35 protein-coding genes are annotated in these 41,048 nt (G+C 67.9%); 11 read left to right on the plus strand and 24 right to left on the minus strand.

Annotated features, from left to right (window positions below):
* Together KYC_RS01695 and aceE are read right to left on the minus strand one after the other, a co-directional pair.
* A partial coding sequence (locus KYC_RS01695) for a biotin/lipoyl-containing protein (RefSeq protein ID WP_008158217.1) occupies positions 1–650 on the minus strand: 650 nt, incomplete at its 3' end.
* Positions 651–662: 12 nt separating this feature from the next.
* Entirely contained in the window at positions 663–3,371 is a 2,709-nt protein-coding gene (gene aceE / locus KYC_RS01700) for a pyruvate dehydrogenase (acetyl-transferring), homodimeric type (RefSeq protein ID WP_008158218.1), read from the minus strand.
* A gap of 373 nt (positions 3,372–3,744) precedes the next feature.
* On the opposite strand from aceE, the gene KYC_RS01705 reads away from it, so the two are divergent.
* The 6 genes from KYC_RS01705 to KYC_RS01730 all read left to right on the plus strand — a co-directional run bounded on the left by KYC_RS01705 (position 3,745) and on the right by KYC_RS01730 (position 10,442).
* Entirely contained in the window at positions 3,745–5,499 is a 1,755-nt protein-coding gene (locus KYC_RS01705; RefSeq protein ID WP_008158219.1) for a PAS domain-containing sensor histidine kinase, read from the plus strand.
* Positions 5,496–6,122, plus strand: a complete 627-nt coding sequence (locus KYC_RS01710; RefSeq protein WP_006219003.1) for a response regulator transcription factor — start codon at positions 5,496–5,498, stop codon at positions 6,120–6,122. The genes KYC_RS01705 and KYC_RS01710 overlap by 4 nt, the downstream gene beginning before the upstream one ends.
* Complete coding sequence (folD, locus tag KYC_RS01715) at positions 6,119–6,973, plus strand: bifunctional methylenetetrahydrofolate dehydrogenase/methenyltetrahydrofolate cyclohydrolase FolD (protein WP_008158220.1); 855 nt, start codon at positions 6,119–6,121, stop codon at positions 6,971–6,973. Before KYC_RS01710 ends, folD begins: the two co-directional genes overlap by 4 nt.
* Positions 6,974–7,215: 242 nt before the next feature.
* Positions 7,216–9,282 (plus strand): M3 family metallopeptidase, encoded by a 2,067-nt coding sequence (locus tag KYC_RS01720; protein ID WP_043517307.1) that lies wholly within the window; start codon positions 7,216–7,218, stop codon positions 9,280–9,282.
* Between the two features lie 173 nt (positions 9,283–9,455).
* Entirely contained in the window at positions 9,456–10,070 is a 615-nt protein-coding gene (locus KYC_RS01725; protein ID WP_008158222.1) for an SCO family protein, read from the plus strand.
* A 120-nt stretch (positions 10,071–10,190) separates the two neighbouring features.
* Complete coding sequence (locus KYC_RS01730; RefSeq protein WP_008158223.1) at positions 10,191–10,442, plus strand: GlsB/YeaQ/YmgE family stress response membrane protein; 252 nt, start codon at positions 10,191–10,193, stop codon at positions 10,440–10,442.
* 91 nt (positions 10,443–10,533) lie between these two features.
* Here the strand turns inward: KYC_RS01730 and adeC are convergent, their stop codons facing one another.
* The 3 genes from adeC to KYC_RS01745 are packed head-to-tail and all read right to left on the minus strand — an operon-like array spanning position 10,534 to position 16,375.
* Positions 10,534–12,006 carry an AdeC/AdeK/OprM family multidrug efflux complex outer membrane factor gene (gene adeC, locus KYC_RS01735; RefSeq protein WP_043517299.1) on the minus strand — a complete coding sequence of 491 codons (1,473 nt, stop codon included), beginning with the start codon at positions 12,004–12,006 and terminating at the stop codon, positions 10,534–10,536.
* Positions 12,006–15,185, minus strand: coding sequence for an efflux RND transporter permease subunit (locus tag KYC_RS01740; RefSeq protein ID WP_008158225.1), 3,180 nt, complete (start codon positions 15,183–15,185; stop codon positions 12,006–12,008). The genes adeC and KYC_RS01740 overlap by 1 nt, the downstream gene beginning before the upstream one ends.
* A 14-nt stretch (positions 15,186–15,199) precedes the next feature.
* A complete protein-coding gene (locus tag KYC_RS01745) occupies positions 15,200–16,375 on the minus strand; it encodes an efflux RND transporter periplasmic adaptor subunit (RefSeq protein WP_008158226.1) in 1,176 nt (391 codons plus the stop codon).
* Positions 16,376–16,722: 347 nt separating this feature from the next.
* Here KYC_RS01745 and KYC_RS01750 point away from each other — a divergent pair, with 347 nt between their 5' ends.
* On the plus strand, positions 16,723–17,628 hold the full coding sequence (locus KYC_RS01750; RefSeq protein ID WP_008158227.1) for a LysR family transcriptional regulator: 906 nt from the start codon (positions 16,723–16,725) through the stop codon (positions 17,626–17,628).
* Positions 17,629–17,718: 90 nt separating this feature from the next.
* Here KYC_RS01750 and KYC_RS01755 read toward each other — a convergent pair whose 3' ends face one another.
* Complete coding sequence (locus KYC_RS01755; RefSeq protein WP_008158228.1) at positions 17,719–18,450, minus strand: pseudouridine synthase; 732 nt, start codon at positions 18,448–18,450, stop codon at positions 17,719–17,721.
* A 75-nt stretch (positions 18,451–18,525) separates the two neighbouring features.
* On the opposite strand from KYC_RS01755, the gene KYC_RS01760 reads away from it, so the two are divergent.
* Positions 18,526–19,146 carry a chorismate--pyruvate lyase family protein gene (locus KYC_RS01760; RefSeq protein ID WP_008158229.1) on the plus strand — a complete coding sequence of 207 codons (621 nt, stop codon included), beginning with the start codon at positions 18,526–18,528 and terminating at the stop codon, positions 19,144–19,146.
* A 15-nt stretch (positions 19,147–19,161) separates the two neighbouring features.
* Here the strand turns inward: KYC_RS01760 and KYC_RS01765 are convergent, their stop codons facing one another.
* The 14 genes from KYC_RS01765 to KYC_RS01830 all read right to left on the minus strand — a co-directional run bounded on the left by KYC_RS01765 (position 19,162) and on the right by KYC_RS01830 (position 34,616).
* A complete protein-coding gene (locus tag KYC_RS01765) occupies positions 19,162–20,025 on the minus strand; it encodes an isocitrate lyase/PEP mutase family protein (protein ID WP_008158230.1) in 864 nt (287 codons plus the stop codon).
* A gap of 47 nt (positions 20,026–20,072) precedes the next feature.
* On the minus strand, positions 20,073–21,479 hold the full coding sequence (locus KYC_RS01770; RefSeq protein WP_008158231.1) for an FAD-dependent oxidoreductase: 1,407 nt from the start codon (positions 21,477–21,479) through the stop codon (positions 20,073–20,075).
* Positions 21,476–22,084, minus strand: coding sequence for a cysteine hydrolase family protein (locus KYC_RS01775; protein ID WP_008158232.1), 609 nt, complete (start codon positions 22,082–22,084; stop codon positions 21,476–21,478). The genes KYC_RS01770 and KYC_RS01775 overlap by 4 nt, the downstream gene beginning before the upstream one ends.
* A gap of 9 nt (positions 22,085–22,093) precedes the next feature.
* On the minus strand, positions 22,094–24,142 hold the full coding sequence (locus KYC_RS01780; RefSeq protein ID WP_008158233.1) for a hydantoinase/oxoprolinase family protein: 2,049 nt from the start codon (positions 24,140–24,142) through the stop codon (positions 22,094–22,096).
* Positions 24,139–25,809 carry a hydantoinase B/oxoprolinase family protein gene (locus KYC_RS01785; protein WP_008158234.1) on the minus strand — a complete coding sequence of 557 codons (1,671 nt, stop codon included), beginning with the start codon at positions 25,807–25,809 and terminating at the stop codon, positions 24,139–24,141. The genes KYC_RS01780 and KYC_RS01785 overlap by 4 nt, the downstream gene beginning before the upstream one ends.
* Positions 25,810–25,819: 10 nt before the next feature.
* Complete coding sequence (locus KYC_RS01790) at positions 25,820–26,320, minus strand: LeuD/DmdB family oxidoreductase small subunit (protein ID WP_008158235.1); 501 nt, start codon at positions 26,318–26,320, stop codon at positions 25,820–25,822.
* Positions 26,317–27,585 (minus strand): 3-isopropylmalate dehydratase large subunit, encoded by a 1,269-nt coding sequence (locus tag KYC_RS01795; protein ID WP_008158236.1) that lies wholly within the window; start codon positions 27,583–27,585, stop codon positions 26,317–26,319. Before KYC_RS01795 ends, KYC_RS01790 begins: the two co-directional genes overlap by 4 nt.
* Before the next feature lie 2 nt (positions 27,586–27,587).
* Positions 27,588–28,298: an ABC transporter ATP-binding protein gene (locus tag KYC_RS01800; RefSeq protein WP_008158237.1), complete on the minus strand. Its 711-nt coding sequence runs from the start codon at positions 28,296–28,298 to the stop codon at positions 27,588–27,590.
* On the minus strand, positions 28,295–29,050 hold the full coding sequence (locus KYC_RS01805; protein WP_008158238.1) for an ABC transporter ATP-binding protein: 756 nt from the start codon (positions 29,048–29,050) through the stop codon (positions 28,295–28,297). Before KYC_RS01805 ends, KYC_RS01800 begins: the two co-directional genes overlap by 4 nt.
* Positions 29,043–30,014 (minus strand): branched-chain amino acid ABC transporter permease, encoded by a 972-nt coding sequence (locus KYC_RS01810; protein ID WP_008158240.1) that lies wholly within the window; start codon positions 30,012–30,014, stop codon positions 29,043–29,045. The genes KYC_RS01805 and KYC_RS01810 overlap by 8 nt, the downstream gene beginning before the upstream one ends.
* 2 nt (positions 30,015–30,016) lie before the next feature.
* The gene (locus KYC_RS01815) at positions 30,017–30,889 is read right to left on the minus strand and encodes a branched-chain amino acid ABC transporter permease (RefSeq protein ID WP_008158241.1); all 873 of its coding nucleotides are present in this window, start codon (positions 30,887–30,889) and stop codon (positions 30,017–30,019) included.
* An 8-nt stretch (positions 30,890–30,897) separates the two neighbouring features.
* Positions 30,898–32,103, minus strand: a complete 1,206-nt coding sequence (locus KYC_RS01820) for an ABC transporter substrate-binding protein (protein ID WP_008158243.1) — start codon at positions 32,101–32,103, stop codon at positions 30,898–30,900.
* Positions 32,104–32,123: 20 nt separating this feature from the next.
* Positions 32,124–32,921, minus strand: a complete 798-nt coding sequence (locus KYC_RS01825) for a GntR family transcriptional regulator (protein ID WP_008158245.1) — start codon at positions 32,919–32,921, stop codon at positions 32,124–32,126.
* Positions 32,922–32,984: 63 nt separating this feature from the next.
* Complete coding sequence (locus KYC_RS01830; RefSeq protein WP_008158246.1) at positions 32,985–34,616, minus strand: sensor domain-containing diguanylate cyclase; 1,632 nt, start codon at positions 34,614–34,616, stop codon at positions 32,985–32,987.
* 231 nt (positions 34,617–34,847) lie between these two features.
* Here KYC_RS01830 and KYC_RS01835 point away from each other — a divergent pair, with 231 nt between their 5' ends.
* Together KYC_RS01835 and KYC_RS01840 are read left to right on the plus strand one after the other, a co-directional pair.
* Positions 34,848–35,450 carry a cytochrome P450 gene (locus tag KYC_RS01835; RefSeq protein ID WP_238531875.1) on the plus strand — a complete coding sequence of 201 codons (603 nt, stop codon included), beginning with the start codon at positions 34,848–34,850 and terminating at the stop codon, positions 35,448–35,450.
* Entirely contained in the window at positions 35,443–36,555 is a 1,113-nt protein-coding gene (locus KYC_RS01840; protein WP_043517306.1) for a hypothetical protein, read from the plus strand. Before KYC_RS01835 ends, KYC_RS01840 begins: the two co-directional genes overlap by 8 nt.
* A gap of 5 nt (positions 36,556–36,560) precedes the next feature.
* On the opposite strand, the gene KYC_RS01845 is transcribed toward KYC_RS01840, so the two are convergent.
* The 4 genes from KYC_RS01845 to KYC_RS01860 form a co-directional block, all read right to left on the minus strand.
* Positions 36,561–37,985: an MFS transporter gene (locus KYC_RS01845; protein ID WP_008158253.1), complete on the minus strand. Its 1,425-nt coding sequence runs from the start codon at positions 37,983–37,985 to the stop codon at positions 36,561–36,563.
* A gap of 19 nt (positions 37,986–38,004) precedes the next feature.
* On the minus strand, positions 38,005–38,697 hold the full coding sequence (locus tag KYC_RS01850; protein WP_008158255.1) for an SDR family oxidoreductase: 693 nt from the start codon (positions 38,695–38,697) through the stop codon (positions 38,005–38,007).
* Between the two features lie 120 nt (positions 38,698–38,817).
* Positions 38,818–39,414, minus strand: a complete 597-nt coding sequence (locus KYC_RS01855) for a TetR/AcrR family transcriptional regulator (RefSeq protein WP_008158256.1) — start codon at positions 39,412–39,414, stop codon at positions 38,818–38,820.
* A gap of 94 nt (positions 39,415–39,508) precedes the next feature.
* On the minus strand, positions 39,509–40,045 hold the full coding sequence (locus KYC_RS01860; protein WP_008158258.1) for a YaeQ family protein: 537 nt from the start codon (positions 40,043–40,045) through the stop codon (positions 39,509–39,511).
* A 121-nt stretch (positions 40,046–40,166) separates the two neighbouring features.
* Here KYC_RS01860 and KYC_RS01865 point away from each other — a divergent pair, with 121 nt between their 5' ends.
* Positions 40,167–40,847: a LysE family translocator gene (locus KYC_RS01865; RefSeq protein ID WP_043517309.1), complete on the plus strand. Its 681-nt coding sequence runs from the start codon at positions 40,167–40,169 to the stop codon at positions 40,845–40,847.
* Positions 40,848–41,048 lie beyond the last annotated feature (201 nt).

Consider the following 41,048-nt stretch of genomic DNA (forward strand, 5'->3'; position numbering starts at 1 on the left):
GCAGCCTCGGCCTTGGCGGCCGGCGCGGCGGCGGCGGGCGCGGCGCCCTGGGCGGCGCCCTCGACCACGACCACGACCGAACCCTTGGCGACCTTGTCGCCAACCTTGACCTTCACTTCCTTGACCACGCCGCCCTGCGAGGCCGGAATTTCCATCGAGGCCTTGTCGGATTCGACGGTGATCAGGCTTTGCTCGGCCTTGATGGTGTCGCCCACGGCGACCATGACTTCAATGACTTCCACTTCCTTGAAGTCGCCGATGTCCGGCACTTCGATCTCGACCGGGCCGCTGGAAGCGGCCGGGGCCGATGCCTCGGCCTTGGGCGCGGCGGCGGCGGCCTGCTTGGGCTCTTCCTTGGCGGCCGGCTTGGATTCAGCCTTCGGGGCCTCTTCCTTCGCGGCGCCAGCGTCGGCCGCTTCAACTTCCAGCACGACCGCGCCTTCGGCGACCTTGTCGCCGACCTTCACGGCGATGGACTTCACCACGCCGCCCTGCGACGCGGGGATTTCCATCGAGGCCTTGTCGGATTCGACCGTGATCAGGCTTTGTTCCGCCTTGATCGTGTCGCCCACGGCAACCAGCACTTCAATGACTTCCACTTCTTTGAAGTCGCCGATGTCGGGAACCTTGATTTGCACGATGTTGCTCATGTCTCTTTACCCTCAGGCGTATTGCGGGTTGGCTTTGTTCGGATTGATGCCGTACTTCTTGATGGCTTCCGCCACCTTGGCGACCGGCACCTTGCCCTCGTCGGCCAGCGCGCGCAGCGCGGCGACGACGACGAAGTGGCGATCCACTTCGAAGTGCTCGCGCAGCTTCGAGCGGAAATCCGAGCGGCCGAAACCATCGGTGCCCAGCACCTTGTATTCGCGGCCCTTGGGCACGAACGGACGGATCTGGTCCGCAAAGAGCTTCATGTAGTCGGTCGACGCGATGATCGGGCCTTCCGTCTTGGCCAGCTGTTCCGTGACGTAAGCGACCTGCGGCTTTTTCTCGTCGGGGTGCAGCATGTTGTGGCGCTCGGCGTCCAGGCCGTTACGGCGCAGTTCCGTGAAGCTGGTGACGCTCCAGATGTCCGAGGCGACGTCCCAGTCGGCGGCCAGCAGTTCCTGTGCGGCCATGACTTCGCGCAGGATCGTGCCCGAACCCATCAGCTGCACGCGGTTCTTGCCCTTGCCGTGCGACTTCAGCTTGTACATGCCCTTGATGATGCCTTCCTCGTCGCCCTTGGTCAGACCGGGCTGCGGGTAGTTTTCGTTCATCACCGTCAGGTAGTAGTAGACGTTTTCCTGGTCTTCCACCATGCGCTTGAGGCCATGCTGGATGATGACGGCCAGCTCATGGCCGAACGTCGGGTCGTAGGACACGCAGTTCGGGATGGTGGACGCCAGGATGTGGCTGTGGCCGTCTTCGTGCTGCAGGCCTTCGCCGTTCAGCGTCGTGCGGCCGGCGGTGCCGCCCAGCAGGAAGCCGCGCGCTTGCATGTCGCCGGCGGCCCAGGCCAGGTCGCCGATGCGCTGGAACCCGAACATCGAGTAGTAGATGAAGAACGGGATCATGATGCGGTTGTTCGAGGAGTACGACGTGGCCGCCGCAATCCACGAGCTCATCGCGCCCGCTTCGTTGATGCCTTCCTGCAGGAGCTGGCCGTCGGCCGCTTCCTTGTAGTACATGACCTGGTCCTTGTCGACCGGGGTGTACTTCTGGCCTTCCGGCGCATAGATGCCGATCTGGCGGAACAGGCCTTCCATGCCGAAGGTGCGCGATTCGTCGGCCAGGATCGGCACGACGCGCGGACCCAGTTCCTTGTCGCGCAGCACCTGGTTCAGGATGCGCACGAAGGCCTGGGTCGTGGAGATTTCGCGGCCTTCAGCGGTGGGTTCCAGCACGGCCTTGAAGGCGTCCAGCGCGGGCGCCTTCAGTTGTTCGTCGGCCTTGGCGCGGCGGCGCGGCAGGTAGCCGCCCAGCGCGGCGCGGCGCTCGTGCAGGTACTTCATTTCGGGCGAATCTTCGGCCGGCTTGAAGTACGGCAGGTCCGCCAGCTTGTCGTCCGGGATGGGGATGCCGAAGCGGTCGCGGAATTCGCGGATCGAGTCCAGCTCCAGCTTCTTCTGCTGGTGGGTCGGGTTCTTGGCCTGGCCCACGTGGCCCATGCCGTAGCCCTTGATGGTCTTGGCCAGGATGACGGTCGGCTGGCCGGTGTGGGTGCTGGCGGCGTTGAACGCGGCGTACACCTTGTGGGGATCGTGGCCGCCGCGGTTCAGGCGCCAGATGTCCTCGTCGCTCATGCGCGACACGGCTTCCAGCAGCTTCGGATGCTTGCCGAAGAAGTGCTCGCGGACGAACTTGCCGTCGTTGGCCTTGTACGCCTGGTACTCGCCGTCGACGGTTTCTTCCATGATCTGGCGCAGGATGCCTTCCTTGTCATGGGCCAGCAGCGGGTCCCAGTAGCCGCCCCAGATCAGCTTGATGACGTTCCAGCCCGAACCGCGGAAGTCGCCTTCCAGTTCCTGGATGATCTTGCCGTTGCCGCGCACCGGGCCGTCCAGGCGCTGCAGGTTGCAGTTGATGACGAAGATCAGGTTGTCGAGCTTTTCGCGCGCGGCCAGGGCGATGGCGCCCAGCGATTCGGGTTCGTCCATTTCGCCGTCGCCGCAGAACACCCAGACCTTGCGCTTGCTGGTGTCGGCGATGCCGCGGGCGTGCAGGTACTTCAGGAAACGGGCCTGGTAGATGGCCATCAGCGGGCCCAGGCCCATGGACACGGTCGGGAACTGCCAGAAGTCCGGCATCAGCTTCGGATGCGGGTACGAGGACAGGCCCTTGCCATCGACTTCCTGGCGGAAGTGGTTGAGCTGTTCTTCGGTCAGGCGGCCTTCGAGGTAGGCGCGGCCGTACATGCCCGGCGAGGTGTGGCCCTGGAAGTAGACCAGGTCGCCGCCGTGGTTTTCGTCTTCGGCGTGCCAGAAGTGGTTCTGGCCGCAGCCGATCATGGTGGCCAGCGAGGCGAACGACGCGATGTGGCCGCCCAGGTCGCCGCCGTCCGGCGGGTTGTGCTTGTTGGCCTTGACCACCATGGCCATGGCGTTCCAGCGCACGTACGAGCGGATGCGCGATTCCAGTTCCAGGTTGCCCGGATGCGCCGGCTCCAGGCCGGGGGGAATCGTGTTGACGTAAGCGGTATTGGGCGAGAACGGGATGTGGGCGCCGGAGCGACGGGCTTCGTCGATCAGGCGTTCCAGCAGGTAGTGGGCGCGCTGCGGTCCTTCGCGATCAAGGACTGCCGCCAGGGCTTCGAGCCACTCCTGGGTTTCAAGGGTGTCTTCGTCGTTGGCAGCCTGCACGGCGCCAGCCTGGGCGAAAGAGGACATCGTGTGTCTCCTGTTGGGGTTCGTTCGTGACCACACACCCGCTTATTTATCTACTCGCGGACATTGCATGGTAGCCGGGATCATCCGGGCTACCATGTGATGCATGGGGTCGGGGTGTTCTAAGGACCTGCCAGGGCCGGTTTCCCTATCAGGCGGCATTCTAAGAAAGAAGATTAACCGGTCGCAAGGAAAATTTCATGTTGCGGTACGGCATTTCATAATGCGGAAAGCTGAACAGAAGCTGACTTGCAAATTCGCATACTGAATGCCCGAGGCGCATACTTTTTATGGCCTAGCCTAAAAGGAGGGGTTGATTCCCGGCAATTCCCTCCCAACACGCACTAAAATGCGCGGTCTATCCGACCCGAATTCCATGTCCAGCGCGCCCAAGTCCAACATACCCACGCCATTCCACGACCACGCCCGCACCCGGCGGCGCGGGGTGTACTGGGTCACGCCCGCGATGGTGCTGATTCTGTACATCTGTGTGATGGCGGTGTTCTTCTGGCTGCAGCGCATCCATGACGACAGCGTCATGTTCGTCACGATCGACCAGGAACTGCGCCAGCAACGGCTGATCTGGGTGGTGCTGGCGCTGTCCTGCGTGATCGTCATCAGCCTGCTGATGCTCTGGCGCTATACGCGCTTCCGGTCCACCGCCGAGGCCGCGCTCATCGCCGAAACCGGTTTCCGGCGCGCCATGGAAAACTCCATGTCCACGGGCATGCGGGTGCTCGACATGGAAGGCCGCATCGCCTACGTGAACCCCGCGTTCTGCCGCATGATCGGCTGGAACGAGGCCGACCTGATCGGGCGCAGCCCGCCCTTCCCCTACTGGGTGCCGGGCCGCCACGAGCAGCACCAGCATACGCTGGACGTCCTGATGTCCGGCAAGACGCCCAGCAGCGGCCTGGAGGTCGAGGCGCAGCGCCGCGACGGCTCGCGCTTCACGGCGCGCATGTATGTGTCGCCCCTGCTGGATCCCAACGGCAACCAGATCGGCTGGATGACGTCGATGACCGACATCACCGAGCCCAAGCGCATCCGCGAGGCCCTGACCGCCGCGCACGAACGTTTCATGACCGTGCTGGAAGGCCTGGACGACGCCATTTCTGTCACCGCCGACACCCACGACGGCCTGGAACTGCTGTTTGCCAACCGCACCTACCGCCGCGTGTTCGGCGCGCAGACGGGCGGCCACGACGAACTGCTGGCCGGCCGCCGCGGCCGCTTTACCGACGAATCGGTCGAGGTCTTCGCGCCGTCGGTGCAGCGCTGGTTCGAAGTCCACCACCGCATGCTGGCCTGGACCGACGGCCGCCGCGTGCGCATGCAGGTGGCGCGCGACATCACCGAGCGCCGCGTCCACGAAGAAGCGTCTCGCGTGCAACAGGAAAAGATCCAGCTCACCAGCCGCCTGACCACGATGGGCGAAATGGCCTCGTCGCTGGCGCACGAACTGAACCAGCCGCTGACGGCCATCGCCAACTACAGCATGGGCGCGGTCGCGCTGGTCAAGGCTGGCCACACCAGCCCGAACATGCTGCTGCCGGCGCTGGAAAAGGCCGCCTCGCAGGCCGAGCGCGCCGGCAAGATCATCAGCCGCATCCGCGAATTCGTGAAGCGCAGCGAGCCGCGCCGCCAGCGCGTGGCCATCGGCCGCATTGTCGACAATGCCATCGGTTTCGCCGAAATCGACGCCCGCAAGCGGCGCATCCGTATCGACAGCTTCGTGCCGTCGAACGCCCCGGACGTCCTGGCCGACCCCATCCTGATCGAGCAGGTGCTGCTGAACCTGCTCAAGAATGGGCTGGAAGCCATGGAAAAGAGCGAGTCCGACGAGCTTAAGGTTGCCGTAATTCTGCACGACCAACATATCGAGGTGGCAGTGGTTGACCGCGGCCACGGCCTTGCCGAACCCGAGCGCCTGTTCGAACCCTTCTTCAGCACCAAGACCCAGGGCCTGGGCATGGGGCTGAATATCTGCCGTACCATTATCGAATCGCACCATGGCCGCCTGTGGGCAGATCCCAATCCTGCCGGCGGCACCATCTTCCGCTTTACCCTGCCCTGCGCTGCACCCCAGTCGCAGGCCCAGAACGATCAGTCCGAGGAGTTGCACGCATGAACACGCCCCACCTGTCGAGCACGGTATTCATTGTTGACGACGACGAAGCGGTCCGCGATTCGCTGCGCTGGCTGTTGGAAGCCAACGGATACCGCGTTCGCGCCTACGCCAGCGGCGAGTCTTTCCTGGAAGACTACGACGCCAGCCAGATCGGCGTGCTGATCGCCGACGTCCGCATGCCCGGCATGAGCGGCCTGGAACTGCAGGAACAGCTGATCGCCCGCAACGCGCCGCTGCCCATCGTGTTCATCACGGGCCACGGCGACGTGCCCATGGCCGTGTCCACCATGAAAAAGGGCGCGGTCGACTTCCTGGAAAAGCCCTTTAATGAATCCGACCTGCGCGAAATCGTGGCGCGCATGCTCGAACAGGCCACGCAGCGCGTAAGCAAGCACCAGGCCCAGAAGGATCACGAAGCCATGCTGGCGCGCCTGACCGCGCGCGAGCAGCAGGTGCTGGAGCGCATCGTCGCCGGCCGCTTGAACAAGCAGATCGCCGACGACCTGGGCATCAGCATCAAGACCGTCGAGGCGCACCGCGCCAACATTATGGAAAAACTTGAAGTGACCACCGTTGCTGATTTGATGAAAGTGGCTTTGGCCAAACCCGAGGCACATGCATGACCGCTAGGATTATTGACGGCGCGGCTTTGTCGCTGCGCATCCGCGAAGAAGTCGCCCAACGCGTTTCGGCCCTGGCCGCCAAGGGCGCCCGCCCCGGCCTGGCCGTTGTCCTGGTGGGCGCGGATCCCGCGTCGCAGGTGTATGTGCGCAACAAGGTCGCGGCCTGCGAAAAGGCCGGACTGCATTCCGTGAAAGAGCAGTACCCGGCCGAGATGACCGAAGCCGAACTGCTGGCCCGCATCGAAGTCCTGAACCAGGACCCGACCATCCACGGCATCCTGGTGCAGCTGCCGCTGCCCAAGCACATGGACGCCCACAAGGTCATCGAGGCCATCGCGGCCGAGAAGGACGTGGACGGGTTCCATGTCAGCAATGCCGGCCTGCTCATGACCGGCCAGCCGCTGTTCCGTCCCTGCACGCCCTATGGCGTGATGAAGATGCTGGAATCCGAAGGCGTGGCGCTGCGCGGCGCCGAGGCCGTCATCGTCGGCGCCAGCAATATCGTGGGCAAGCCCATGGCCATGCTGCTGCTGCAGGCCGGCGCCACCATCACGATCTGCAATTCCAAGACGCGCGACCTGGCCGCCCAGACCCGCCGCGCCGACGTGCTGGTGGTCGCCACCGGCAAGCCCGGCATGATCGACGGTTCGATGATCAAGCCCGGCGCCGTCGTCATCGACGTGGGCATCAATCGCGGCGCCGACGGCAAGCTGTGCGGCGACGTGGACTTCGCCTCCGCCAAGGAAGTGGCCGGCGCGATCACGCCCGTGCCCGGCGGCGTGGGCCCCATGACCATCGCCATGCTGCTGGTCAATACCGTCGAAGCGGCGGAACGGGCCGCGGGCGCCTGAGGACGCAAGCGCAGCCGGACACCGGCAGCCCCCCGGTGTCTGACACCCGCATGAGACAGCCGTCAGACTGAACGGCCATCTCCCGGGTGTCAGACACCTGCCGCGATACCCCGGCGCGTGCAAGAGAAACCGGTGCCCGGCGATCCGCACCTTGCATTCTTGCGGATCGCCCTTACCTGATCCTTATGTCCTTCGCCGGCGCGCCGACCGCGCCGCCCGCCATCATTCAAGCCGGTAACACCATGACCCAGAACCCCCTGCTCGCCCCCGTTTCCGACCTGGTCGATTACGCGGCCGTCAAGCCCGGACACATCGTGCCCGCCGTCGAGGAACTGCTGGGCATCGCCCGTCAGGCCGTGGACCACGCCGCCGACCCCGCGCTCGCTCCCTCCTGGGAAGCCGTGGTCGAGCCCCTGGATACCGCGTCCGAGCGCCTGTGGCGCGCCTGGTCGGTTGCCGGCCACCTGAACGCCGTGGTCAACACGCCGGAGCTGCGCGAGGCCTATAACGCCGCCCTGCCCCTGGTGACCGAATTCTCGACCTGGGTGGGCTTGCACGAAGGCCTGTACAAGCAATACCAGCGCCTGGCCGCGGCCCCCGATTTCGCGTCGTGGTCGCCGGTGCGCCGCCGCATCGTCGACATGGCCCTGCGCGACTTCCGCCTGAGCGGGGTCGAACTGCAGGGCGCGGATCGCGAGCGCTATGCCGCGATCTCGGACCGCGAAGCCCAGGCGTCCCAGAAGTTCTCGGAAAACGTGCTCGACTCCATCGACGCCTGGTCGCTGTTCGTGGAAGACGAAGGCCGCCTGGCCGGCATTCCGGCCGACGTCCGGGCCGCCGCCCGCGCCGCCGCCGAAGAAGACGGCAAGCCGGGCTGGAAGCTCACGCTCAAGATGCCCTGCTATCTGCCCGTGATGCAGTACGCGCAGGACCGCTCGCTGCGCGAGGCGTTGTACCGCGGCTACGGCACGGTGGCGTCCGAACAGGGCGAGGCCAAGTTCGACAATTCCCCCCTCATCGAAGAGCTGCTGGCGCTGCGCGCCGAAGAATCGGGCCTGCTGGGCCTGGGCACCTTCGCCGCCCTGCGCCTGCAGACGCGCATGGCCCGCGACGCCCGGGAAGTCACTGAATTCCTGCGCGACCTGGCTGGCCGGGCCAAGCCCTATGCCCAACGCGACCTGGCTGAACTGACGGCCTACGCCACCGGCGAACTGGGGCTGGACAGCCTGCAGCCCTGGGACGTGGCCTACGCCTCCGAACGTCTGCGCGAATCGCGCTACGCGTACTCGGAAGACGAGGTCAAGCAGTACTTCACCGAACCGCGCGTGCTGGCGGGCCTGTTCGACGTCATCCAGACCCTGTTCGACGTGCGCCTGACGGAAACCCCTGTGTCGTCCTGGCACGCCGACGTGCGCGGCGTGCGCGTCGAAAGCCCCGACGGCAAGCTCATCGGACACCTCTACCTGGACTTGTACGCGCGCGCCGGCAAGCAGAACGGCGCCTGGGTCGACAGCGAGCGCACGCGCCGCGTCGTGGCCGGCAAGGTGCAGACGCCGATCGCCTACCTGACCTGCAATTTCTCGCGCCCCAACGGCGACCGCCCCGCCGTGCTGACGCACGACGACGTCATCACCCTGTTCCATGAAACCGGCCATGCGCTGCATGCGCTGCTGTCCGAGGTCGACGAGCCCGGCGCGGCCGCGTTCGCCAGCGTCGAGTGGGACGCCATCGAACTGCCCTCGCAGTTCATGGAGAACTTCTGCTGGGAATGGGCCGTGGTGCAGAAGCTGTCCGCCCACGTGGACTCCGGCGAGCCGCTGCCGCGCGCGCTGTACGACCGCATGGTCGCCGCCCGCAACTACCAGAGCGGCATGCAGACCGTGCGCCAGATCGAATTCGCGCTGTTCGACATGCTGATGCACGACCGCGCCAAGGGCGCGTCGATTTCCGAGGTGCTGGCCCTGCTGCAGGAAGTGCGCAAGGAAGTCGCGGTGCTGTTCCCGCCGGCGTGGCATCGGCTGCCGCATGCCTTCTCGCACCTGTTCGCGGGCGGCTACGGCGCGGGCTACTACAGCTACAAGTGGGCGGAAGTGCTGTCCGCGGATGCTTACGAGGCCTTCGAAGAGGCCGCCGCGAAGCAGGCGGGCAACGCGCTCGGCACGCTGGATCCGGAAACCGGCGCGCGCTTCCGCCGCGAGGTGCTGGCCGTTGGCGGCTCGCGCCCGGCGGCCGAGTCCTTCGCCGCGTTCCGCGGCCGCGCGCCGCGCATCGACGCGCTGCTGCGCCACAGCGGCATGACGGCTGGCTGACACTGCCCCCAGGCTTGATTCAGACGCCTATGCCAAGCGCACGGCCCGCCCTTTGGGCGGGCTTTTTTTCGCCGCCCGCTTGCGCCCGCACAATCCGCCCCCGCCCCGCCCTGCCCGCGCCTCGCCCAGCGGGTAGAATCCGAAAGGTTTACCCCTTTCCGGCTACTGGACCCATGCGACATCTCGTTTCCGGCCGCGCCTTTCGCGGACTGCTGTTGGCCTTGTGCGTGTTTCTCGCCGCTTGCGGCGACAGGAACGTCGACTGGACGCTCTACAACGTGAAGGGGCACCTGCCGGACCTGAAATTCTCGCTGCCCGGCGCGGGCGGCAAGACGGTCAGCAGCGACGATCTCAAGGGCAAGACGGTGCTGCTGTTCTTCGGCTACGCCAGCTGCCCGGACATCTGCCCGACCACCATGGCGCAGCTGACGGCGGTGCTGCAGAACCTGGGCGACAAGGCCAAGGATGTGCGCATTCTCTTCGTCAGCGTGGATCCGCACCGCGACACGCCGGACATCCTGCAGGCCTACGTCAACGCGTTCAACAACAACGCCATCGGCGTGACCGGCGACGAAAGGCAGATCGCCGATCTGGCCCGCCGCTACCGCGTGGCCTACCAGATCGAGAAACCGCGCCCCGGCGACGATGCCGACATGTACGAAGTGACGCACAGCCGCGGCGTGTACATTTTCGACAAGGACGGCCACGCGCGCCTGCTGGCGTCGGACACCGACAGCATCGAGGCGCTGACCAAGGACGTGCGCCAGCTCATCGACATCACCTCCTGATCCGGCCGGTCCGGCGCTCGCGGGCGCCGGATGCGCACACCAGTTGTTACAGCGGCGGCGCGCGGGGCGTGGGTATCATCAGTCCACATCGCCCCTTTTCCCCTAGTAAGGAGTACGCGCATGAGCATCATCATCATGATCATCGTCGGGTTCATCGTGGGCCTGATCGCCCGCGCCATCATGCCCGGGGACCAGAACATGGGGATCATCATGACCACCATTCTGGGCATCATCGGCGCGGTTGTCGCCGGATTCCTGGGCCAATCGCTAGGCTGGTACCAGCCCGGCGAACCCGCTGGCTGGATCGGATCCGTCGTGGGCGCGATCATCGTGCTGTTCGTGGTGGGCCTGATCGCAAAGAAGCGCACCTGACGCCGAAGCCAGGCAGGCAGCAAAAAAGAACGGGCCGATCGCAAGATCGGCCCGTTCTGCATTACCGGGGGCCGCAAGCAGCCCCGCCCGTTCAGCCCGCGGGCGTGGCGGCGGGCGCCGTGGGCGTGCGCTCGGTCCAGCCGCCGCCCAGCACCTTGTACAGGGTGACCAGGTTGGACAGGCGAGCCAGGCGCGTGTCGACCAGCGCCTGCTGCGACGAATACAGCGAACGCTGCGAATCCAGCACGCTCAGGTAGTCGTCGATGCCCTGGCGGAAGCGCTGCTCCGACGCGTCGTAAGCGCGCTGGTTGGCGTCCACCAGCAGGCGCTGGGCCTGGATCTGGTCATCCAGGGTGCCGCGTCCGGCCAGGGCGTCCGCAACTTCGCGGAAGCCCGTCTGGATCGACTTTTCATACTGCGCGACCTGGATGTTCTTCTGCACTTCGGCCAGGTCCAGGCCGGCGAGCAGCGAGCCGCCCGCGAAGATCGGCACGGTGATCTGGGGCACGAAGCTCCAGGCGCCCGAGCCGCCCTCGAACAGGCCGCCCAGGCTGGCGCTGGCGGTGCCGGCCGAGCCCGTCAGGCTGATGGTCGGGAAGAACGCCGCGCGCGCCGCGCCGATATTGGCGTTGGCGCCCTTGAGCTGATGCTCGGCCGCGCGGATGTCCGGACGCCGGACCAGCAGGTCCGACGGCAGCCCGGCGGGCAGCGTCGTGGGCAGCATGCCGTCTTCCAGCTTGACAGCGCCATCGAGCGCGGCCGTGAGCTCGGGCGTCAGGGGCTTGCCCACCAGCAGCACCAGCGCGTTGCGGTCCTGCGCGGCCAGGCGCGTGTATTGCGACAGGTTGCGCTGAGCGGTACGCAGCGACACTTCGGCCTGGCTCAGGTCCAGCGCCGTGGACAGGCCCTGGTCGTAGCTCTGCTTGGTGAGGTTGAAGGAGTCTTCCTGGCTCTTGAGCGTGTCGCGCGTCAGGTTCAGGAGTTCCTGGTCGGCGCGCAGCGTGAGGTAGGCGTTAGCCACCTCGGCGATCAGCGTGAGCTGGGTCGCCGTGCGCGTTTCGTCCAGCGCCAGATAGGATTCCAGCGCCTTGTCGCTCAAGCTGCGGATGCGGCCGAACAGGTCCAGTTCCCAGGCGGACATGGCGGCGCCCACCTGGTAGCTGTGGCTGGTGGTGGCCTGGCCGCTCTGCGTCATGTCGCCGGGCGTGCGCTGGGCCGTGCCCTGGCCAGCGACGCCGATGCTGGGCATCAGGTCGGCGCGCTGGATGCGGTACTGCGCGCGCGCCGCTTCGACGTTCAGGGCCGCGACGCGCAGGTCGCGGTTGTTGGCCAGCGACTGCTCGATCAACTGCTGCAACAGCGGGTCGCCGAAGAAATCGCGCCAGCCGATATCCGCCGTGGCCATGCCGCCCGGCGCGGCCGCCTGGGCCGCCTGGTAGGCCGGGCCCGTGGGATAGGCCGCGTCGACCGGCGCATCCGGCCGCTCGTACGTGGGGGCCAGCGAGCAGCCCGCCAGGGCCGCCGCCAGGGAAACAGACAGCAAGGTTCTCATCTGGAGCTTCATTACGGTTGACCCTCCGCCGGCACGTCGTGCGCGCTCTTGGCGCTGGTGTCGTGCTTGTCGACGTTTTCGCTCATGCGCTTGACCTTGAACACGCGCAGCATGATCACGAAGAAGGCCGGGACGAAGAAAATGGCCAGGAAGGTGCCGGTCAGCATGCCGCCGATAACGCCGGTGCCGATGGCGTTCTGGCTGCCCGAACCGGCGCCGGACGAAATCGCCAGCGGGGTCACGCCCAGGATGAACGCCAGGGACGTCATCAGGATGGGACGCAGGCGCTGGCGGGCGGCGTGGATGGCCGATTCCGTCAGGCTCGCGCCGGCCTCGTAGTGCTCCTTGGCGAATTCCACGATCAGGATGGCGTTTTTGGCCGCCAGCCCGATGGTCGTGAGCAGGCCCACCTGGAAGTACACGTCGTTGGACAGGCCCCGCAGCAATGTCGCCAGCAGCGCCCCGATGATCCCCAGCGGCACCACCAGCATGACCGCGGACGGAATCGTCCAGCTTTCATACAGGGCCGCCAGGCACAGGAACACCACGATCAGCGAGATCGCGTACAGCGCGGGCGCCTGGGCGCCGGACAGGCGTTCTTCGAAGGACAGACCCGTCCATTCGAAGCCCACGCCCACCGGCAGCTTGGCCGCCAGCCGTTCCATTTCTTCCATGGCCGCGCCCGAGCTGTAGCCCGGCGCCGCCTGGCCCTGGATGTTGTAGGACGGCACGCCGTTGTAGCGGTTCAGCTTTTGCGGGCCGAAGCTCCAGGTGGCCTTGGAGAAGGCCGAGAACGGCACCATGTCGCCGGCGTTATTGCGCACGTACCACTTGTTCAGGTCTTCCGGCAGCATGCGCGCCGAGGCCTCGCCCTGCGCGAACACCTTCTTCACGCGGCCGCGGTCGATGAAGTCGTTGACGTACGACGAACCCCATGCGGTGGCCAGCGTGCTGTTGATGTCCGACACGGCCACGCCCAGGGCGCGCGCCTTTTCGCGGTCAATGTCCAGCTGGTACTGCGGCGCGTCTTCGATGCCGTTGGGACGCACGCCCACCAGCACCGGGCTCTTGGCGGCCTCGCCCAGCAGCTGGTTGCGCGCGGCAAGCAGCTTTTCGTGGCCCACGCCAGCGCGGTCCATCAGCTGGAAGTCAAAGCCGGTGACGTTGCCCAGTTCCATCACGGAAGGCGGCGGCACCACGAACAGCTGCGCACGGCGCTCGGTCTTGGCGAAGTGCGCGTTGGCGCGCGCCGCCACGGCGCCGGCCTTCAGGCTGGCGTCGCCGCGTTCTTCCCAGTCGCGCAGCTTGATGAACAGGATGGACGCGTTCTGGCCGCGGCCGCCAAAGTTGAAGCCGTTGACCGCGAACACCGAGGTAACGGCATCCTTTTCTTCGGTCAGCAGGTATTTGGTGGCGTCGTCGATGACGGCCTTGGTGGCTTCGGCGGTGGCGCCGGCGGGCGTCTGGATCTGGGCGAACAGAATGCCCTGGTCCTCGGCCGGCAGGAACGCGGTCGGGATGCGGGTGAACATCCAGCCCATGGCGATGACCAGGGCCAGGTAGACCACCATCAGCCGCTTGGTGCGGGTCAGGCCGCGCGCAACGGTGTTGGCGTAGCCGTTGCTGCTGCGGTCGAAGGCGCGGTTGAACCAGCCGAAGAAGCCCTTCTTGGAGCCGTGATGGCCCTTGGGGATGGGCTTGAGCATCGTCGCGCACAGTGCCGGCGTGAACACGATGGCCACGATCACGGACAGCACCATGGACGACACGATGGTGATCGAGAACTGGCGGTAGATCACGCCGGTGGAACCGCCGAAGAACGCCATGGGGATGAACACGGCGGCCAGCACCATGGCGATGCCGATCAGCGCGCCGGTGATCTGGCTCATGGACTTGCGGGTGGCCTGCTTGGGCGAGAGCCCCTCCTCGGCCATGACCCGTTCGACGTTTTCCACCACCACGATGGCGTCGTCGACAAGGAGGCCGATGGCCAGCACCATCCCGAACATCGTCAATGTGTTGATGGAATAGCCGAACGCCGCCAGCACGCCGAAGGTGCCCAGCAGCACTACCGGCACGGCAAGCGTGGGAATCAGCGTGGCGCGGAAGTTCTGCAGGAACAGGTACATCACCAGGAAGACCAGGATGATGGCTTCCACCAGCGTCTTGAACACTTCATGGATCGACAGGCTGACGAACGGCGTCGTGTCGTACGGATAGACGACGTCCATGCCCGGCGGGAAGTAAGGCTTCAGGTTGTTGATGGTGTCGCGCACCGCCTGCGCCGTGTCCAGCGCGTTGGCGCCCGGCGCGAGCTTGATCGCCAGACCCGAGGCCGGATTGCCGTTGTAGAAGCTGTCGATGGCGTAGGTCTGCCCGCCGAGCTCGATGCGCGCGACGTCGCGCAGGCGCACCTGCGAGCCGTCGGTGTTGACCTTGAGCAGAATCTGGCCGAAGTCCTCGGCCTTTTCCAGGCGCGACGGCCCGATGATGGTGGCGTTGAGCTGCTGGCCGCGCACGGACGGCAGGCCGCCCAGCTGGCCGGACGACACCTGCACGTTCTGTTCCTTGATCGCGGTCGTGACGTCGACCGTCGTCAGCCCGTAATTGACGAGCTTGGCCGGATCGAGCCAGATGCGCATCGCGTACTGCGAACCGAACAGCTGGAAGTCGCCGACGCCCTGCGTGCGGCTGATGGGATCCTGGACGTACGACGCGACGTAGTCGGCCAGGTCGTCCTTGGTCATCGTGCCGTCGGTGGACACGAAGCCCGCCACGATCAGGAAGTTCTTGGTGGCCTTGGTGACGCGGATGCCCTGCTGCTGCACTTCCTGCGGCAGGAGCGGCTGCGCCAGCGCCAGCTTGTTCTGGACCTGCACCTGCGCGGTGTCGGGGTTGGTGCCCTGCTTGAAGGTCAGCGTGATGGACATGCTGCCGTCAGAGTTGCTTTCCGACGAGATGTACTGCAGGCCGTCGAGGCCGTTCATCTGCTGCTCGATCACCTGCACCACGGTGTCCTGCACGGTCTGCGCGGACGCGCCCGGGTAGGTCACCGCGATGCCGATGGCGGGCGGCGCGATGTTGGGGTACTGGGCGACCGGCAGTTGCAGGATGGACAGCGCGCCGGCCATCATCAGCACGATCGCGATCACCCAGGCAAAAACCGGCCTATCTATAAAAAACTTTGCCATGCATGGCTCCCTGATTACTGCTTGGCCGGCGCGGCGCTTGCCGCCTGCGGCTGCTGCGCCTTGGCGCCGGCTTCGGTGGCGACGACTTCGACGCCCGGCCGCACCATCTGCAGGCCTTCCACGATCACCTTGTCGCCCGCGGCCAGGCCGTCGGTGACGAGCCACTTGTCGCCGATGGCGCGGTCGGTCTTCAGTTCACGCAATTCGACCTGGTTCTTGGCGTTGACCACCAGCGCCGTGGGCAGACCGCGCTGGTTGCGGGTCACGCCGCGCTGCGGCACCAGCAGGCCGTCGGCGGCGACGCCGTCGGCCAGGCGGGCGCGCACGAACATGCCCGGCAAGAGGCGGCGGTCCGGGTTGGGGAACACCGCGCGCAGCGTGATCGAGCCGGTGCCCTGGTCCACCGTCACTTCGGAGAACTGGAGCTTGCCGGTGTCTTTGTATTGCGAACCGTCTTCCAGGGTCAGCGTGACCAGCGCGGCCTGTTCGCCGTCGGCCTTTTTAAGCTGTCCGCTGGCCAGCGCATCCTGCAGACGCAGGAGCTGGACGCTGGATTGGGTCACGTCGACGTAGATCGGGTCGATTTGCTGCACCGCAGCCAAAGCGTTGGTCTGGTTGGCCGTGACCAGCGCGCCTTCGGTCACCGCCGAACGGCCGATGATGCCGTCGATCGGGGACAGCACCTTGGTGTACACCAGGTTGATGCGCGCCGTGTCCAGCGCGGCCTTGGCCGACAGCACGTCAGCGGCGGCCTGATCGCGCGAGGCGACGGCGTTGTCGTAGGTTTGCTGGCTGACGGCGCGGGTGGCCACCAGCGGCTTGTAGCGCTCGGCCAGCAGGGCGGCCGTCTTCTGCTGCGCCTGGGCGCGCGCCAGCGCGGCCTTCTGACTGTCGACGCTGGCCTGGTAGAGGGCCGGGTCGATCTGATAGAGCTGTTGGCCGGCCTTGACTTCGCCGCCTTCGGTGAACAGGCGCTTCTGGACGATGCCGTTAACCTGGGGACGCACCTCGGCCACGCGGAACGCGGACGTGCGGCCCGGCAATTCGGTGGTGAGCGAAACGGGCTGCGTCGCCAGGGTGACGACCGTCACTTGCGGCTTGCCCGCCTGGGGCGCGTCCTGCTTCTTGCCGCAAGCGGCCAGCGTGAGAGCCGATGCCGTCAGCGCGAAGACGGCCGCGCCGCGCCACATAGCGCTTTTCTTATTCATAGATTGCATTCCCGATTCCAAAAAAAGTGCCCCGCGCGGCGCGCGCGCCGCGTGACTGTTGCCCGCTACGGGCCTGCTTGCCTGGGGCGATCCTGCGAAAAATTCAGCCCGTCAGACCGTCTTGGCGCGGTCCGCGTGGATCGACTTGGGTGGTTTCGCGTTGAACACGCATGGCTGGACGTTTATCGCATTGCTGCATTGCAGAAGTCGCATTCTGAGTTATCCCGCTTTAGAAACAAAGGGGCTTGAAGAGAAAACATCATTCCAATTATGGGACAATAGCCGCATCGCCACTATGACAAAATCCCGGCATGAAACGCCTACAGGGAATGGAACTTTTCGTCGAGGTCGCCAAAACGCACAGTTTTAGCCGGGCCGCGGCAACGCTTGGGGTGCCGAAGTCCACGTTGTCTCGCCAGGTGGCCGAATTGGAGCGGTCGGTAGGCCTGCGGCTGCTCAGCCGGACTACCCGCAAGGTAGAGCTGACGGATGCGGGGCGGCTGTATTTCGAGCGCTGCCAGCGCATCGTGGCCGAGGCGCAGATCGCGCATGAAGAACTGCAGAAGCTGGTGGACACGCCGGCCGGGCCGCTGCGGGTGAACATGCCCGCGGATTTCGGCACGGACTTCCTGGCTGAATCGTTCATGGAGTTTTCCCGGCGCTATCCCGATGTGACCTTTTTCCTGGATCTCGCGAATCCCGACCACGCGTCGCGCGTGTTCCAGACCTGCGATGTTTCGATCGAAATCGGCGACCTGCCCGACTCGACCCAGATTGCCCGGCTGCTGGGCATGCTGCCCGCCCACCTGTATGCCTCGCGCGAGTACCTGGAGAAGCACGGCGAGCCGCGGCATCCCAGCGAATTGACCCGGCACGAATGCATAGAGTTCCGCGCGGAAGGCGCCGGCCGCGTCACGCGCTGGCCGCTCAGCAATGGCCAGCAGCACATCGAGTTCACGCCGGGCAACCGGTTTTCCGTCAATGGCGTCGCCATGGCCCGCCGGCTTGCCATGCTGGGCGCGGGCATCGCGGTGCTGGTGGGCGGCCAGTTGGCGGAACAGCAGTCGGGCCAGCTGCAGCGCGTGCTGCCGGACTGGCAACTGGGGCCGTTTCCTGTCCATGCGGTAACCGAAACGCGGCTTCTGCCCGCCAAGACCCGGATTTTCATCGAGTTCCTGATGGAACGCCTGGGCAGCTACCGGCAGTCGAAGGATACCGCCGCTTTCATGAAATGAACCTGAGACCGAAACAGATTGAAAAATCTGAAGGCCGCCGACATCTGATGTCGGGAGATGTGACCAATCGGGGGATGCCCGCCCGCCCCGTCAGAAAGCCTCGTCGTCGCGCAGATAGCGCCATTGGCCCAGCGGCAGGTCGCCCAGGGCCACGCGGCCGATGCGCACGCGCTTCAGGCCCACGACCTTCAGGCCGACCAGTTCGCACATGCGGCGGATCTGGCGCTTTTTGCCCTCGCGCAGCACAAACCGCAGCTGGTCATGGTTCTGCCAGCGCACCTGGGCGGGCTTGAGCGCCTTGCCGTCCAGCGACAAGCCGTGGTTCAGCAGGGCCAGCCCGTTGTCCGACAGTTCGCCCTGCACGCGCACCAGGTATTCCTTGTCGATGCTGGAGTCCTCGCCGATGAGTTGCTTGGCGACGCGGCCGTCCTGGGTCAGGACCAGCAGGCCCTGGGAATCAATGTCCAGGCGGCCTGCGACGGCCAGCCCCTCCAGGTGGGCGCGCTCGAAGCGCTGCGGCGACCGGTCGCTGGCGAAGCGCGAACGCGAGTCGATCAGGGCGACGGCGGGCGTATAGCCCTTTTCGGCCTGGCCGGACACATAGCCCACCGGCTTGTTGATCAGAATGGTGACCCGCGAGGTCTGGCGCGCCTGCGCGGCGCGTTCCAGCGTGATGACCTGGTCGGGATAGGCCCGCGCGCCCAATTCGGACACGACGACGCCGTCCACGCGGACCCAGCCGCGCTCGATATAGCTGTCGGCCTCGCGGCGCGAGCAGAGTCCGCGCTCGGACATGAGCTTGGAGATACGTACTTTTTCCATGGGCGGTATTGTATGCGGCCCTGCGGCATCGCGACGCAGGCGGCCTGTCAGCCGGGCTTGGCATAATACGCAGCCATGACGACTCCCGCAGCACATCGCCCCCCTCTTGCCGCAGGCTGGCTGGCGCAAGCCCCGGCCATCCTGTCCCCTGCACAACGCCACTGGCTGTTCCGTCCGGGCGCGCTTACCGCGGGCCTGCGCCAGGTCGGCCAGGTGCGTCTGCGGGTGCTGGCCGAGTATGCCGATGGCGCCCCGCCGGACGAGGCCCGCGCGATGCGCATCGCGCCCGGTTCGCCCGTGTGGATCCGCGAGGTGCTGATGTCGGTAAATGGGGTGGACAGCGTGCCGGCGCGCAGCCTGACGCCCCTGACCGCCTCGCACGGCGCCTGGCAAGGTATGCGGCGCCTGCTGACCCGGCCGCTGGCCGACATGCTGTATCACGACAGCACCGTCATCCGATCGCCGTTCGCGTGCCGGCTGCTGGCCTCGCCTGTGCCGTTTTACGCCACGGCGCGCGACGTCCTGCCGCCCGCGGGGCGGGCCCTGCAGGCCGGCCGCATCTGGGCCCGCCGCTCGGTGTTCTGGCGCCAGGGCCAGCCGCTGCTGGTGGCCGAATGCTTCCTGCCGGGATTCTGGGAGCTGGTCGCCGACCAGCCCGTGCCGCCCCTGGTGCCGCACCAGCGCACGCCGCGCTGACGCGGCGCGGGCCCTTCAGCCCTCGTAGCGCCGCCCCTGCTCCAGCAATTCGGGCGTGCCGATGACGGCGTTCAGGCCGTCGAAGTCCAGCATGTTGTGCTTCCAGGGCGCAGTGGTGCCGTGCTGCCGCAGGCTGCCGTAATAGCCTTGCAGCGTGTGCGCCACGGCGCGCGCGGTGCCGCCCGGGAAGATGACAATGCGGAATCCCAGCGCAGCCAGCTCGCCGGCGCTTTGCACCGGCGTCTTGCCGCCTTCAACCATATTGGCCAGCAGCGGCACGCGCGCGGCAAATCGGTCGCAGGCGGCGCTCATCTGTTCCGGCGTGCGCAGGGCTTCGATGAAGAGCGCGTCGGCGCCGGCTTCCAGGTAGGACTCGGCGCGGTCCAGCGCGGCGTCCAGGCCTTCAGTCGCCAGCGCATCGGTGCGCGCCAGGATCAGGGTGGACGCGTCGACCCGCGCATCGACGGCGGCGCGCAGCTTGCCGCACATCTCGGCCGCCGGAATCACCGTCTTGCCGTCCAGGTGGCCGCAGCGCTTGGGAAAAGTCTGGTCCTCAAGCTGGATCATGGCGGCGCCCGCGCGCTCGAAGCCGCGCACGGTGCGCTGCGTGTTCAACGCGTTGCCGAAGCCCGTGTCGGCATCGACGATCACCGAGGCCGACACCCGCTCGGCGATGCGCGCCAGCGTGTCCTCGACCTCGGTGTACGTGGTCAGGCCGATGTCCGACCGGCCCAGCCGCGTATAGGCGATGGACGCGCCGGACAGGTACAGGGCGTTAAAGCCCGCCTGCTCGGCCACCAGGGCGGACAAGGCGTCGTAGACGCCGGGGGCCAGCACCGCGCCGGCCGCCAATTGCGCTTTCAGGTTCTGTTTTTGCATCATTTCCGCTTCCCGGGGCCCATTCGTGCGCGGCCCCTTTCCGTTTTTTACACACCCTGCTCCAGGCTGCGCCCGAGCAGCGCCGCCGCGGTCGCCGCGGCGATATGGCCGCCCGCCACCGCGCTGAGCAGGCCGTTGCCGGACAGGTAGCCCGACACGTCGTTGCCCGACACGCCGCGGGCGGCGCCGCCCGCGGCCAGCAAATTGGGGAAGGCGCGGCCGTCCTGGTCCAGGACCCGGCATTGCGCGTCGATATCGAGCCCGCCCTGCGTGTGGAACAGCGCACCGGTCACCTTGATCGCGTGATAAGGCGCCTGCAGGGTCCGCTCGAAGCGGCGGCCCAGCGGGTCCGGCGTTTCCGGGCCCACCGCGTCCAGTGTCTGGCGCAGCGTGTGAGGGTCGCAGCCGATCAGGGCCGCCAGCTCGGGCACGTCCGCGCAGGTCTTGCGCGCCTGTCCGGCCTCGGCCTCCACGAAGTCCGGAAAACCCCGGGCCAGCGCCAGCGTGCGGTCGTCGAACACATTCCAGGCCACCGAGCCCGGCTGCGCCAGCACATGCACCGCGGCCTCGGAATAGCCATGGGTCTCGTCGTGAAAGCGGCGGCCGTCGCGGTTGATCTGCACGCCGCCGTCCATCATCACGGCCCAGGAGATCAGCGCGCCCTGCGGCGTGGCCCACGAACCATGGCCCTGGTAGCCGCCCAGGTCGGCCAGCCGCGCGCCAAGCTGCGCGCCCCAGCCGATGGCGCTGCCGTCGTTGCCCGCGTGGCCGCCATAGACGGCCTCGCGCATGGCGGGCAGGTGCTCGCGCACCATCGCCGCGTTGCCGCCAAAGCCGTTGCAGGCCAGGATCAGCGCATCGCAGCCGATCACATCGACCGACCCGTCGGGGCGCTCGCAGCCTACCGCCGTTATGCGGCCCGCGTCGTCCACCCAGAGCTCGCGGGCGAGCGCGCGCGTCAGCAGATAAGCCCCCGCCCCGGTGGCCGCCCGTTCCAGCGCGGCCACCAGTGCCGCGCCCGTCCGTTCGGGCAGCGTGTGCATGCGTCGCGCGGTGTGGCCCGGGTACAGGAAACCGTCCAGGACTTCGAAGGCCAGCCCGTGCGCCGCCAGCGCGTCCATAGCGGCCGCGGCCGCGCCCGTGTAGGCGGCGACCAGTTCCGGCGAGGCCGTGCCGTGGGCCTTGGCCTGGATGTCGGCGGCAAAGCGCTGCGCATCGTCTTCGATGCCGGCGGCGCGCTGTACCGCCGAACCGGCCGCTGGAATGAAGCCGGACGACAGGGCCGACGATCCGCTGGGCGTGGCGTCGCGTTCAATCAGCACGGTCTCGATGCCGGCGGCGGCAAGGCGCAGCGCGGCGGTCAGGCCGCAGGCGCCCGCGCCGATGATGGCGACCGGCACGTGCATGGCGTCCGCGCCAGGCGCGGCGCCCCTTTTGACGACCGGCCCGCTCACGACGCCAGCCTGTCCAGCAGGTCCTGGCACGACACCACATCGGCGACCGTACGCAGGTCCGCCAGCGCGGCATCGTGCATAGCGGGCGTGGGCGCGGCGCAGCCGTCGGCCAGCACTGTCACGTGGTAGTCGCGCATGTGGGCGTCGCGCACCGTGCTGGCCACGCCGCCGTTGGTGACGATGCCTGCCACCACGACGCTGGAGATGCCCGCGCGCCGCAGCACCCAGTCCAGCTGCGTGTTGAAGAAGGCCGAATAGGCGACTTTCCAGACCGACACGTCCACCAGGCCATCCAGCTCGGCCACGTTGGCCTGCCCGCGCGAGCCGGCGACGAAGTCGCCCTTGCGCAAGAACGGGCGCAGCTGCTTGAGGTGCGGCGAGATCATGGGTTCGCCGTGCGCGTCGGGCCACAGCGTGAACTGGCTGGCGGCCACGAAGCCGCCGCGGGCCTTCAGGGCGCGGGCAACGGGCGCAACGCGTTCGGGCAAGGCGCGCGCCTGCGGGCTGACCGCGCCGCCGCGGTCGTATGCGCCGCCAGGGGCCAGGAAGTCGTTCTGCAGGTCGATGATGACCAGGGCCGTCGTGCGGGGGTCGAAGGAATGCATGGTCCGCTCCTACGAATCAGTCCGGGCGATCAGCAGATTGCCCAGGGGATCGACGCGCCCGGCAAAGCCCGGCTCGATCCAGATGGTGGTGTCCGGCTGTTCGAGGATGGCGGGGCCCGCGACCTCGGCGCCCACAGGCAGGTCCAGGCGCGCGTAGCGCACGGCGTCGCGCCATTGCCCGGCGTGGAAGACCGCCTGCGTGCCCAGCGCGGCCGGCATGTCCTTGCCCGTAGGCGCCAGCAGCGCCAGGTCGAACTTGGGGCGCTGGCCAATGCGGGCGTAGCGCAGGTTCAGGATGCGGATCGCGATGCCGCTCAGGCTGCGGCCGAACGCGGCGCGATAGGCGCGCTCGAACGCGGCGGCGATGCCGTCGCGGTTCAGCTCGCCGCGGCCGACTTCGACGCGCACGGTGTGGCTCTGGCCCACGTACAGCATGTCCAGTTCGATGCTCTCGCGGATGCCTTCGAAGGACACGCCGGCCGAATCCAGCCGTTCCTGGCAGGCGCCGGCCAGCCCGTCGATGCGCGCCAGCAGGTCGCCGGCGTCCAGCGCGTCCAGCGCCACGTTCAGGGTCTGCACGCCGTCATGGCGCATATCGGCCATGACGCAGCCCAGCGCCGAGGTCACGCCCGGGTAGCGCGGGACGATGCCGTGGGCGGCGTCCACTTCGTTCATCATGGCGCAGACGTGCAGCGCGCCGCCGCCGCCGAACGGCATGTAGGCGAACTTGCGCGGATCGTGGCCGCGTTCGATGGACACGACGCGGATCGCGCCCGCCATCTTGGCGTTGGCCACGGTCAGGATCGCTTCGGCCGCGGCATGCGCGTCCAGGCCCAGCGGGCGGGCAACATGTTCTTCGATGGCGGCGCGCGCCAGCTCGACGTCCATCCTGGCCAGCAGCCCGCCGCCCAGCGGGCGGTCGGCCGCGATGCGGCCCAGCAGCACGTTGGCGTCGGTAACCGTGGGCCGCGTGTTGCCGCGGCCATAGCAGGCGGGGCCCGGGATGCTGCCCGCGGACTCGGGGCCGACCTGCAGCAGGCCGCCCGCGTCCACGCTGGCGATAGATCCGCCGCCCGCGCCGATGGTTTCGATCTGGATCATCGGGGCGCGCACCACCATGCCGAAGTCGATGGCCGTCTGCGCCGACAGCGACGCCTCGCCGTCGGCCACCAGCGACACGTCGAACGACGTGCCGCCCATGTCGCCCGTGACCACGTTGGGAAAGCCCGCGGCGCGCGCAATGGCGGCGCAGGCGATCACGCCCGCCGCCGGACCGGACAAGGCGGTGCGCACCGGCACGTCGCAGGCGGTCTGGCGCGACATGACGCCGCCGTTGCTCTGCACCACCAGCAGTTCGCCGGCGAAGCCATGCTGCTGCAGGTCCGACTCCAGCCGCGTCAGGTAGCTGCCCACCACGGGCTGCAGCGCGGCGTTCAGCACGGCGGTCGAGCAGCGTTCAAACTCGCGGATCTCGGGCAGCACCTCGGTGGCCGCCGTGACGTTGCCGTTCGGCCAGACCGACCGCACGCGCGCAACAGCCTGGGCCTCGTTGACCGGGTTGGCGTAGGCGTTCACGAAAAACACGCAGACGGCGTCGCAGCCCTGCTCCAGCAGCTGGCGCGCCGCCGCTTCAACCTGGTCCAGGTCCACCGGCGTGTGCAGCGAGCCGTCGGCCAGCACGCGTTCGCTGACTTCCAGGCGCAGGTCGCGCGGCACCACCGGTTCGTAGTTGCCGCGCAGGCCCCAGGTCTGGGGCCGGTCGCGCCGGCGCATTTCCAGCACGTCCCGGAAGCCCTCCGTGGTGATGATGCCGGTGCGCGCCACCTTGCGTTCCAGCAGCGCATTGGTGCCCACCGTGGTGCCGTGCACGATGGTGGCGATGTCGCCTGCCCCGTCGGCCACCCGCGCGATGCCGTTCATGAAGCCGCGCGCTTCCTCGCCGCGGGTCGACGGCACCTTGACGACGCGCGCGCTGCCGCCCGCCTCGTCCAGCACGAAAAGATCCGTGAACGTGCCGCCCACGTCCACGCCAACCACCAAGCCTTGCGCCGCGCTCATGCCGACTGCTCCTTCTGAATTTCGCTTACGTAACCCATCTTGCGATCGTGCTCGCGCGCCGCCGGATCACGCCGCGCGGGTTCGCCGTAGCCGCCGCCGCCCGGGGTTTCCAGGCGCACACGGTCGCCGCGCACAAGCCGGATGCCCAGCATCTTCGAGCTCATGGGCGGGGCCTGCCACTGGCCGTCCTGCTGATAGCGGAAGACGTTCAGCGCGGCCTGTCCGCCGCCCGCGATGCCTTTGGGCGCGCTGCGGCCGCGTTCGCCGAAGATGAAGGCTTCGGCGCTGTCTTCCAGCAATTCGATTTCATAGATTGCGCCCAGGCCGCCGCGGTGCGCGCCGTCGCCCGCCGAATCGGGACGCAGCGCCCATTGCGTGAAGCGCACCGGATAAGCCGCCTCCAGGATTTCCAGCGGCGGGATGGTGGCGGTGGAGATGGGCGCGTTGCCGTGGCTCAGGCCGTCGCCGTCCGAATGCCCGCCATGGCCGCCGCCGAAGAAGCTGAACATCACCCAGCGCTGGCCCTTGCGCGCCGCGTCGCTGCGGTAGCCGGCGATCGACAGCGCGTTGATGGTGCCGTAGGCCTGCGCCATGGCGCGTTCCGGCGCGGCCTTGGCCATGGCGCAGAAGATCACGTCGATCATGCGCAGGATGGTCTCGGTGTAGCCGCCCACGGGGCGCGGCCGGTCCGCCGAGATCACCAGGCCATCAGGCAGAACCACGTCCACCGCGTCCAGCACGCCGGCGTTGGCCGGCACGTCCGGGAACAGGTGCTTGAGGGCCACGTAGCAGGCCGCGATCGCCGTGGCGCGCGAGATGTTCACCGGACCCGCGCAGGCGGGCGAGGTGCCGGTGAAGTCCAGCGCCAGGCGGTCGCCGGCGATCGTGAGCTTGAGCGCGATGCGCAGCGGCGTATCGCGCACGCCATCGTTGTCCAGCATGTCCTCGAAGGCGTATTCGCCGTCGGGCAAGGCCGCGATGTGGTCGCGCATCAGGCGGCGCGCCCGTTCGCGCAGCGTGTCCAGGGACTCCAGCACCGTGGCGTCGCCGTATTCGTCCAGCAGGCCGTCCAGCCGGCGCGCGCCCAGTTCCAGCGCGGCGAGCTGGCCGTTCAGGTCGCCCCACAGGCTGTCGGGCAGGCGGGTGTTGGCCTTCAGGATTGCCAGCACGTCCTGGTCCAGCACGCCGGCGCGCACGATGCGCACGGGCGGGATCTGCACCGCTTCCTGCCAGCATTCCGTGGCGGCCGGGTTGTAGTTGCCGGGCACCGCGCCGCCCACGTCGTGCCAGTGCGCCGCCGACGCCAGGAAGCAGAACAGGCTGCCGCCGCGGAACACCGGCTTGACCAGCTTGAAGTCGTTGGCGTGCGTGCCGCCCTCGTACGGATCGTTGAACAGCCAGACGTCGCCGTCCACCATGCCGCCGCGTTCGGCGGCCGCCTTGGCCGCGGCCTTCACTGCGAACGCCATCGCGCCCACGAAAACGGGCAGGCCCGACTTGCCCTGGATCAGGGTGGCGCCGGTGGCCGCGTCGTACATGCCGTGGCAGGCGTCATGGGCCTCGGCGATGATGGGGTTGAATGCGCTGCGGTACAGGGTCGCGTCCATTTCGTCGGCGATCTGTTCCAGGCGGCCCTTCAGGACCGCCAGGGTAACGGGGTCAAGCATGATGTTGTTCCTAAGAGGTTTGACGCTGCTTCAGCAGATTCAGCAGTCCGCCGGCCCGCACCATTTCCAGGAGGAAGCCGGGCACGGTCTCGCAGTGCAATGCATCGGGCGCCCCGCCCCTGCGGCCGATGCGGCCGGCGACGGGGTCCAGCGTGATGCGTTCGCCTTCGGCCAGCGTCTCTGCCTGCGCGCAGGTCAGGAGCAGCAGGCCCACATTGAAGGCGTTGCGGAAGTAAAGGCCGTTGAAGGACGGCGCGATCACGGCCGCCACGCCCAGGCGCACCAGCGCCGCGGCGGCCTGTTCGCGCGACGAACCGATGCCAAAATTGGGCCCGGCCACCAGCACGTCGCCCGGCTGGACCTGCCCGGCGAACTCCGGGCGCACCCGCTGCAGGCAGTGGCGCGCGATTTCGTCGATGCCGAATTTCATGTAGGCGCCCGGGGCCAGGGCGTCCGTGTCGATGTCCGCCCCCACCCGCCAGACGCGGTGCGTTGTGGTCTGATCCGTCATGCCATGAACTCCCGGGGATCGGCGACGCGGCCGGCCACGGCCGACGCCGCGACCGTGTAGGGCGAGGCCAGGTAGACCTGGGCCGTCTCCGAGCCCATGCGCCCCTTGAAGTTGCGCGCGGTGGTGGAAATGACGCTGGCGCCGTCCGGGATGGACCCGCCGTAGCCCGCACAGGCGCCACAGGACGTGGCCAGCACCTGCGCCCCGGCGTCGCGCAGCACCTGCATGACGCCTTCCTGGTCGGCCTGTTCCTGGTCCTGGCGGCTGGCCGGCGCCACCATCAGCCGCATGCCGTCCGCCAGGCGGCGCCCGCGCAGCACGCTGGCCGCGGCGCGCAGGTCTTCCAGCTTGGCGCCGGTGCAGGCGCCGATGTAGGCCACCTGCACCGGCACGTCCCGGTACTGGTCCACGTCGCGCGCATTGGCCGGGCTGTGCGGCGCGGCCACCTGCGGCGCCAGCGCGGCGGCGTCGAAGTCGTGCCATTCGGCGTCCGCATCGGGATCGCCCTGCCAGCGCGCAAGATCCAGTTCCGCGGCGACGCCCGCCTGGCGCAGATAGGCCGCGGTGGTCTCGTCCGGGGCGATCAGGCCCACCTGCGAGCCCAGCTCGGCGCTCATGTTCGACAGCGTCATGCGTTCCTGCATGGACAGCGCGCGCACGGCCTCGCCGCAGAATTCCACCGCCTGGTAGCGTCCGCCGTTCATGCCGTAGCGGCCGATCATGTGCAGCATCATGTCCTTGGCGGTGACGCCGTCGGCCAGCCGGCCGCGCCAGCGCATCATCAGCGTCTTGGGCACCTTGACCCAGATCTGCCCGGTGACGGCCACGCCCAGCATCTCGGTGCTGCCGATGCCGAACATGTAGGCGCCGAACGCGCCGCCGGTGGGCGAATGCGAATCGCCGCCCACGCAGAACATGCCCGGCCGGATGTGGCCGTGCTGCGGCACCACCACGTGACAGATGCCCACGGAGTCGTACACATTGGGCAGTTGCTGATCCGACGCCCAGTCGCGCGCGATGCGCACGATGCGGCGCGATTCGTCGTCGGATTCCGGGACATAGTGGTCGATGACCAGCACCACCTTGGACGGATCCCACAGCGTGGCGCCCAGTTCCTGCAGCATGGGCTGCAGCCGGCGCGGGCCGCTGGAATCGTGGAACATCGCCAAGTCGACCGCACAGGTCACGATTTCGCCCTCGGCCACCGCCTCGCGCCCGCAGGCGGCGGCGATCAGCTTCTGGGCCAGGGTTTGAGGCTGGGTCATGATTACATCCCCAGATAGGCGCGACGGACGTCGTCGCTGGCCATCAGGTCCGCGCAGGCGCCGCTGTAGCGCACCGCGCCGTTCTCCAGCACATAGGCGCGCTGTCCCGCTTCCAGGGACTGGCCCACGTTCTGCTCGACCAGCAGGATCGCCAGCCCGTCGGCATGCAGCCGCCGGATCAGCCCGAACAGTTCTTCCACCATCAGCGGCGACAGGCCCAGAGAAGGCTCGTCCAGGATCAGCAGGCGCGGCTCGGCCATGAGGCCGCGGCCGATCGCCAGCATCTGCTGTTCGCCGCCGGACATGGTGCCGGCAAGCTGCTCCAGGCGTTCGCGCAGCCGCGGAAAGATGTCGAGCACCTTGTCCAGGTTGGCCGCGCGGCGCTCGCGCGCCCGGGTGAAAGAGCCTAGCTCCAGGTTCTCGCGCACGCTCAGGTTGGGGAAGATGCGGCGGCCTTCCGGCACCTGGATCAGGCCGGCCTGCACCACCTGGCGGTAGTGGCGGCCGGTCAGGTCCTGGCCCTCGAAGCGCACCGAGCCGCCCCACGGCCGGTACAGTCCGCACACCGTGTTGTTCAGGGTGGACTTGCCCGCGCCGTTGCTGCCCAGCAGCACCACGATTTCGCCCGCGCCGACCTCCAGGTCGACGCCGCGCAGTACTTCCATGCGCCCGTAGCCCGCCCGCAGGCCCTTGACCTCCAGCAGCGCGCTCATGCCCGCGCTCCCTGGGCGGCCAGGCGGGCCGCCGCGCCGTGGCCCAGGTAGGCCTCGACCACCTGCGGGTCGCGCGTGACTTCGCCGGGCGTGCCCGATGCGATCAAGCGCCCCTGCGCCAGCACCCACACGTGCTCGGCCAGGCTCATCACGGCCCGCATCACGTGTTCGATCATCAGTACGGTGACGCCATCGTCCACCAGCTTTTTCACCACCGGAATCATCTCGTCGATCTCACTGGGGTTGAGCCCCGCCAGCACCTCGTCCAGCAGCAGCAGGCGCGGCCGCGTCGCCAGCGCGCGCGCCAGTTCCAGGCGCTTGCGCCCGGCCACGGTCAGGTCCGCCGCCGGCTTGTCCAGCGAGGCCTGCAGGTTGACGCGCGCGGCCACGGCCTCGGCGGCGGCCAGCGCCTCTTCCCGGTCCGCAATGCGCAGATGCGCACCCACGGCGATGTTCTGGCGCACCGTCTGCGCGCCGAAAGGCTGCACGATCTGGAAAGTGCGGGTCAGGCCGAGGCGCGCGGATTCGTGCGGCGCGCGGCCGGTAATGTCCTGGCCGGCGAATTGCACGGAACCGGATCCGGGCTTGAGAAAGCCGGACAGCAGCCCGAACAGCGTCGTCTTGCCGGCGCCGTTGGGGCCGACCAGCGCGGTCAGGGAACCTTGCGGCACGTCCAGGCTGACGTCCTGCACGGCCTTCAGGCCGCCGAAGGTGATGGACAGATTGCGCGCTTGCAGCAGGATGTCAGACACGGGCGCGCTCCTTGATGCCGAACAGGCGGCCCAGCGCCTGGCCGGAACCGGTGATGCCTCGCGGCAGGAACATGACGATCACGATCAGCACCATGCCGTAGATCACCATGCTGATGCCCGGCAGCTCTCCGAACAGGTTGCGGGTCAGGTCGGCCAGCGCATGCAGCGTCACCGCGCCCAGCAGCGGCCCCCACAGGGTGCCCATGCCGCCGACGATGGCGCCCACCAGGGCCTCCACCGACACGGCCGAACCGAAAGCGATGCCCGGATCAATGTATTGGAAGACCTGCACGTAGAAGGCCCCGGCCGCGCTCATGAAGGCCGCGGACAGCGCAATGCCGCCCAGCTTCACGCGCAGCGGGTTCACGCCGATGGCGCGCGCCGCGTCTTCGTTGTCGCGCACCGCCTGCAGATAGGCGCCGAAGCGCGAATGGCGCAGCCAGGCGGTCACCAGCAGGGCCAGCAACACGAAGCCCAGCAGCAGGTAGATGTAGCCGCGGCGCGAGCCGAACTGCATGTTGGCCACGCCCTCTTGCAGCGGCACCATCAGCCCCACCCCGCCGCCCGTAAAGGACACGGACAGCGCCAGGATGCGGAACACTTCGGCGAAGGCCAGCGTGACCAGCGCGAAGTACGAGCCCTTGAGCCCGTAGCGGAAGGTCAGCGCGCCCACCCCCACGCCGGCCAGCGCGCCCAGGGCGATGGCCATGGGCAGCACCGCCCACGGATTCATGCCCAGGTTCAACTGGCCCAGCGCCTGCGCGTAGGCGCCCACGCCGAAGAACAGCGCATGCCCGAAAGAAAGTTGGCCGCCGTATCCGCCGAGGATGTTCCAGGCCTGCGACAGCAGGGCCGCGTACAGCGACATCATCGCGAAGGTCAGCAGCACGCCCGACTGGACGAACGCGGCGAAGGCGGCCAGGGCCACGCCGAACAGCGCGATTGCGCAAAGATCCCTTTTCATGCTCAGCCCCTCGCCCCGAACAGCCCCTGCGGGCGAAACAGCAGCACCGCGATGAAGATCGCGAAAATGCCCATCTGGCCCAGCGAGTCGCCCAGGAACAGGCCCCCGATGGACTCCACCACGCCGATCAGCAGTCCGCCCGCCAGCGCCCCCACAAAGCTGCCCATGCCGCCCAGCACCACGATGGTGAAGGCCACCAGCACGAAGCCGCTGCCCACCTGCGGATTGACGTAATAGGCGGGCAGCAGGAAGCAGGCCGCCGCGCCCAGGCAGGCCATGCCGATGCCGAAGGAAAGGGCGTAGACCTTTTCGACGTCGATGCCCATGAGCTTGGCGCCCTGCTTTTCGCGCGCCACCGCCCGGATTGCGCGGCCCAGGTCGGTGCTGCGGATGATCCAGAACAGCACGGCCGCCACGGCCAATGCGCCGCAGAACGCGATGACCTTGGGCAGCGCGATCATGGCGGGTCCGATTTCCACCGTGGACAGGGTGTAGGCGGTGTCGATGCTGCGCGTGTCCGACTTGAACCAGACCAGGGCCAGGTTCTCCAGCACGATCGCCAGGCCCAGCGTCACCAGCAGGATGTTCTCGTCCTTGCCGTGGCTGGCGCGGTTGATGACGAACCGCTGCAGCGCATAGCCCAGCGCGAACATCCCCGGCACCACCAGCGGCAAGGCGGCGTAGGGGTCGATTCCCAGCCGGTCCTTGAGCAGATAGACGGCGTACAGCGCCACCATGAGCGCCGCCCCATGGGCGAAGTTGATGATGTGCAGCACCCCGTAGATCAGGGTCAGGCCCAGGGCGATGAGCGCGTACACCGCGCCCGTCGTCAGGCCGTTCAGCACCGAGGAAAAGAGGATGGCGGGATCCAGCATGCGTCTGCTCAGGCCTTCAGCGGAAAGACGGCGTCGGCCTGGCGGTAGTCCGCCGGGAAGATCACCTTGATGTCGCCGCCGATCACCTGCGTCAGCAGGGGCTGGGCGCCGGTGTTCTGGCCGTTGACGAACTTGGTCGGGCCATAGGGCATCACGTTGTCCTGGAAGGTGCTGGCGGCCAGGGCGTCGATGATCGCGGCGCGGTCCGCGGACTTGGCGCGTTCCAGCGCGTCGGCCAGCAGCAGCATCGAGGTGTAGGTCATGAAGACCTCGTAGCTGAAGTACGCGCCCTTCTCTTCCACGCGGGCCTTCAGGGGCGCCACGCGCGCGTCCTTGGGGTTGAACCAGTGGTTGCAGTCGATGATGCCGTTGGCGATGTCCGGGAATTCCTTCAGGAACTTGTAGCTGGACGCCGCGCCGCCCAGGACCGAGTAGATGGCCTTGGGCTGCACCTTCTGCTGCTTCATGGCGCGCAGCAGCAGGGCGTATTCGTTGTAGTAGTTGGCCGGGATCACGATGTCGGGATTCACCGACTTCATGCGCAGCACGATGTTGTTGAAGTCGCGGGTGGGATTGGGGTGCTTGACCACTTCCTTCACTTCGAAGCCGTGCTCGGGCAGCGACTTGGACAGCAGCGCCGCCGTGCCCGTGCCGAACAGCGAGTCCTCGTGCACGATCATCACGGTCTTGGCAGGCTTGCCGGCCGCGGCGTTCAGGGCCGCCAGGTCCAGGATCGCGCGTTCGCTACAGGCGCGGTAGCCCGGGCCGAAACGGAAGGTGTTCTTCAGGCCGCGCTCGACGATCTGGTCGGCCACGCCCACGTCCACCACGTGCGGCAGGTTGTACTTGGCCGCGGTCTGTGTCGTGGCCAGGCAGATCGCCGACGCGTAGGCGCCCACGATGGCCGCCACGCCCGCCTCGTTCATCTTTTCCACTTCCGCCGAGCCGGCTTCCGGGCGCGACTGCGCATCGCCCAGCACGGCCTGCAGCGGCGCGCCGCCCAGCGACTTGATGCCGCCGGCCTTGTTGATGTCTTCGATGGCCAGCAGCGCGCCCAGGCGGCATTGCTGGCCCGAATAGGCCAGCGCCCCGGTCACGGGATGCAGCACCCCGACCTTGATGGGCGCGGCGCCCTGGGAGCGGGCCACCCACGGCGCGGAAACCAGGGCGGCTGCGGCGGCGGATTGATAGAGGAAAGTGCGGCGCGAATTCATGGGTGTTCTCTCCGGAGGGTTCAATGAAATTGGGCCGACAGCTCTTCGCTGACCCAGACCTTGGCGTCGATGCTGCCGACGCGCGATAGCTGCAACTGATATTGGTAGCGGTCGGGCCGGTACAGGCCCTGCAGCAACTGAACGGGCCGGTCGTCGACGTCGCGCACCAGGCGCGTCACCGCCAGCAGCGCCGACCCCACTGCGACGTCCAGGTGGCGCGCCACCTGCGCATCGGCCAGGCGCGCCGAAATGGTTTGCGTGGCGCCGCCGAACTCCACGCCGGCCGCTTCCAGCAGCATCAGCAGCGGCTCGCGTTCGAGGTCTTCACGCGTGAAATCGGCCACGGATTGCGGCACGTAGGTGGTGATGTGGGAAAGCGGCCCGGCCTCGGTGCTGCGCACGCGCAGGCTCTTGTGGACGGGCGTGCCGGACGGGATGCGCAACGCTTCGGCCACGGCCGGCGGCGCGAACACGAGCGTGCTGTCCAGCACCTGCACTGACGTGCGCAGGCCCATGTTGACGATGTTCTCAAGCAGGCCGGTCAGGTGGGCCTTCTGCTGGGCGGTGGGTGCGGGCGCCGCGGGCGTGCCGGGCGCGCCGCGCAAGGGCCAGGTGCCCAGCCCGGGGCGGCGCGACACCAGGCCATCGGCCACCAGCATTTCCATCGCCTTGCGGATGGTGATGCGGGCCACGTCGAACTGGTCCGCCAGCGCGTGTTCGCCGGGCACGCCGTCCTGGTCGAAGCGCCCCTCCTGCAGCTGCTCGCGCAGGACGAGGTAGATCTGGTGGTATTTCGGAAGTGGTAATGAGGTTCCCATGACGGGAACTCTAGGGGGTGTCCTAATGTACCGTCAATGGAACAAATGGCGTAGCGGGTTGTTCTATCGGGAAAACACCGACTCGATCCGATTGCGTCCCCGCTGCTTCGCGTAATACAGCGCGCGGTCGCTGCGGCTGAGCGCCAGCTCCGCGTCTTCGTCCATCGTGTGCAGGGCGGAAATGCCGATGCTGACCGTCAGCGGAATATGCCGGCCGTCGTTCAAATACGGCGTATCCGCGATGCGGCGCTGCATGTTCCGGGCGAAGACGTGCGCCCGCTCGATGTCCGTATCGGGCAGCACGACCGCGAACTCCTCGCCGCCGATACGCCCCACCAGGTCGACCTCGCGCAGCTGCGCGCGCAGCATCTTGGCAAAATGCTGCAGCACACCATCGCCGATGGCGTGGCCCCAGGTGTCGTTGATGTGCTTGAAATGGTCCAGGTCGCACATCAGCACGGCCGAACTGCGGCCGCCGTGCCCCTTGATCCGCGTGAGTTCCGCGGCGATGCGCGACATGAAATGGCGGCGGTTGGGCAAGGTGGTCAGGGCGTCGGTGGCGGCCAGCTCGCGCAGTTCCAGTTCTGCGCACTTGCGGTCGGTGATGTCGGTGACGAAGCCGTGCCAGACTACCCCGCTTTCGGCATCGCGCCGCGGGCTGGCGTCGCCCTGGCGCCAGCGCACGCCCTGCAGGGGCAGGCAGACTCGGAATTCCAGGTGCCACGGCGTCTGCGCCGCCGCTGCCGCCTGCAGGGATGCGCGGTAGATGGGCAGGTCGTCGGGATGGATGCGCTGTTCGATGGCGACGGTGCTGCCGCGCACGTCGTCGGCGGTGAGTTCGAACATGTCCCAGATGCCTGCGCTGACGTACGAGAACCACGACCCGCCCTCGGGCACTGGACGGCACTGGAAGACCAGGCCGGGCACGGCGTCCGTCAGATTCACGACGAGGTCCGCCGTGCGCTGCAGCCGTTCCGACATGGCGCGTACCGCGCTGATGTCGGTGGTGGTGCCCATCATGCGCAGCGCCCTGCCCGCTTCGTCGCGGCTGACGACCTTGCCGCGGCTGCATATCCACTTGTAGCTGCCGTCCTTGCAGCGGATGCGGTGCTCGACTTCGTAGCTTTCCGTCTTGCCGTCGAAATGGTCCTGCATGGCCGCGCGCACGTACTCCAGGTCGTCTGGATGCAGGCGGGTGTAGGCGTCTTCGATGCGCGTGGTGAGCTCGGATTCGCCGTAGCCCAACAGGGCCTTCCAGCCAGGGGAATAGGTGATTTCGCCCGTCACCACGTTGCGATCCCAGACGCCGGTGCCGCTGCCCGCAATGGCAAGCGACAGCTTGCGGGCCTCGTCGCGCCAGGTGTCTTCATCGGCCCGCTCGCAGGCCAGCGCGTGGCGTTTTTCGACTGCCGTGGCCGCCAGGCTGGCCAGATCCTGCAGCGCCAGGCGGTCTTCATCGGTAAAGTCGCGCGGCTGCCCGTGCAAGAGACGCACGGCGCCCAACTGGCGGCCGTCGGCGGCATGCACGGGACATTCAAGAGAAAAGGGAAATTCGGCGTCCGAAGGCGGCGAACCCGCCGCCGCCTGCCATACGCCGTCTGCGTCGGTGCAGGCCACCAGCGCCATGTCCACGCCGAACAGCCGCCGGGCCAGACGCGCCAGCCTGTCCAGCGGGCCGTCCGGTTCGGGCTGCACGCCTCCCCCGTCATCGCCTGACAGTGGGGTTAGGGAGACATCACCAAGAGCGCGCATTCCAGGACCTGAGCAATACAAAATTCATCGGGTGCCGACAAGCTGAGTCTGGCTGACATTCTGTCACGTTCCGCACCAAAATAGCAGCATTTCGGAAGATATGATCGCAGCCCTATGAGCCCCCCTATTCCCGTCACATGCGCGTGGTTGCGACCCCGTTTGTTGCATCTGTTCTTGCTCTTTTGGCTTGCCGCCGCAGCGTTGCTGGCCCCGCAGGCCGATGCGGCCGGCGAACGCGCTTTCGACCGCCACGCCGAAAACCAGCGCTACCGGCAATGGCTGGACACATTCAGGCAGGACCTCGGGCGCCTGCGCAACATTCCGCCGCCCCGGGCCGCGGACCTGGACGCCCACTTCGCCAACTCCATCGTGCCGGGCTCGCGGGCTGCGAAATTAATGAAAGAACTGGCCGCAGCCAGTCCGGGCGGCGTCTCGGGCGAAATCCGCTTTGCGGGCATCCAGCGCATTTTCCTGGGCGTCCTGGCCGACTCCGTCGTGGCCGGCGACGGCGGGATATTCCCTGAGACGCAGCCGGCCTTCCAGCAGACCGCATTGCGCGTGCGCTACATGCACGTGGATGGCGGCGGCCGGGCGGAACGCTATTTCAGCGATCCCGAGACCTTCAAACCCTACCGGCTGCCAGAGCCGGGCGTCTTTGCGCGCGACGCCTATCCCTTCCTGCTGTTCGAGGAGCGCGACGGCAAGCTGCGCCTGGGCGGCGTGTCCAAGGAGTTCTGGGATCTGGTGACGTTCATGGACGCGCTGCAGCATGCGTAATCGCTTGCGCCTGGCTGCGGCGGCGCTGGCGGCCGCCCTGTATGCCGCCCCCGCGATGTCCGCCTGCGGCCCGGCCGACGCGGGTTTTCCGGCATCCGGCGCGCTGACGGCCGTGCCCGTCAGCGTCGATCTGGCGCAAGAACGCGTCCTGCTTGGCCACAACGGCGAGCGCGTCGCCACGCATCCCCTGCCCGTCTCGCTGCCCGATGCCCGTGACCCTTTGCCGCGCACCTGGATGGACAAGGTGGACTGGTCGGCCTATCGCGTCGACGGCGGGCAGGCCAGCGCGGCCACCCTGCTGCTTTTCGATGCGGACGGCCGGCTGTGCCGGGTAGAACGCCGTGACAGGCCCCGGCGCGGCCCTCCCCTTGTATCCGGCGGCTATGCATTCGAATACGACGCCGCCGGCGTACTGCTTCGCGTCGCGGAGTATGAGGCGGCGGCGGACAACGCATTGACCATCAGCGGCCAAGTCTGCCTGAAACGCGATGCGCAAGGCGCGCTGGAAGCATTCATTGCCGGCCGTTGCGGCGACACCGGCGCGGTCGCGAGCCGCCGCTACGTCCGCAACGCGGCGGGCGCGCTGTTGCGGGTCATCGACGCCGCCGGACAGGGTGCGCCGGTTGCCGTTCAGACCTTCGATGAACAGGGCCGGCCCAGGCAGCGCTATGTGCGCCAGCACGCCCGGGGCGCGGCGCCGGACGCGGACGGCGGCCTTAGCGCCTATGCGCAGCCTGCGTCCACGCGGGACCGCCTGTTCGTGCTGGAACGCGACGGACTATCCCGGCTGTCGACGGAAGTGCCGGGCAACGAATGGCGCATCGTGCGCATCAAGGACGGTGTGCCGATCGACGATGAAGACATGCAATCGTGGGATCCGCGCGCCCAGACCGTGCTGGCCGAGGGCGTGACGGGTTCCGAGGGCCAGTCGCCGCTTGCGTCCCAGGACCAAACCCGCGTCTGGAACGCCATGCGGGACCATCCCGGCCGGGTCTTCTGGTATGTCGACCCGATGAGCCGGTTGCTGCTGACGCCCGCCATGGCCCCTGCCGCGTGGCGGGCCTGCACGGACCCGGGAAATCTGGCGGGCGATGCTTGCGGGTGACCCCCTCAGGCCGTCCTGGGCCGCGTATCCACCGCCAGGCACAGCAGCGCCGTCAGCAGGGCCAGGCCCACGTGCCCCAGGTAGATCGGCGAAAAATCGGCGTGGCTGGCCGCGCCATGACCCAGCAGCAGCACAGTGACCGCCACGCCCAGCACCCCGCCAATCTGGCGCGTCGCCTGGTTGACCGCGCTGCCCACCGCGTAATGCTGCGCCGGCAGCCGGTTCACCGCCGCGCCGGATAGCGACGGCAGCACCATGCCCACCCCGATGCCGCTGAGCAGCAGGCCCGGCAGCCATTCGCGCAGATAGGCGGGCTCTGCGCCCGGCATCAGCAGAAACCACAGCCCGCTGGCCGCGTAGATCAGCGCGCCGCCCACCAGGAACGGCCGATGCCCCATCCGCGCGGCCAGGCGGCCGGTGATGATCGCGGTCGGCACCACCAGCAGCGGCCCGGGCGTGACCGCCAGCCCCGCGCGCGGCAGGCTGTAGTGCCATACGCCCGTCATGTAAAAAAAGAAGGCGAAGAACATCATCGCGAACGCGATGCCGAAACTGAAAGTGGCCAGGTTCACGTAGCGGTAGGTCCGATTCCGGAACAGCGCCAGGTCGACCAGCGGCTGTGGCGTGGCGCGCGCCCACGCCACGAAAGCGATCAGCGCGATCACGCCCACGGCGGCGGCGACGGCCAGTTCGCCGCGCCGCCACGCCGGCGATTCCGACTGCACGATGGCCAGGGCCAGCGCGCCGACGCCCACCATCAGCAGCGCCATGCCCACGCCGTCCACCCTGCGCCGGGCGTCCGCCTTCACCGATTCCTTCAGCAGGCTGGCGCCGAACCACAGCGACACCGCGCCCAGCGGCAGATTGATGTAGAACGCCCACGGCCAGCCCGCTATGTCCACCACGAAAGCCCCCAGGCTGGGCCCGACGGCAGCCGCCAGGCCGCCCACCGCCCCCCACAGGCTGACCGCCACCGCCCGCTGCGACGCCGGAAACGCCGCCAGCACGATCGACAGCGAAGCCGGCGTCAGCAAAGCCGCGCCGACCGCCTGCAGCACGCGTGCGGCAATCAGCCATTGCTCTGTCGCGGCCAGGCCGCAGGCGGCCGACGCCGCCAGGAACAGCAGCACGCCGCCCAGGAACATGCGCTTGCGGCCGTGCGTATCGGCCAGTCCGCCCGACGGGATCAGCATGGCGGCGTAGACCACCGTGTAGGCGTTGAGCACCCACGACATGTCCGCGGCGGACGCCCCGGGAAAGCCTGCCCGCAGCGCGCCGAACGCCGCGTACAGCATGGTGCTGTCCAGCGAGACCAGAAACACGGCGATGCTGGCGATCCAGAACACCGGCCAGGGCGACCCGGCGGCCTGCTCGGGATGCTGGCCGGCGGCGGGCGCGGCCGGAACGGTAGTGGTGGCGGTCGATTGCATGATGGCGCGATCCCCTGGCTTACAGATAGACCGCCGGGCTGGCGGACAGGCCCTGCTTGACCTGGCGCGTCTGCGCGTCGGCCAGCACTTCAGACTCGCCGGCTTCCAGCGCGTCGTACGCCTGGCTCACGATGGCCTGCGGCGTGGACTTGGGCGCGTCGATGCCCTTGGTCAAGTCGGTATCGACAAAGCCCATGTGCAGGCCGAGCACCTGCGTCTTCTGCGCGCGCAGCTCCTGGCGCAGCCCGTTCGTCAGCGCCCAGGCGGCGGACTTGCTCATGGCGTACACGCCCAGCAGCGGCCCATTGATCCAGCTGGCGATCGACAGCACGTTCAGCACCGCCCCGCCGCCGTTCGCAGCCAGCACCGGCGCAAACGCCTTCGATACCGCCAGCGGCCCGAACAGGTTGACCTCCAGGTGGCGGCGGGCCGATTCGATGCTGTCCGGGGCCAGGAACCCGCCCGTATCGGCGATGCCCGCGTTGTTGATGACCAGCGTCACGTCCGAAGCCAGCGCGGCGGCGGCTGCGACGTCCTGCGCGCTGGTCACGTCCAGCTTCAGGGGCTGAACGCCCGCCAGCGTGATGCCGGACGGGTCGCGCGCGGCGGCATAGACCTTGCGGGCGCCGCGGGCCAGCGCCTCGCGGGCAAAGGCCAGGCCCAGGCCGCGGTTGGCGCCGGTGATGAGGACAACGGCATTCTTGAGTTCCATGATGGTGTTCCTTGTCGTAACGGTTATGCGGCGGATACGCCTGCGTCGGTGGAGTCAAAATATGATGTTCATCATATTTAGGTGCGGCAAAAGGGCCGCGCAAGGCGGCCCGGAAAAAAGTCAGTGGGTGGCGCTGTCGCCCTTGTCGTCGTACTGATCCAGGATCGCCTGGCGGGCGGATGCCAGCACGGCGCGCCCCTGGTCGTTGTCGCCCAGCGCGCGGGCCAGCTGCAAAGCGCCGACCAGCGTGCTGGTCACCGCCGCCGCGGCGTGGTCGCCCGCGCCGGCCGGCAGCACGCGCTGCACGCCTTCCATCAGGCGTTGCACCCGGCTGGCAGCGGCTTCGCGCAAGGGCCCGGTCTGGCGGGGGATTTCCGACGCCACGGCGGACACCGGGCAGCCGCCCTCGCAGCCGACCAGATGCGCCTCGCTGAGGTAGGTGTCCACCCAGGCGCGCAACGGGCTGGCGCCTTCAGCGCGGCGGCGCGCCATGCCCTGGGACAGCCGGGCGGCGCCGTCCTGCCCGGCGCGGTCCATGGCGGCCGCCAGCAGCGCGTCGCGCGACGGGAAGTGGGCATAGAAGCCGCCGTGCGTCAGGCCGGCTTCCTTCATGACGTCCGCGACCCCCACGCCCGCCACCCCGACGCGGCGGATCGCGCGCGACGCGGCATCGACGATGCGTTCGTGGGACAGTTCCTTGCGGCGGGAGGCGGGCATGATCGCGGCACCTAAAATATGATGATCGTCATATTAGATCCGCGATTATCCGGAATGCAAGCCCCGGCCCCAAATTACGTTAAACGGCAGTCTTTCAGCGCCAGGCTTCCGGCTCGACGCTGACCTCGCCCTTCTCCGCCGAGAAATACACGATGCCGTCCGAGATGTTGGCGTTCAGCTGCATGGTGCGCTCGGCCAGATTGCCCAGCGCCCGCGTCTGCTCGGCCGGCAGGTTGATCACCTTCAGGTTGCGCGTGCGCTCCAGCTTGTTGCGCACGCCATCCCACCAGATCTTGCTGGCGGAGCCGCCGTAGCAATAAACGATGACCTCTTCAGCGCGCCCGCAGGCGCGCAGGATGCGGCGCTCTTCGGGCTGGCCCACCTCGATCCACAGCTTGACTGCGCCGGTCAGGTCCTTGACCCACAGATCCGGCTCGTCCGTATCGCTCAGCCCCTTGGTGAACGACAGCTCTTCCTGCGCGTGCAGGGCGAAGGCCAGCAGGCGCACCATCATGCGCTCGTCCGTTTCCGAGGGATGGCGGGCAACCGTCAACCCGTGGCTGCCGTAATAGTGGCGGTCGGTATCGGCGACGTTGAGTTCGGCCTTGTAGATAGTGGCGCGCAGGGCCATGGCGGGATCCGTTGAAAAAAGCGAATTGCGTGAAGCCCGCCATGATAACCGCCCGGCGCAGCGCTACACTTCCCGGCGCCGCATCGCCAACGTCAACGCAGCCCTCATTCCCCGCCCCGCCATGACCGCCACTGCCGCCCTGCTCGCCTTCACCCTGGCCGCCGCCATCCTGACCATCACCCCCGGCCTGGACACCGCCCTGGTGCTGCGCACCGCCGCCGTCGAAGGCGGACGCCGCGCCCTCATGGCCGGCCTGGGCATCTGCGCCGGCTGCCTGGTCTGGGGCGCACTGGCCGCGCTGGGCCTGGGCTCGCTGCTGGCCGTGTCCACCCTGGCCTACGACACCCTGCGCATCTGCGCCGCCGCCTATCTGTTCTACCTGGGCGCCAAGCTGCTGTGGCGCACCTTTCCGCGCCGCAAAGCCGCCGCCGGCGCGCTCCAGTCCGAAATCCAGTCCAAAGCCGGACCCGAAACCCGGTCCCAACCCGCCCCGGCCACCACCAGCGCCGCCGGCTGGTTCCTGCGCGGCTGCCTGACCAACGCGCTGAATCCGAAGGTCGGCGTCTTCTACATCACCTTTCTTCCGCAATTCATCCCGGCCGGCGCCGACGTGCTGCGCTTCAGCCTGCTCCTGGCCACGATCCACGCCGTCCTGGGCGTGCTGTGGTTCGCACTACTGGTCGCCGCCACGCGCCCCCTGACCCGCTGGCTGTCGCGCCCTGCCGTCATGCGCGGACTGGACCGGATGACCGGCGCCGTGTTCATTGCATTTGGGTTGAGGCTGGCGCTGGAGAAACGCTAGGCAATAGGGCGCAAAAACGCCAGCACACCGCCCGCCCCGCCAACCCCGGCCAGCAATCCATGTAGCGGTTGGCGGCGGGGCGGGGGTGAGCGAGGGGCGTTCGATGCGCCCGAGGGAATCCGTAGGCAGCCGCCGCAGGCGGCAACGAGGATGACGCAGGGGCAGTCCGGAGCGAAGGCTCCGGACCGCAATCGTTGCCCC

The organism is Achromobacter arsenitoxydans SY8 (assembly GCF_000236785.1).
Lineage (GTDB): Bacteria > Pseudomonadota > Gammaproteobacteria > Burkholderiales > Burkholderiaceae_B > Achromobacter > Achromobacter arsenitoxydans.

Coding starts and splice junctions, on each gene's coding strand:
- KYC_RS01780 (WP_008158233.1), bottom strand. CDS start 24,142: ATGAGCGCGGCGCAAGGCTTGGTGGTTGGCGTGGACGTGGGCGGCACG.
- KYC_RS01820 (WP_008158243.1), bottom strand. CDS start 32,103: ATGAATTCGCGCCGCACTTTCCTCTATCAATCCGCCGCCGCAGCCGCC.
- KYC_RS01720 (WP_043517307.1), top strand. CDS start 7,216: ATGACCCAGAACCCCCTGCTCGCCCCCGTTTCCGACCTGGTCGATTAC.
- KYC_RS01795 (WP_008158236.1), bottom strand. CDS start 27,585: ATGACCCAGCCTCAAACCCTGGCCCAGAAGCTGATCGCCGCCGCCTGC.
- KYC_RS01760 (WP_008158229.1), top strand. CDS start 18,526: ATGACGACTCCCGCAGCACATCGCCCCCCTCTTGCCGCAGGCTGGCTG.
- KYC_RS01860 (WP_008158258.1), bottom strand. CDS start 40,045: ATGGCCCTGCGCGCCACTATCTACAAGGCCGAACTCAACGTCGCCGAT.
- folD (WP_008158220.1), top strand. CDS start 6,119: ATGACCGCTAGGATTATTGACGGCGCGGCTTTGTCGCTGCGCATCCGC.
- KYC_RS01725 (WP_008158222.1), top strand. CDS start 9,456: ATGCGACATCTCGTTTCCGGCCGCGCCTTTCGCGGACTGCTGTTGGCC.
- KYC_RS01850 (WP_008158255.1), bottom strand. CDS start 38,697: ATGGAACTCAAGAATGCCGTTGTCCTCATCACCGGCGCCAACCGCGGC.
- KYC_RS01790 (WP_008158235.1), bottom strand. CDS start 26,320: ATGACGGATCAGACCACAACGCACCGCGTCTGGCGGGTGGGGGCGGAC.
- KYC_RS01745 (WP_008158226.1), bottom strand. CDS start 16,375: ATGTGGCGCGGCGCGGCCGTCTTCGCGCTGACGGCATCGGCTCTCACG.
- KYC_RS01855 (WP_008158256.1), bottom strand. CDS start 39,414: ATGCCCGCCTCCCGCCGCAAGGAACTGTCCCACGAACGCATCGTCGAT.
- KYC_RS01785 (WP_008158234.1), bottom strand. CDS start 25,809: ATGCTTGACCCCGTTACCCTGGCGGTCCTGAAGGGCCGCCTGGAACAG.
- KYC_RS01775 (WP_008158232.1), bottom strand. CDS start 22,084: ATGCATTCCTTCGACCCCCGCACGACGGCCCTGGTCATCATCGACCTG.
- adeC (WP_043517299.1), bottom strand. CDS start 12,006: ATGAAGCTCCAGATGAGAACCTTGCTGTCTGTTTCCCTGGCGGCGGCC.
- KYC_RS01800 (WP_008158237.1), bottom strand. CDS start 28,298: ATGAGCGCGCTGCTGGAGGTCAAGGGCCTGCGGGCGGGCTACGGGCGC.
- KYC_RS01845 (WP_008158253.1), bottom strand. CDS start 37,985: ATGCAATCGACCGCCACCACTACCGTTCCGGCCGCGCCCGCCGCCGGC.
- KYC_RS01815 (WP_008158241.1), bottom strand. CDS start 30,889: ATGCTGGATCCCGCCATCCTCTTTTCCTCGGTGCTGAACGGCCTGACG.
- KYC_RS01705 (WP_008158219.1), top strand. CDS start 3,745: ATGTCCAGCGCGCCCAAGTCCAACATACCCACGCCATTCCACGACCAC.
- KYC_RS01730 (WP_008158223.1), top strand. CDS start 10,191: ATGAGCATCATCATCATGATCATCGTCGGGTTCATCGTGGGCCTGATC.
- KYC_RS01765 (WP_008158230.1), bottom strand. CDS start 20,025: ATGCAAAAACAGAACCTGAAAGCGCAATTGGCGGCCGGCGCGGTGCTG.
- KYC_RS01825 (WP_008158245.1), bottom strand. CDS start 32,921: ATGGGAACCTCATTACCACTTCCGAAATACCACCAGATCTACCTCGTC.
- KYC_RS01710 (WP_006219003.1), top strand. CDS start 5,496: ATGAACACGCCCCACCTGTCGAGCACGGTATTCATTGTTGACGACGAC.
- KYC_RS01865 (WP_043517309.1), top strand. CDS start 40,167: ATGACCGCCACTGCCGCCCTGCTCGCCTTCACCCTGGCCGCCGCCATC.
- KYC_RS01840 (WP_043517306.1), top strand. CDS start 35,443: ATGCGTAATCGCTTGCGCCTGGCTGCGGCGGCGCTGGCGGCCGCCCTG.
- aceE (WP_008158218.1), bottom strand. CDS start 3,371: ATGTCCTCTTTCGCCCAGGCTGGCGCCGTGCAGGCTGCCAACGACGAA.
- KYC_RS01810 (WP_008158240.1), bottom strand. CDS start 30,014: ATGAAAAGGGATCTTTGCGCAATCGCGCTGTTCGGCGTGGCCCTGGCC.
- KYC_RS01750 (WP_008158227.1), top strand. CDS start 16,723: ATGGAACTTTTCGTCGAGGTCGCCAAAACGCACAGTTTTAGCCGGGCC.
- KYC_RS01755 (WP_008158228.1), bottom strand. CDS start 18,450: ATGGAAAAAGTACGTATCTCCAAGCTCATGTCCGAGCGCGGACTCTGC.
- KYC_RS01740 (WP_008158225.1), bottom strand. CDS start 15,185: ATGGCAAAGTTTTTTATAGATAGGCCGGTTTTTGCCTGGGTGATCGCG.